The sequence below is a fragment of the uncultured Acetatifactor sp. genome, from assembly GCF_948601915.1.
In the GTDB taxonomy this organism is placed as follows: Bacteria; Bacillota; Clostridia; order Lachnospirales; family Lachnospiraceae; genus Acetatifactor.
In genome coordinates, this window is sequence record NZ_CAPDXS010000001.1 from 52,128 (window position 1) to 102,403 (window position 50,276).

45 protein-coding genes are annotated in these 50,276 nt (G+C 56.6%); 42 read left to right on the forward strand and 3 right to left on the reverse strand.

Features of this window, described 5'->3' with window-relative positions:
• Positions 1–359 precede the first annotated feature (359 nt).
• Positions 360–650, forward strand: a complete 291-nt coding sequence (locus Q2B33_RS00185; RefSeq protein WP_300568540.1) for a hypothetical protein — start codon at positions 360–362, stop codon at positions 648–650.
• Positions 651–708: 58 nt separating this feature from the next.
• On the opposite strand, the gene lepB is transcribed toward Q2B33_RS00185, so the two are convergent.
• A complete protein-coding gene (gene lepB / locus Q2B33_RS00190) occupies positions 709–1,191 on the reverse strand; it encodes a signal peptidase I (protein ID WP_300568541.1) in 483 nt (160 codons plus the stop codon).
• Positions 1,192–1,307: 116 nt separating this feature from the next.
• Between lepB and yidC the strand changes: the two genes are divergently transcribed.
• The 30 genes from yidC (at position 1,308) to Q2B33_RS00340 (ending at position 32,774) form a co-directional block, all read left to right on the forward strand.
• Positions 1,308–3,185 (forward strand): membrane protein insertase YidC, encoded by a 1,878-nt coding sequence (yidC, locus tag Q2B33_RS00195; RefSeq protein WP_300568687.1) that lies wholly within the window; start codon positions 1,308–1,310, stop codon positions 3,183–3,185.
• Positions 3,186–3,210: 25 nt separating this feature from the next.
• The gene (gene aepX / locus Q2B33_RS00200; RefSeq protein ID WP_300568542.1) at positions 3,211–5,220 is read left to right on the forward strand and encodes a phosphoenolpyruvate mutase; all 2,010 of its coding nucleotides are present in this window, start codon (positions 3,211–3,213) and stop codon (positions 5,218–5,220) included.
• A gap of 11 nt (positions 5,221–5,231) precedes the next feature.
• Positions 5,232–6,392 carry a phosphonoacetaldehyde reductase gene (locus Q2B33_RS00205; RefSeq protein ID WP_300568543.1) on the forward strand — a complete coding sequence of 387 codons (1,161 nt, stop codon included), beginning with the start codon at positions 5,232–5,234 and terminating at the stop codon, positions 6,390–6,392.
• Complete coding sequence (gene aepY, locus Q2B33_RS00210) at positions 6,385–7,524, forward strand: phosphonopyruvate decarboxylase (RefSeq protein ID WP_300568545.1); 1,140 nt, start codon at positions 6,385–6,387, stop codon at positions 7,522–7,524. Before Q2B33_RS00205 ends, aepY begins: the two co-directional genes overlap by 8 nt.
• Before the next feature lie 75 nt (positions 7,525–7,599).
• Entirely contained in the window at positions 7,600–7,860 is a 261-nt protein-coding gene (locus tag Q2B33_RS00215; protein ID WP_300568550.1) for a hypothetical protein, read from the forward strand.
• A gap of 11 nt (positions 7,861–7,871) precedes the next feature.
• Positions 7,872–8,303 (forward strand): retroviral-like aspartic protease family protein, encoded by a 432-nt coding sequence (locus Q2B33_RS00220; protein WP_300568552.1) that lies wholly within the window; start codon positions 7,872–7,874, stop codon positions 8,301–8,303.
• Positions 8,304–8,557: 254 nt separating this feature from the next.
• Positions 8,558–9,502, forward strand: a complete 945-nt coding sequence (locus tag Q2B33_RS00225) for a tyrosine-type recombinase/integrase (protein WP_300568555.1) — start codon at positions 8,558–8,560, stop codon at positions 9,500–9,502.
• 61 nt (positions 9,503–9,563) lie between these two features.
• Entirely contained in the window at positions 9,564–10,556 is a 993-nt protein-coding gene (gene pseB, locus Q2B33_RS00230; RefSeq protein WP_296455290.1) for a UDP-N-acetylglucosamine 4,6-dehydratase (inverting), read from the forward strand.
• Positions 10,557–10,760: 204 nt separating this feature from the next.
• Positions 10,761–10,994, forward strand: coding sequence for a helix-turn-helix transcriptional regulator (locus Q2B33_RS00235; protein ID WP_296455340.1), 234 nt, complete (start codon positions 10,761–10,763; stop codon positions 10,992–10,994).
• Between the two features lie 283 nt (positions 10,995–11,277).
• Positions 11,278–11,511, forward strand: coding sequence for a hypothetical protein (locus Q2B33_RS00240; protein ID WP_296455286.1), 234 nt, complete (start codon positions 11,278–11,280; stop codon positions 11,509–11,511).
• 157 nt (positions 11,512–11,668) lie between these two features.
• Positions 11,669–12,037 carry a BlaI/MecI/CopY family transcriptional regulator gene (locus tag Q2B33_RS00245; RefSeq protein ID WP_296455283.1) on the forward strand — a complete coding sequence of 123 codons (369 nt, stop codon included), beginning with the start codon at positions 11,669–11,671 and terminating at the stop codon, positions 12,035–12,037.
• 358 nt (positions 12,038–12,395) lie between these two features.
• Positions 12,396–12,776, forward strand: a complete 381-nt coding sequence (locus Q2B33_RS00250; protein WP_300797693.1) for a hypothetical protein — start codon at positions 12,396–12,398, stop codon at positions 12,774–12,776.
• A gap of 150 nt (positions 12,777–12,926) precedes the next feature.
• Positions 12,927–14,258, forward strand: a complete 1,332-nt coding sequence (locus Q2B33_RS00255) for a M56 family metallopeptidase (RefSeq protein WP_300568615.1) — start codon at positions 12,927–12,929, stop codon at positions 14,256–14,258.
• 162 nt (positions 14,259–14,420) lie between these two features.
• Positions 14,421–14,618, forward strand: coding sequence for a type II toxin-antitoxin system HicA family toxin (locus tag Q2B33_RS00260; RefSeq protein WP_300568618.1), 198 nt, complete (start codon positions 14,421–14,423; stop codon positions 14,616–14,618).
• 42 nt (positions 14,619–14,660) lie between these two features.
• Entirely contained in the window at positions 14,661–15,065 is a 405-nt protein-coding gene (locus tag Q2B33_RS00265) for a type II toxin-antitoxin system HicB family antitoxin (RefSeq protein ID WP_296455268.1), read from the forward strand.
• 270 nt (positions 15,066–15,335) lie between these two features.
• Complete coding sequence (locus Q2B33_RS00270; protein ID WP_300568623.1) at positions 15,336–15,842, forward strand: hypothetical protein; 507 nt, start codon at positions 15,336–15,338, stop codon at positions 15,840–15,842.
• A 14-nt stretch (positions 15,843–15,856) separates the two neighbouring features.
• Complete coding sequence (locus Q2B33_RS00275) at positions 15,857–16,279, forward strand: DUF433 domain-containing protein (protein WP_300568626.1); 423 nt, start codon at positions 15,857–15,859, stop codon at positions 16,277–16,279.
• 689 nt (positions 16,280–16,968) lie between these two features.
• Entirely contained in the window at positions 16,969–18,069 is a 1,101-nt protein-coding gene (gene glf, locus Q2B33_RS00280; RefSeq protein ID WP_300568629.1) for a UDP-galactopyranose mutase, read from the forward strand.
• Between the two features lie 11 nt (positions 18,070–18,080).
• The gene (locus tag Q2B33_RS00285; protein WP_300568632.1) at positions 18,081–19,391 is read left to right on the forward strand and encodes a sugar phosphate nucleotidyltransferase; all 1,311 of its coding nucleotides are present in this window, start codon (positions 18,081–18,083) and stop codon (positions 19,389–19,391) included.
• Positions 19,392–19,503: 112 nt separating this feature from the next.
• A complete protein-coding gene (gene pseC / locus Q2B33_RS00290) occupies positions 19,504–20,697 on the forward strand; it encodes a UDP-4-amino-4,6-dideoxy-N-acetyl-beta-L-altrosamine transaminase (protein ID WP_300568635.1) in 1,194 nt (397 codons plus the stop codon).
• A gap of 38 nt (positions 20,698–20,735) precedes the next feature.
• Positions 20,736–22,046: a hypothetical protein gene (locus Q2B33_RS00295; RefSeq protein ID WP_300568638.1), complete on the forward strand. Its 1,311-nt coding sequence runs from the start codon at positions 20,736–20,738 to the stop codon at positions 22,044–22,046.
• A gap of 26 nt (positions 22,047–22,072) precedes the next feature.
• On the forward strand, positions 22,073–23,023 hold the full coding sequence (locus Q2B33_RS00300) for a glycosyltransferase family 2 protein (protein ID WP_296455338.1): 951 nt from the start codon (positions 22,073–22,075) through the stop codon (positions 23,021–23,023).
• Positions 23,007–24,143: an FAD-dependent oxidoreductase gene (locus Q2B33_RS00305; protein WP_300568643.1), complete on the forward strand. Its 1,137-nt coding sequence runs from the start codon at positions 23,007–23,009 to the stop codon at positions 24,141–24,143. The genes Q2B33_RS00300 and Q2B33_RS00305 overlap by 17 nt, the downstream gene beginning before the upstream one ends.
• A gap of 23 nt (positions 24,144–24,166) precedes the next feature.
• Positions 24,167–25,114: a glycosyltransferase gene (locus Q2B33_RS00310; protein ID WP_300568645.1), complete on the forward strand. Its 948-nt coding sequence runs from the start codon at positions 24,167–24,169 to the stop codon at positions 25,112–25,114.
• On the forward strand, positions 25,111–25,833 hold the full coding sequence (locus Q2B33_RS00315; protein ID WP_300568647.1) for a glycosyltransferase: 723 nt from the start codon (positions 25,111–25,113) through the stop codon (positions 25,831–25,833). The genes Q2B33_RS00310 and Q2B33_RS00315 overlap by 4 nt, the downstream gene beginning before the upstream one ends.
• A gap of 320 nt (positions 25,834–26,153) precedes the next feature.
• The gene (locus tag Q2B33_RS00320) at positions 26,154–27,257 is read left to right on the forward strand and encodes a DegT/DnrJ/EryC1/StrS aminotransferase family protein (RefSeq protein ID WP_300568649.1); all 1,104 of its coding nucleotides are present in this window, start codon (positions 26,154–26,156) and stop codon (positions 27,255–27,257) included.
• A 125-nt stretch (positions 27,258–27,382) separates the two neighbouring features.
• Positions 27,383–27,931, forward strand: a complete 549-nt coding sequence (locus tag Q2B33_RS00325; protein WP_300568651.1) for a GNAT family N-acetyltransferase — start codon at positions 27,383–27,385, stop codon at positions 27,929–27,931.
• Positions 27,932–28,242: 311 nt separating this feature from the next.
• Entirely contained in the window at positions 28,243–29,943 is a 1,701-nt protein-coding gene (locus Q2B33_RS00330) for a hypothetical protein (RefSeq protein ID WP_300568654.1), read from the forward strand.
• A gap of 45 nt (positions 29,944–29,988) precedes the next feature.
• Entirely contained in the window at positions 29,989–30,921 is a 933-nt protein-coding gene (locus Q2B33_RS00335) for a glycosyltransferase family 2 protein (RefSeq protein WP_300568657.1), read from the forward strand.
• 14 nt (positions 30,922–30,935) lie between these two features.
• Positions 30,936–32,774: a hypothetical protein gene (locus tag Q2B33_RS00340; RefSeq protein ID WP_300568660.1), complete on the forward strand. Its 1,839-nt coding sequence runs from the start codon at positions 30,936–30,938 to the stop codon at positions 32,772–32,774.
• Positions 32,775–32,798: 24 nt separating this feature from the next.
• Here Q2B33_RS00340 and Q2B33_RS00345 read toward each other — a convergent pair whose 3' ends face one another.
• A complete protein-coding gene (locus Q2B33_RS00345; protein ID WP_300568663.1) occupies positions 32,799–33,845 on the reverse strand; it encodes an acyltransferase family protein in 1,047 nt (348 codons plus the stop codon).
• 7 nt (positions 33,846–33,852) lie between these two features.
• Positions 33,853–35,700 carry a DUF6020 family protein gene (locus Q2B33_RS00350; RefSeq protein ID WP_300568666.1) on the reverse strand — a complete coding sequence of 616 codons (1,848 nt, stop codon included), beginning with the start codon at positions 35,698–35,700 and terminating at the stop codon, positions 33,853–33,855.
• A 141-nt stretch (positions 35,701–35,841) separates the two neighbouring features.
• Here Q2B33_RS00350 and Q2B33_RS00355 point away from each other — a divergent pair, with 141 nt between their 5' ends.
• The 11 genes from Q2B33_RS00355 to Q2B33_RS00410 form a co-directional block, all read left to right on the forward strand.
• Positions 35,842–37,038, forward strand: a complete 1,197-nt coding sequence (locus tag Q2B33_RS00355) for a hypothetical protein (protein ID WP_300913822.1) — start codon at positions 35,842–35,844, stop codon at positions 37,036–37,038.
• 266 nt (positions 37,039–37,304) lie between these two features.
• Positions 37,305–39,092, forward strand: a complete 1,788-nt coding sequence (locus tag Q2B33_RS00360) for a glycosyltransferase family 39 protein (protein WP_300568672.1) — start codon at positions 37,305–37,307, stop codon at positions 39,090–39,092.
• Between the two features lie 207 nt (positions 39,093–39,299).
• Positions 39,300–41,075 (forward strand): ABC transporter ATP-binding protein, encoded by a 1,776-nt coding sequence (locus tag Q2B33_RS00365; RefSeq protein ID WP_300568675.1) that lies wholly within the window; start codon positions 39,300–39,302, stop codon positions 41,073–41,075.
• Complete coding sequence (locus Q2B33_RS00370) at positions 41,066–42,106, forward strand: glycosyltransferase (RefSeq protein WP_300568678.1); 1,041 nt, start codon at positions 41,066–41,068, stop codon at positions 42,104–42,106. Before Q2B33_RS00365 ends, Q2B33_RS00370 begins: the two co-directional genes overlap by 10 nt.
• 49 nt (positions 42,107–42,155) lie before the next feature.
• Positions 42,156–42,848 carry a pseudaminic acid cytidylyltransferase gene (pseF, locus tag Q2B33_RS00375; RefSeq protein WP_300568681.1) on the forward strand — a complete coding sequence of 231 codons (693 nt, stop codon included), beginning with the start codon at positions 42,156–42,158 and terminating at the stop codon, positions 42,846–42,848.
• Between the two features lie 296 nt (positions 42,849–43,144).
• Positions 43,145–44,782 (forward strand): pseudaminic acid synthase, encoded by a 1,638-nt coding sequence (gene pseI, locus Q2B33_RS24115; RefSeq protein WP_330684700.1) that lies wholly within the window; start codon positions 43,145–43,147, stop codon positions 44,780–44,782.
• Positions 44,779–45,840 (forward strand): UDP-2,4-diacetamido-2,4,6-trideoxy-beta-L-altropyranose hydrolase, encoded by a 1,062-nt coding sequence (pseG, locus tag Q2B33_RS00390; protein ID WP_300568684.1) that lies wholly within the window; start codon positions 44,779–44,781, stop codon positions 45,838–45,840. Before pseI ends, pseG begins: the two co-directional genes overlap by 4 nt.
• 227 nt (positions 45,841–46,067) lie before the next feature.
• Positions 46,068–46,937 carry an SGNH/GDSL hydrolase family protein gene (locus Q2B33_RS00395; protein ID WP_300567501.1) on the forward strand — a complete coding sequence of 290 codons (870 nt, stop codon included), beginning with the start codon at positions 46,068–46,070 and terminating at the stop codon, positions 46,935–46,937.
• Positions 46,938–47,108: 171 nt separating this feature from the next.
• Complete coding sequence (locus Q2B33_RS00400; protein ID WP_300567498.1) at positions 47,109–48,689, forward strand: glucosyltransferase domain-containing protein; 1,581 nt, start codon at positions 47,109–47,111, stop codon at positions 48,687–48,689.
• Between the two features lie 16 nt (positions 48,690–48,705).
• Positions 48,706–49,641 (forward strand): glycosyltransferase family 2 protein, encoded by a 936-nt coding sequence (locus tag Q2B33_RS00405; protein ID WP_300567495.1) that lies wholly within the window; start codon positions 48,706–48,708, stop codon positions 49,639–49,641.
• Positions 49,642–49,701: 60 nt separating this feature from the next.
• A partial coding sequence (locus Q2B33_RS00410) for an aminotransferase class I/II-fold pyridoxal phosphate-dependent enzyme (protein ID WP_300913823.1) occupies positions 49,702–50,276 on the forward strand: 575 nt, incomplete at its 3' end.

Consider the following 50,276-nt stretch of genomic DNA (forward strand, 5'->3'; position numbering starts at 1 on the left):
CTAATGATAAAAGGCCGCAATGAACACCATGATATGCAGATATCCCAAGCCCCTATATCATATGATGACTTGCAGTCTGCCTACATGAGACTGCTAGATGGTGCAAAAGGGGATGAGGTATTTGACTGGAAGGAAGGGGATAAGCGAGATCGCAGGTTCCTGTTTTACTGGTATTTAGACGAAGACCATATGACTGAGTATATCCAGACCGGAGAAGCCAGTGATTTGACGACAATGGTTCCGACAGGAGTGGAATTCAAGCGCTGAAAGATGAAGACTTACTAATATTAATTTGTAGAAACCTTTATTTCAGAAAATTAGAAATGAACGCATATTTAGCTAGAAAGGACCAAACCAAAATGAAAAAACAACTATTCAAACTAACATCAACCATAGCCTTGTCCCTCACCTGCATGCTTGTCTGGGGCCAAACAGCCGAGGCCTACATAGACCCCTCCGTTGCCACCTACGTCATCCAGGCGGTAGCTGGAATCATAATAGCGGCTGGTGCGATAGTGGGAATCTACTGGCGCAAAGCCAAAAAGAAAATCAACAAAACACTGGGCGTAGATGAAAACAAAAACAAGGAAATAGAATCCGACGACATTATTGTCAAAACAGAGAAGACAGAGGATTCCGGGAAGGCCTGAACCACAGAAAATCTCCGAAATCTTGAAGATTTCAGACCATCCGAAAGAGGATAGCTGTCTACCATGAGCTTCGCTGGGGGATGATTTCCCCCAGAATGTCCTGCGCAGAGATAATGCCGACTGACTCATTGCGGCTGTCAATGCTTTCGGAACAGTTGTCTCCCAGCACAAAGTATTCTCCTTCCTTTAGCGTAATTACATCAGCAGCGATTCCGGCATATTCATAATATGCAGCAGGAGAGACTGCCGGGCTTTTGGCTCCATTGACGTACAGGAAACCATTCCGGATGAAAAGTGTATCACCAGGAACGGCGACTACCCTTTTTACAATCGTTGCATTCAGCTCCTGGCATCGGACAGCAATCACTGTCCCTGGTTGAGGTATGGCTGAGCGCCTGTCTATGAGGGTCAATTGCCAGCTATGATAAGCCGGTTCCATGGAGCTTCCATGGATTAGACATACCTGATAATAATAGCGGGAAATATAAAAGGTAAGCAGAACAACAGCTATAATTGTGAATATACTTTTCCTTTTTATCATTTTTGCCTCTTATTGCCTTGATGCCTATATTATACTACATAATCCTGACATTATAAAGGAGAATATGCATGATATACCTGTCAAAATTTCTGGCAAAGCTTTTTTCTTTGAGCTTTTTGGCAAGCGGTTCAAACTACATTATTGCGATGATTTTATTTACTTTATTGACCAAGATTCTGTTATTGCCTATTGGCATATGGACACAGAAGAATGGCATTAAGATGGTGCAGATGAGGCCATATCTGAACCTGATAAAAGTAAAACATTTCGGAGATAAAGATACCATTGCAGATGAAACGGCAGCTTTATATAAAGCGAAAAAATACCATCCTTTGTTGGGGACATTGCCGTTGATTATTCAGATTATAATCTTACTGGGAATCATCGACGTAGTCAAAATACCTGAGTATGCAGGATTGACGGCGGCAGATATGCTGGTGGGAAAAATTGATTTTGCTCTTTACCCATACCAGGCAGGAGGGCTGTACTGGTGCATGCCGCTGCTTGCCGGATTGTCCTCTTTTATCCTCAGCATAGCCCAGAACAGGATGAATCCGCTTCAGGCGGAACAGGGGCGGTGGGGACAGCTTGGGACGATGGCGATGTCCGTGGGAATCTCTCTGGCTCTGGGGGCCTATGTTCTGGCAGGCGTGGGCGCTTATTGGATCAGCAGCAACCTGCTGGCGATTTTGCAACAGTCTGTCCTGAATCTGATTATAAATCCCAGAAAGCATATCGATCAAAAACTGCTGGAAGAGAGCCGTTTGAAACTGGAGGAACTGGAAAACGTAGGAGCAGACGGGAAAAAGGCGCGGCATGACCCCAATGCAGCCAGGGAAAAGGCAGACTATAAGAGATTCTTCTCCGTCGCCAACAAGCATCTGGTATTCTACTCAGAAAACAATGGTTTTTATAAATATTTTGAGAATATCATTGAATATCTGCTGGACCATTCCAATGTGACAATCCATTATATCACAAGCGACCCCAGAGATTCGATTTTTGAGAAAGCAGAAGGCAATTCCCGGATCAGAGGCTACTATATCGGTGAAAAAAAGCTGATAACGCTGATGATGAAGATGGATGCGGACATGGTGGTCATGACCATGTCGGATTTGGAGAATTACCATATAAAGCGAAGCTATGTGCGCAAGGATATTGAATATGTATACCTGTTCCATTATCCGTTGAGCACGCATATGGTTCTGCATACTGGAGCTTTGGACCATTATGACACGATTCTGTGCGTGGGAGAGTTTCAGATTCCGGAAATCAGGAAGCAGGAGGAACTGTACCATCTTCCGGAAAAGAAGCTGATTATGTGCGGCTACGGCCAGTTGGAGAAGCTACAGAAGCAGTATGATGCTATGGAGCCGCCGGTTCGGACATGTAGAAAGATACTGGTCGCGCCTTCCTGGCAGGAGGATAACATACTGGATTCCTGCATTGATGACCTGCTGCGGGAACTGATGGGAAAGGGGAACCATATCGTGGTCCGCCCTCATCCGGAGTATGTAAAGCGCTATGGAAAAAGGATGGAAAACGTAGTAAGCCGTTATGCTGATTATACGGGCGATGATTTGGAATTTGAACTGGACTTTACCTCAAATACATCTATTTTCGACTCGGATTTGGTAGTGACTGATTGGTCCGGCACTGCTTTTGAATTCTCTTTTGTGACAGGAAAGCCGGCCGTATTTATTAATACACCAATGAAGGTGAACAATCCTGATTATGAGAAGCTGGGCATTGAACCGCAGGAAATCCGCCTGAGGGATAAGGTGGGGATTTCACTGGATACTGAAGATATCATTGGCTGCAATGGGAGGATCCAACAGTTGATGGAGCACCAGGAAGAGTATATCAGGAAAAATCTTGCGCTGAGGGATACGCTGATTGCCAATTATGGGCACAGCGGTGAAATTGGAGGGAAATATATCATTGACAGCCTTCAAAGACGCATAGAAGCAAGAAAAGCCGCACAGGGAAAATGATTGACGGCTTGTAAGGAGATGACACATGAAAGCATTGATTTTAAATTCCGGGCTGGGCAGCCGTATGGGAGTCCTTACAGCGGAACAACCCAAATGCATGACGGAGATTTCCTATTGTGAAACGATTTTGAGCAGACAGCTAAAGATGCTCGCGGAGGCGGGAATCAGGGATGTCGTTATCACGACAGGAGCTTTTGCAGAAGTGTTGAAGGATTACTGCAGAGGTCTTGATCTGCCGCTTTCCATATCTTTTATACATAACCCTCGTTACAGGGAAACCAACTATATTTATTCCATATATTGTGCCAGAGAGCAACTGATGGACGATGATATATTGCTCATGCATGGCGATTTAGTTTTCGAGAACCGTGTGCTGGAGTTGGTCATGGACAGCGATGTCAGCTGCATGGCAGTCAGTTCGGAGATTCCGCTGCCGGAAAAGGATTTTAAGGCAGTGATTCTGGATGGGATTATCCGCAAGGTCGGCATTGACTTTTTTGATGAGGCCATGGCGGCCCAGCCATTTTACCTGCTGAAACGGAATGACTGGAAAGTATGGATGGACAGCATAGCCGGATTTTGCGAAAGGAATATCGTCACATGCTATGCGGAGGACGCTTTTAATGAGGTATCTGCGCAATGCGGTCTCCACCCTCTGGACATAGGGGACATGCTGTGCAGTGAGATTGACAATTCCGTTGACCTTGACAGGGTATCGGACAGGCTGAAGGAGATTTCCGCCCGTACAGTATATATGTGCTTTTCTACGGATATGGTGCACAGCGGCCACATTTCAATCATCAGGAAAGCGGCCCGGCTGGGGAAGCTGATTATCGGTGTTCTGTCCGATGAAGCAGTGGCAAGCTATAAGCGGTTTCCGTTACTGCCTTTTTCGGAGCGGAAAGTGATCTTCGAGAATATAACGGGGGTTTACCAGGTCACGGAACAGAAAACCTTAAGCTATAAGGGGAATCTGGAAAAGTTCCATCCTGATTTTGTGGTTCATGGCGATGACTGGGTGAAAGGCTTTCAGAAACCGGTGCGGGACGAGGTCATTTCCGTATTGGCTTCTTATGGGGGCAGACTGGTCGAATTTCCTTATTCCGATGATGAGAAATATCTGTCGCTGGAATCCCGGGCCAGGGCGGATTTGGCACTGCCAGATGTAAGGCGCGCACGCCTTAAAAAGATGATTGCCATGAAAGGGACTGTCAACGCCATTGAGGCACACAGTGGGATTACCGGCCTGATTGCGGAAAAGACCGTGGTCTATCAAAATGGGCAGGCCCACCAATTTGACGCTATGTGGATCAGTTCTCTGTGCGATTCCACATCCAAGGGAAAGCCGGATATAGAGCTGGTGGACATGACCTCACGGTTCAGAACCATTGATGACATCATGGAAGTCACTACCAAACCGATTATATTTGACGGCGATACGGGGGGGCTGACAGAACATTTCGTCTACACCGTGCGCACCTTGGAACGTATGGGCGTCTCTATGGTAATCATTGAGGATAAGACAGGTCTGAAGAAAAACTCCCTGTTCGGGACGGAAGTAGTCCAGACGCAGGACAGCATTGAGAATTTCAGCGCCAAGATTCAGGCCGGGAAAATGGCCCAGAAGACCAGGGATTTTATGATTTGCGCCAGGATTGAGAGCCTGATTCTGGAGCAGGGGATGGAGGATGCCCTGAGGAGGGCATTCGCATATACTGGGGCAGGTGCGGATGCAATCATGATACACAGCCGCAGGAAGGAGCCTGGTGAAGTGTTTGAATTCGTGGAAAAGTTCAGAGCACAGGATACCGTGACGCCAATCGTGGTCGTCCCGACTTCCTTTAATGCAGTCACAGAGGAGGAATTCAAGGCAAAAGGAATCAATGTGGTCATTTATGCGAACCAATTGACACGGACAGGCTTCCCGGCCATGCAGAATGCGGCCAGGACTATACTGGAACATCATCGGGCAAAGGAATGTGACGATATCTGCATGCCGATTCAGGAAATCATCACGTTGATTCCAGAGGAATGAGGGAGGAAAGCATGCCGGGACAGATCTTATGGAAAACGGGTGAAGGCTACGGAGGGATAGACAGCTTTCTTGCGGATAATCATATCAAAAGCATTTTTCTTGTATGTGATGGGGCGATTGGCTTCCTGGAAATCGACCATTATTTCCGGGAGCTGCCAGACAGGCTCGGCATAGCTGTAGAAAGATTTATGGAGTTCCAGCCGAATCCCCAGTACGAGTCTGTGGTGGAGGGAGTCCGCAGGTTCCGGGAGCGGAGAAGGGATGCGGTTTTTGCCGTTGGCGGCGGTAGCGCCATGGATGTGGCAAAATGCATCAAGCTATATGCGGATATGGATTCGGCAGGGAATTACCTGGAACAGCCTATCATCCCCAATGACATCCCGCTGTTCGCCGTTCCCACCACGGCGGGTACGGGGAGCGAAGCCACAAAATATGCCGTAATCTATTATAATGATAAAAAACAGTCGATTGCGGATGACAACTGCATTCCGGCAGCGGTATTTCTGGATGCGGACGTATTGCGGACTTTGCCATCGTACCAGAAGAAGTCCACTATGCTGGATGCCTTTTGCCATGCGATAGAATCGTTCTGGTCCATCCATTCCACAGAGGAGAGCAGGGCTTATGCGGCAGAGGCTTTGCGGTTGATTCTGGCTGACCTGGATTCCTATCTGGCGAATGAAGGCGTGGGCAACGCCAACATGCTTTATGCGGCACATCTGGCAGGAAAGGCGATCAATATCACACAGACTACGGCTGGACATGCAATGTGCTATAAGCTCACCAGTCTGTATGGCATTGCCCACGGACATGCAGCGGCATTATGTGTCGACGCGCTGTGGCCGTATATGCTGGAGCATACAGGGGACAGTGTCGATTCAAGGGGGGAGCATTTTCTGAAAAAAGCGTTTTCCGATTTGGGGCACGCGATGGGGTGTTCTGATGCAACGGAGGCAGCTCGGATGTTCCACTTGCTCCTGCAGAGGATGGAAATATATGCGCCTGCAATGAAGGACAGGGAGGATATGGAAATTTTGGTGCATTCGGTCAATCCGGTCCGGTTAAAAAATAATCCGGTCCGGTTAAGTGGTGATAGCATACGGCATTTATACCAGAAGATATTACATTTGGAGGAGACGGGGCTGGACGGGGAGGAGTCGAAGTATGATTGATGCGGAGAAGCTGCATGAAATAATCGGGGCAGACTTTTATACGGGTGTCCCGGATTCACAATTGAAGCCTTTGTGCGATTACCTTATGGATATATACGGAATCGACCCATTGCACCATGTCATTGCCGCTAATGAGGGCAATAGCGCAGCCATTGCTGCCGGCTACCATCTGGCCACAGGTAGGACGCCGGTGGTATACATGCAGAATAGCGGCGAAGGAAATATCGTCAATCCGGTGGCATCCCTGTTGAATGAAAAGGTCTATGGCATCCCCATGCTGTTCATCATTGGCTGGAGGGGCGAACCAGGTGTTCATGATGAGCCGCAGCATATTTTTCAGGGGCAGGTGACATTAAGGCTTCTGGAGGATATGGAAATCGCATACCATGTGATTGGCACAGATACGACAGAGGAAGAAATCTCCCTGGCGATGGAGCATTTCCGGACAGTGTTGGCGGAAGGAAAGGAAGCTGCTTTTGTAATCCGCAAAGGGGCTGTCGTTTATGGCGGAAAGGTCAGATACCATAACCCGTATGAGATGCAGAGGGAAGAGGTTATCAGGTGTATCACAAAGGAAGCCGATGAAGACCTTGTTGTCGCCACTACGGGAAAGGCCAGCCGGGAGCTGTTCGAGATAAGGCAAGGAGATGGACAGCCACATAAATATGATTTCCTTACAGTGGGATCCATGGGACACAGCTCTTCCATTGCCCTGGGAGTGGCGCTGCAGAGGTCCGACAGAAGGATATGGTGCATTGACGGCGATGGGGCCGCGCTGATGCATATGGGGGCGATGGCTGTAATAGGCTCTCTGCGGCCACATAATCTTGTGCATATTGTAATCAATAATGGCGCTCACGAAACCGTAGGCGGAATGCCGACGGTGGCAGCCGGGATAAGCCTTGCGGCCGTCGCGGAGGCATGCGGCTATCCACATGCCGTTAGCGTAGAGCGCTATGATGAATTAAAGGAGGCGCTGCGGGAGGCCAAAGCGCGCAGAGAACTGAGCTTGATTGAGGCAAAGTGCGCCATTGGCTCAAGGAAAAACCTGGGACGGCCCACGGCTACGGCAGCGGAGAATAAAAGGGGTTTTATGGAATATTTGGGCGTGCCGCAGACAAAATCATATTGAACTTCCGCACTATAAAGTGTATAATACTTTTATCGGATGGCATACTTATAGTTTATAAGGAAGGAGGAATTCGTTATGAACACTTATGGAGAAAACGAAAGAATGTCAGATTTCAACTTTTTTGTTGAACATTACGATGAATTATTTGAAAAATATGGACACAAATTTATTGTAATAAGATACCACGAAATCTTAGGTGCATATGATACTCTGGAAAGCGCGATTAATGTAACCTCTCAAAGCCATCAGCTTGGCACGTTTATTGTACAGGAGTGCAATGGGGATGAGTCAGGATATACGAATTATGTATCATCATGGCAGTTGATGGGCGTTTAAAGGGGTAAACTATGTTATTGTCTGTCTTTACAGAAAAATATACAGAAATACAGCGCAAGATTATTACAAATGCCGTCATTGATAAAAATGGCATAAGTATGCCAGCCAGTATCCAGTGGGATACAGGTGCAACTGGTACCTGTATATCAAAAGAGGTTGTATCGAAGTTAGGGCTTATCCCGATAGGAAAAGTCCAGGTACATACCCCTTCTGGGATAGGGACAATGAGCCAGTACATCATAGATTTGATTATGAACAATGAGGTGATATTCCACAATTGGGTAGTAATGGACTCTGAAATCGGAAAGCAAGGGATAGACGTACTGATTGGTATGGATATCATCTCCAAAGGCGATTTCGCCATATCCAATTACGAGGGCAGGACCCAGTTCTCTTTTCGGATTCCATCACAGGAACATATAGAATATAAAAGGAATCCATGACGCTAAAAAGCGGCTATCTATGAGATGGCCGCTTTTATGCACAGATAAATGATTTTAAAGATCAAAAACCTCTTGAAATTTCCCCCAACAAAGGTTATAATACCAATATTAGATGACAGACCTACAGTCTATCGGGAAGGAGGAATGAAGCACATATCCAAATCCTGTAAAAAAAGTGATATTGTAGCCACCGTCAGTATTATATAATATTTATCTGACCCACAATATCATCACATACACAGGAGGAAAAAGGAATGACTGCTTTAGCGGAACTGATTGAGGAATATCTGCAGCACTGCCAGGTGCGCAAGGAGCTGGATCCGAAGACGATTCGGGCATACCGGGCGGATTTGCGGGATTTCAGGCTGTACACAGAGAGCCGGAACGGGGACTTCCAGAGCAAGGAGGCCGTGGGGAGCTATGTGGACTCCCTGCATTATGAAAAGGCGCCGCGTACCATAAAAAGGAAGATTGCCAGCATACGCGCTTTTTACCACTATCTGATCTACGCGGAGGAGATAGCGGAGAACCCCCTGTACCGCCTCGACCTGAGCTTCAAGCTGCCCCGGAGGCTGCCCCGCTATATACCGAACCATGTCATGAACACCTTCTACCAGGAGCTGTACTCACAGAAAAAAAGGGCGGACACGCCGTACCAGATGAAGTGCGCCGTCCGCGACATCGCCGTGATAGAGCTTCTCTTCGCGACGGGGCTGCGGATATCGGAATTGTGCGGCCTGAAGCGGGAGGCTGTGAACCTCTGTGAAGGGGAGGTCCGCATCCACGGAAAAGGGGACAAAGAGCGTATCCTGCAGCTCACGGAGAAGATTACCATCGATTCGCTGAGGGAGTATGAGACCCTTTTCAAAGCACAGATCAGGGAAAGCGAGCATTTCTTTCTGAACAAATACGGACATCCGCTGTCCGACCAGTCGGTTCGGGACATGATCAAACGTCTGACCTGCGCCGCCTCTATTTCCATGCATATCACGCCTCACATGTTCCGCCACTCCTTCGCCACCTACCTGGTGAATCAGGACGTGGACATCCGCTGTATCCAGGAAATGCTGGGCCACAGTTCCATCCGTACCACGGAGATCTACACCCACGTGGATATGGCCAAGCAGAGGAACGTGCTTCAGACGAAAAATCCCAGAAAACTTTTAGATATGGAAAATTCATTGCCTTTTGGGGAATGATATGTTATGATATGGCAGTATACACAAATCAGTTCAGCCATACGGAAAGAGGACAGACAGTATGTTAAATGATAAATCAATTCTGATTACGGGCGGAACGGGAAGCTTCGGCAAGGCGTTTACGAAATATGTCCTGGAGCACTACAGCCCGAAGAGGATCGTCATCTATTCCCGGGATGAATTCAAACAGTATATCATGCAGAACGAGTTCAAGGAGCATGCCTCGAAGCTGCGGTTCTTTATCGGCGACGTGCGGGACAGGGAGAGGCTCCTGCGGGCTTTCAAAGGGGTGGATTATGTGGTGCACGCGGCAGCCCTCAAGCAGGTGCCCGCCTGTGAGTACAACCCCGCGGAGGCCATCAAGACCAACGTGGGCGGCGCCCAGAACGTCATCGACGCGGCGCTGGACAGCGGCGTGAAGAAGGTGGTGGCCCTGTCCACGGACAAGGCGGTGAACCCTGTCAATCTCTACGGGGGGACCAAGCTGGTGTCGGACAAGCTGTTCATAGCGGCCAACGCCTATGCCGGGAGCCAGGACATCTGCTTTTCCGTGGTGCGCTACGGCAATGTGGCGGGGAGCAGGGGATCCGTCATCCCGCTCTTCCATGACATCATCCAGAACGGCGGGACGCGTCTGCCCATCACGGATTACCGCATGACCCGTTTCTGGATCAGCCTCCGTCAGGGCGTGGAGCTGGTCATAAAGGCCTTTGAGGAGGCCAAAGGGGGGGAGACCTTCATTTCGAAGATTCCTTCCTTCAAAGTGACGGATCTGGCGCAGGCCATGCTGCCCGGATGCGAGATGCCTGAGGTGGGCATCCGCGAAGGGGAGAAGCTGCATGAGGTCATGGTGGCTGCGGAAGATTCCATGCATACCTATGAGTATGACAGACATTTCATCGTATACCCTCAGATAGTCTGGGATGAGAGGCGCCGGGTAGTTCCTACGGGCAGAAAGGTGCCGGAAGGTTTTTCCTATAGCTCAGGTAAAAATACAGAGTGGCTTAGCGTAGAGGACATCCGAAAGCTTTTGGAAACAGTACGATTTGAGTGACAGGTTGTGATTCAAAGGCGGCAGATGACCGCCTTTTTCTTATTCTGTGCTTTTTCAGGACGAGAATCGATAAAAGATTATGTTTCCTGGCAAACTTTTGCGTAAATAGGACCCATATGAGTCCCATTGCTTCCCGGTTAAGGGGTAAAATAAAAGAAAAAATGGACCAGAAATGGTGCAGAGCAGAGCAGAGGTGCGGTTTTGATACAGAAGATAAAACAGGACAAAAACGGAAACATAGGGAAGAATATCAGAGAAATCAGGCTTGCAAGGGGGATAGGGCAGACGGAGCTGGTCCGTATGCTGGATCTGCAGGGAATTGCCATTACGAGGGAGTGCCTCGTGAAAATCGAACGCGGCTTGCAGCACGTACATGTGCAGCAGCTGAAAGGGATAAAGAACGAGCTGGGGACAAGCTATGAGGAATTGCTCAAATAGGCCGTATATGGACGCAAATCGTGACCGCGGGCGGTAGGGGCAGGCCCGGACTCCGCCCCGGCAAGGGGACGATTGCGCGTTTATGGCAGATGGAGTATGCTCAGGCTTGGGAGAAAATGTTGACGGCTTTGTCTTTATGCAGGGCCGTCAATTTTGTTTTCCTGAAATTTCCAATTAAAATTCGACATTTATTGACTTTTTTTATATTTGGGATTGACAAAAGGGGGATAGTGATGCACAATGATTACGTAAGTGTAATAAAATATACTAAGGAGGTAGAGATTTGGCTAGATTACTGAAGAGGCTGTCCGACAACAGAAAAAGGAGCGTGCGCGTGATGATGGCGCAAAAGGACGCAGAGATCTCAAAGCTGAAGGAGAGGCTGAGCGAGCTGTACATCGAGAACGATGAGCTGGGCCGGGAGAACCGGAAGCTGAGCATCCGGAATTCGGAGCTGGATGTTGCTTACAACAGCCTGAAGCAGATCCTCCGCAACCGCGGCGTCTGCACGCCCTGATGTTCGCCCGGCTGCGGGGGTGGCAGCCGGAGGAGGCGCTTGCGTGTCCCGGGATGCGCAGGCGCCAAAAAATGTGCAAAACTTCGAAAGAATGTTTTGACAAGACTATTCGAATGTAGTAACATGGAAGTGTACAGGAAAAGGAGGTGAATCAATCTTGAAGGTCAATCACAAAATAACTGGAGCAGAGCGCGAGGTCATGGAAGTGCTATGGCAGCGCACCGAGCCGATGCAGACCAGGGAGCTCCTGGAGGAGATGAAGGAGAGAGGGAAGAAGTGGAAGAGGCAGACTCTGAACACGCTCCTGTTCCGCCTGGAGGAGAAGGGCATCGTGAGCCGCAAGCGCGCCTATGTGGAGGCGGCGCTGTCCCAGGAAGAGCTGCTGCAGGTACAGACGCAGGAGCTGCTGGACGATTTCTATGGCGGAGAGTACGGGAACTTCTTTGCCGCCCTTACGGGGAATAAGGAGATCGACAGCGAGAGCAAGCGTCTGCTGGACGGCTTGATGAAGAAGCTGAAGAAGTAGCATGGGCGGACGGCAGGACGCTGTGCCGCCGGCCGACATGCATGCCTGCGATAGCCGGATGGCCATGCCCCGTTCCGGGCATTCGGCAAGTATCGCGGCAGGACGGCGCGACCTGATCTTGCGGTGGCGCTGTCGTAACTTATAGGATGCCATCGCCTGCTGGCCTCATAGCGGAAGAGGGTGGAAACGCCGGTGCGGCATATGCCGGGCATCGGCAGCCCCCGGGGCGATGGACGACAGGGGGTGTAACTTGGAAACGGCTGTCTGACAGGCCGAAAGTGCGGTCGGGCAGCGGGCAGGAACACGTAGGATTGTGAGCGGATAGCAGAAAGGGTAAAATGCTATGAAGGTACAGAAGATGAAAAAGATGAAGAGAACGATGGTGGCAGGTCTGGTTGCGTTTATGATGCTGGCGGAGTCCGTGACGGCATTCGCCGCGGAGCCCCATGATGCGGGCTGCGGGTGCGGAGAGGAGCATGGCGCGGTTATTTTGTATGATGAGCAGTTTGTGGATGAGGACGGGAATATTACGCCGGTGAGTGGGATTAGTGAACATATACTTTGTATTAAACATAAGATAGTGGAGGGGTACTTTCAGACGCATGTAGCGGATGGCAAAGGTGGATGTGTTGTTAAAACATATTATAGTACGCAGTGTATTTATTGCAATACAATCTGGCTAGGTGATTTGTATTCAAAAGATACATATGCAAAATGTCCGCATGATAATGTAAAATAAATACTATAATTTGAAAATGGTTGAGGAAACAGTAACTATTAAGAGATTATATGAATTTAAGTAATTCTTAATACGGAAATATGATGTATAAAGCAAACTGGAGATTGGCGGCTTCTGCATTAGCGGGCCGCTAATTCTGTTAGAGTATATATGGGGGACAAAAGAGCAGGTATGGGATACTTATTTTTGATGACGTTTGCTGGAAGTGCTTTGTTTATAGGATATCTATGTTGGGAGAAAATGCTAAAGAAATCCATGACACAGTGTATGAAGTATAAGGCTTTATTGGTAGTAATGCTGGCTTATGCGGTGCCTTGGATTTGGGTAAAGGGGATATATAGATATTTGCTTGAGGCAATTTGGCCTGGAGAAGTAGCGGTTGGTGCAAAAGGTTTAGTTGATATTGCGAATATAGAAACGACAGAACTTGCTTATCAGACAAAAGAGTATCAACTATCAATGTTGGTGGTGGTAATTTGGTTTACAATTGGATTAGCACTTTTGCTTGTTCGGATAGTAAGATATCTGATGAAAAGGCATGCACTTCGTGTTTTGACCATAAAGTGCGGAGATGAAAATCTGGAATTAACATTAAAGTGTTTGAGCAAAGTGCTTCAATGCAAACGTGCCCCAGAGGTGGTCTGGACGCGAGTGGATAATGAAACCTTTACAATTGGCGCTATAAAACCAATGATTTTGCTGCAAAAGAAATATGCAGATGGAGAACTTTACTGGATTCTGAAACATGAGATGATGCACATAGTTAGCTTGGATTTATGGATGAAGCTGTTAGCAGAATTTATTTGCTGTCTCCACTGGTTCAACCCGCTTGTTTATTTCTTGGAGCACAAAGTAAATTATTTATCTGAGACATCTTGTGATGAAAAGGTGATTAGAGGATGCACAGATGAGGAATGTGAAAGGTATATAAATCTGCTCGATAAGAATAAAGGTGATAACAAATTGAAATTTCCTTTTGGTAACACTTTTAGGGGGAGTGGCGTAGAGGTTGAAAAACGGATAGCTTTAATGAAATGTAGAAGAAGTATAAAGAATAGTGAAAAAGCAGTTGCGATGTGTACTTTTGGACTTTTGATATTTTTAGATTCTTTGACTGCATTGGCATATCCAGATGTGCATCTTGTTAAAAATGCAGTTATAGAAGCGGCGGAAGACGCTATAGGTGGTAATAACTTTTGGACATATGACTGTGCAGAGGATGGCTATGGCTTACTAACGGAGGTTGTTCTATATGATGTACAATTTGTAGACGAAGATGGACAAATTCATCCAGCAACATATACGGAAGAAATAGTCTGCGATAAACATAATAGTGTCTCAGGTATTGTGCAGATACATGTGAAAGAAGAGGACGGAAGCTGTATAATTGAGACTTATGAAGGTAGCAGATGTACGAAATGCGGCGACGTCTGGAGAGGAGAATTTCTTCACGAAACGGAAAAGTCGTTTTGTGCCCATTGAGTAGGGCAGTAAAATGAGGATTTGCTCTTTTGATTTTATACGAATAACTTACGCAAACCCCACCAATCATCCTTCCCGACATCTCCCCACCCATAAAAATATTTGCCCATCGACAAATATTTTTACACGTATCATAATATTACTGTCAGGAGGAAATAATGCATGAAAAGTTATTCATCTCGAGAAGTCATCAAAATGCTTAAAGCAGACGGATGGTATGAGGTAAGCGTGGTTGGAAGCCATCATCAATACAAACACCCCACCAAAAAGGGACGCACAACGATAAAGCATCCCGATAAAGACATCCCGCTGCCGACGCTGAAGCGCATCGAGGAACAGTCGGGGCTGACATTCGATTAGCCCTGTCTGCCTGACACACTCTTCATATAGGAGGTTGTTTTTATGAAAAAGACCGACCGTTATATATATCCCGCTATCTTCACCTATGAACCCGGAAAAGAGATTGCCATTGATTTCCCCGACTTAAAATGTGCCACCAGCGGAACCAGCGATGAGGACGCATTCCTGTCGGCACGGGAGCTCCTGGGCTGCGTCCTGAACGGACTGGAAGAAGACGGAGAGGAAATCCCCGCCCCTACCCCCCTGCCCGAAATCAGGGCCAAGGAAAACGAGCGTGTAGTTCTGGTCGATGTTTATATGCCATCGGTCCGCCTGGCAAACGTGAACCGCGCGGTCAATAGGACCGTCACCTTGCCCGCATGGCTAAATGCCGCTGCGATGGAACGGAACATCAATTTTTCGCAAGTGCTGCAGGAGGCTTTAAAGTCCCGGCTCAATCTTGGATAGCGGGGGCAAGGGTCCGCTCCGCTGGATTGGAATCATCGGCGACAAGATTGTCGAGATTTGTCGATGGCTTTTTCTTTACAGGAAGCCGATTCTGTCTTACAATAGGGCACATGAAAAGGGAATTCAAAGCAGCGGCATTGGCATAGACTAATCCGCTGCTTTGATATTCGGGCAGATTTATATGCCCCCAACTTTCCGCAAGTGCGGCGAAGTAATTGCAATAAGGAAGAAGATATGTTATGATTTGGGAAGACGAAAGGGGGCGATTCCATGAGTGGTACATATGCTGAGATTTTCCTGAACGCTTACAAGCGTGGTCTGCTTAGAATAATTTGGAGCACATCCGGTTTTTCTCTGGGGATTGATTCGAATAGAAAGGAGTCCATTCCCGAATTAAGAGATAAAGAGTTTGTAGAATATGTCTTTTCCATTATCAAGATTGTAATCGAATTGGCAGATGGCAGGGAAGGGCAGAACATTCCGGAAGAGGATTTAGAAGTCGCCAAAGTGGTTTATGAGTGTGAACATGATTTGAAGAACCACCTTTACATAAAGAAGCATAGTAAGATTTCCTGTTTTAAATTACTGGAGAGCCAGATTATCGGCTACAGGGACGATGAAAATCCCAAAGTGACGACGGCGGTGTCGGCGATATTGAAGCTGATGACGGAAAATGGGGATGATGAAGAATCAAGGTCTTTTGAAGTTTCAAGTAGGGATATAGACGATATTATCAAAACCTTGACGGCGCTCAAAGAAAAAATGGACTCGCTCTAAGCTTGGAGGGGAAAATGACAGAACTTTTAGGGAAAAATTTCGATATTGTTTTTCCGGAGCTACATCAATATACATACAATGGAAAAAATGAATATGCATCTGGTTTAAGAGGGAAGTATCCGACGTATAATGGTGGTATGAAAGCTGACATTATATATTTGAAAAAAGAATCTGGAAATTATAAGGAAGTCAATCAATATTTTAAGGCAATAGCCGAAAAATGCGATAATATCCAAGTCAACAGGAAAGTCCTGGGAGGCATGCCGACCATAGTGGGAAGTAGGATACCTGTAAGCCTGCTGATTGCCTGTGTGAAAGATGAAATGACAATAGAGGAGATTTGCGCAGAATATGGCCTGACAAAGGATGAAGTCGAAAAGGCCATGGAGTACGTAGTGGAGATTTTGGACACGCCATATCAGGAAGGCTTGGAATGAAGATACGGGTTTGATGCTACATTATGGTTTGATATGGCTGCGAGGATTTCAGGTGACAAAAAAGACTTATGAAACGGTCATGGATATCATAGGCAGCTTTTTGGAGGAACAAGGGGACTCCATAAAAAACACATACTATGCCATGAAGAAGGTGAATGATTCTTACGAGATAGTCCAACGCTTCCCTGTAACGAAAAGCCGTGTTGTGTTGAGGTAAGAGCGGTACGGCCGATGCGCTTCCTGCCTGACTGAGGAAAAAGTGTGCAGTTTACCAGACCTTGCGCTGGATTTGTCAACATTTGTCGATGACTTCCCCTTTACAAGAAGCCGCTTTTGTCTTATAATAGACTACGTAAAAGGGGAATTCAAAACAGCGGCAATAGCCAGCGTACGCTAAGCCGCTGTTTTGATATTCATAGGTGCTGTGCAGAAATACAGCGACAGTTCCATCCACCCCGCCAGAACGATGAAATCGCCTCCTCATCCTTCCTCATAAATGCAGAAGACGCATGGCGCACTGTCCCATGCGTCTTTTGTGCTGTCGCCCATATATTTTCAATAAAATCGCCCGCCCTGCCCACAACCTCAATTTATAAGTTGGAATTCCCCCCACAATCTGCTATAATGAAAGCGTCTCAGGAACCTGAGCCAATCGAAATCAAAAATCCAAGCCTCAAAGGAGGGACAGCATGAAATATGATTATCTGATCGTCGGAGCCGGACTGTTCGGCGCGGTCTTTGCCCGGGAGGCGAAGAAGAAGGGGAAGAAATGCCTGGTGGTGGAGCGGCGCAACCACATCGCCGGGAATGTCTACTGCGAGGAGGTTCACGGCATCCAGGTGCACCGGTACGGGGCCCATATCTTCCACACCTCGGACAGGCGGATCTGGGACTATGTATGCCAGTTCGCGGAGTTCAACAATTATGTCAACTCCCCCATCGCCCGCTATAAGGACGAGCTTTACAACCTGCCCTTCAATATGAACACATTCAGCAAGATGTGGAACATCGCCACCCCCGCCGAGGCCAAGGAAATCATCGCGGCCCAGATAGCGGACCTTGGCATCATCATGCCAAAGAACCTGGAGGAGCAGGCCCTTTCCCTGGTGGGCCGGGATGTATATGAGAAGCTGATAAAGGGTTATACTGAGAAGCAGTGGGGGCGGGACTGCCGCGACCTTCCGGCCTTTATCATCAAGCGTCTGCCCCTGCGCTTCACCTATGACAACAATTACTTCAATGACCGCTATCAGGGCATCCCCATCGGGGGCTATACGGAGCTGGTGGAGAAGCTGCTGGCGGGCACTGAGGTGCGCCTGAATGTGGACTATCTGGAGAACAGGCAGGAGCTGGACAGGCTGGCGGATAAGATCATATACACAGGCATGATAGACCAGTTCTACGATTATTCCCTGGGCGTCCTCCAGTACCGCAGCGTCCGCTTCGAGACCGAGGAGCTGGAGATGGAGAATTTCCAGGGCAACGCCGTGGTGAACTACACGGAGCGGGAGGTTCCCTATACCAGGATCATCGAGCACAAGCATTTTGAATTCGGGAAGCAGCCCACCACCATCATCTCCCGGGAATACTCCAGCGAGTGGAAGAAGGGGGACGAGCCCTATTATCCCGTGAACGATGACAGGAACAATGCCCTCTACGCCCAGTACAGGGAGAGGGCCGGGAAAGAGGCCAGGGTCATCTTCGGCGGCAGGCTGGGGGGCTATAAGTATTATGACATGGACAAGGTGATTGCCGCGGCGCTGGAGCTGTGCGAGGCGGAACTGAGATAGGAGGGCGCGCGATGAACATTATCTTATTATCCGGAGGAAGCGGCAAACGCCTGTGGCCTCTGTCCAATGACATCCGCTCCAAGCAGTTCATCCGGATGCTCTCCGACGGACAGGGGGGCTTCGAGTCCATGCTGGGCAGGGTCTACCGCCAGATATCCGCGGTGGATCCCGGGGCGCGGATCACCATAGCCACCGGCAGGAAGCAGGTGAGCCTGATCAAGAACCAGTTGGGGGACAGGGTGAACGTCTGCGTGGAGCCCTGCCGCCGGGACACCTTTCCGGCGGTGAGCCTGGCGGCCAGCTATCTGCGGGACGTACAGGGCGTGGAAGAAGACGAGCCTGTGGTGGTATGTCCGGTAGACCCTTACGTGGAGGAACCCTATTTCCGGGCCCTGCATGAGATGGCGCAGATGGCCGGGGCAGGGGGCGCGAACCTGTACCTGATGGGCATCGAGCCCACCTACCCCAGCGAGAAATACGGCTATATCATCCCCGCGTCCTCTGAGCGGGTCAGCGGCGTGGACACCTTCCGGGAGAAGCCGGACGTATCCACGGCCCGGGAGTATATCGCCCAGGGGGCACTCTGGAACGGCGGCGTGTTCGCCTTCCGGCTGGGCTATCTGCTGGAGAAGGCCCATGAGCGCATGGAGTTTCGGGATTACCAGGATCTGTTCTGCCGGTACGGGGAGATGGAGAAGATCAGCTTCGACTATGCGGTGGCGGAGCGGGAGCCGGAGATCCGGGTGCTGCGCTTCGGCGGCCAGTGGAAGGACCTGGGCACCTGGAACACTTTCTCTGAGGCCATGGCGGACAGCGCCCTGGGGCGGGCCACCCTGAACGAGACCTGCGAGAACACCCATGTGGTGAACGAGCTGAACATCCCCATCCTCTGCATGGGCTGCCGGGACATGGTGGTGGCCGCCAGCAGCGACGGCATCCTGATTTCGGACAAGGAGCAGAGCAGCTATATCAAGCCCTATGTGGAGCGGATAGAGCAGCAGGTCATGTACGCGGAGAAGTCCTGGGGGAGCTTCACGGTCCTGGATGTGCAGGAGGACAGCCTGACGATCAAGATTGTCCTGCTGCCGGGACACGCCCTGCATTACCACAGCCATGAGCACCGGGACGAGGTCTGGACGGTGATGGGCGGCAGGGGGAGGGCCGTGATCGATGGGGTGGAGCGCAGCGTCTCCCCGGGGGACGTGATCTCCATGCCGGCAGGGTGCAGGCACACCGTGTCCGCGGACAGCGAGCTGAAGATCATCGAGGTGCAGATAGGCAAGAACATCTCCGTGGAGGACAAATGCAAGCATGAGCTGTAAAATATTATACTAAAAATTGCCTTTTCAGGCATGATATGGTATGATAGGGCAAAACAGGGCCGTCCCCGGCGGACAGGGATTCCGGCAGAGGCGGGATGGAGGAGACATGGGAATGGAACAGTTGGCGATATTCGGCGGGACTCCTGTGCGGGAGCAGCCGCTTGGCTATGGAAAGCAATGGATTGAGGAGGATGACATACAGGCAGTGGCGGAGGTGCTCCGAAACGGGGATCTGACCTGCGGCCCTATGATTGCAGCGGCGGAACAGAAGCTCTGCGAGGTCACTGGCGCCAGGTATGCGGTGGTGGTGAGCAACGGCACGGCGGCGCTGCACCTGGCGGCCATGGCGGCGGGCTTTGGGGAAGGGGACGAGGTCATCGTCAGCCCCATCACCTTCGCCGCGTCGGCCAACTGCGTGCTCTACTGCGGCGCCAAGCCCGTGTTCGCTGACATCGACCCCGAGACCTACAATATCGACCCCGCCGCCATCGAAAAGCTGGTCACCCCCCGCACCAGAGGAATCGTGGCGGTTGACTATACCGGTCAAGCCGTGCGGCACAGGGAGATTGGGGAAATCTGCAGGAGGCACGGCCTGGTCTTCATTGAGGACGCGGCCCACGCCATCGGCACCAGGTACTGCGGACAGCCCGTGGGGAGCATGGCGGACATGACGTGCTTCAGCTTCCACCCGGTGAAGACCGTCACCTCCGGCGAGGGCGGCGCGGTGACCACCAATGACGAGGGCGTTTACCGTAGGCTGCTGCGTCTGCGGGCCCACGGCATCACCCGCAGCCGGGAGGAGATGGTGCATCCCACGGACGCCCTGTGGTACAATGAACAGGTGGAGCTGGGCTTCAACTACCGGATGACGGACATCCAGGCGGCGCTGCTGATAAGCCAGCTCGGGAAGCTGGACAGGTTCGCGGCCCGCAGGAAGGAGATCGTGGCGAAGTATGACGAGGCCCTGGCGGAGATCCCCGAAGTCGTCCTGCAGCGGGAGATTCCGGAGTCGGATACGGTGCGGCACCTGTACATCCTGCGTCTGCGGCCGGAGCGGCTGCTCTGCGACAGGCGGCAGTTCTTTGACGCGCTGCGGGCGGAGAACATCTATTCCCAGGTACACTATCTGCCGGTCTACTGGCACTCCTATTACGAGAAGCTGGGATACGGGAAGGGGCTGTGCCCCAACGCGGAGAAGCTCTATGAGGAGATCATGAGCCTGCCCCTGTTCTACGGCCTGACGGACGGGGACGTGGACGACGTCATCGCCGCCGTGAAGAAGGTCGCGGCGCACTACCGCAGATGAGGGAACGGGAAGGCCGTATGTTTGGAAGGATGCGAGACATGAACTGTTGTGAGAAGGAGCTGAGGAGGAACCGGATCATAGACGCGGCAGTGTTCCTGGCGCTGCTGGCCTGGGTATCGGCTGTGACGCTGGAGCTGTTCTACGGACAGACCTCCGGGGACGTATATTCGGACATGAAGGCATATATTCTGGAAATGCAGGGCCTGGAGAGCGGGTATAGCTTTCCCTACCCTGTATTTTTCAAGCTGGCGGCGCTGATCCATCTGTTCGCCTCGCCGGAGTGGTCCGTGGCCCTGGCCACCATGCTGCTCAACGGCCTGGGGATGACGGTGACGAAGCTGGCTTTCAACTGCCTGATCCTGCCCGGGACGGAGGCGGGGAGAGCGGGCGGGAAAGCCTCCGGGGCCTGGCGGCTGGCTTTCCGGATCGCCCTGAGCCTGGCGGCGGTATCCCTCTTTTTCATCTCCATGCTGTATCCCCCGAAGGGCATGTACGTGCCGGGGATTCCCTTCCGGTATCTGGGCGTGTTCTCGGCGAACCCTTTCCACAATGCCACCTATATCGCGGCCAGGCCCTTCGGGATCCTGGCATTCCTCTGGTACGTGAAGCTGCTGCCCGTGTATGAGGAGGGCGGCAGGGGGCGGGACTATGTGCTGTTCTCCCTCTTCCTGCTGGCCGCCACCATGACCAAGCCCAGCTTTACTCTGGTGCTGGTCAGCGCGGCGGGGCTGCTGATGCTGTACCGGCTGGTGCGGTCCGGCTTTCGGAATTTCCGCCCTACGGTGCGGCTGGGGCTCTGCTTCGTGCCCACCTTCCTGGACCTGCTGCACCAGTATAAGGGGGTGTTCGTGGCGGCGGAGGAGGGACAGGAGCGGGGCCTGGGCTTCTGCTTCGGGGAGGTCTGGGCGGATTACTGCTACAACATCCCCCTGGGCATCTGCCTGGCCATGGGATTTCCCCTGGCGGTGCTGGCGCTGAACTTCAGGGAGTGCAGGAAGGACGCCATGTTTCGGTTCTCCTGGCTGCTGTACATCGTAAGCTTCGCGGAGGCGTTCCTTCTATATGAAAAGGGGTTCCGGAAGGTGGACTTCAATTTCTCCTGGGGCTATATGTACGGAATCTTCTTCTGCCAGTTCGCCTCGGTCCTGCTGCTGCTGCGGGTTACCGCCCGGGAGCTGGCCCGGGGGATGGGGGCCTGCCGCAAGGATTCCGGCGGGGGATTGCAGGGCTTTTGGGACCGCCGGGGGCGCAGGGCGGCGATCCTGCTGCAGTGGATGGCGTATCTGGGCCATGTGGTCTGCGGCGTGGCCTATTTTACGGATATGCTGCATGGCGGCACATATTATTGAGAGAAGCGGGAGAAAGGGCAGTGCAGATGGAGAGGATAGCAGTATTGATTCCCTGTTATAATGAGGAGCAGACCATAGCCAAGGTGGTGGACGATGTAAAGGCGGCGCTGCCGGAGGCCGTGGTCTATGTCTATGACAACAATTCCACCGACAGGACGGTGGAGCTGGCGAGGGACCACGGTGCTGTAGTCCGTCGGGAGCGCAAGCAGGGCAAGGGGAACGTGATCCGCAGGATGTTCCGGGAGATCGACGCCCTGTGCTATCTGATGATCGACGGGGACGACACCTATCCCCTGGACTGCGCCAGGGAGATGGCGGACCGGGTCCTGGAGCGGGGTGCGGACATGGTGGTGGGGGACAGGCTCTCCTCCACCTACTTTACGGAGAACAAGCGGCCCTTCCACAACTTCGGCAACAGCCTCATGCGGACGGGCATCAACGGGCTGTTCCACACGGACATCAAGGACATCATGACGGGCTACAGGGCCTTCAGCTATGAGTTCGTGAAGACCTTCCCCGTGTTCTCCAAGGGCTTCGAGATAGAGACGGAGATGACCATCCACGCGGTGAATTACAATATGCAGGTGGAGAACGTGGTGGTGGAGTACCGGGACAGGCCGGAGGGGAGCCAGTCCAAGCTGAACACCTACAGCGACGGGCTGCGGGTCATCCGGAAGATGCTGCAGCTCTACCGCAACTACAGGCCGGCCCGGTTCTTCGGAGCCGTCTGCCTGTTCCTGGTGGCGGCTGCGCTGCTGTTCATGCTGCCCATTTTCAGGGAATACTTTGCCACGGGGCTGGTGCCCCGGTTCCCCACGCTGATCGTCTGCGGGTTCATGGTGCTGGCGGGAATCCAGTCCTTCTTCGCGGGCATGATCTTGGAGGTCCTGGCGGCGAAGGACAGACGGGATTTCGAATACCGCCTGGCCAGGGTCTGCGCCGAGAAGAGGGGAGCTTTGGATGGGGACGGTAGATAAGGTCATAATCGGGGCCGGGCTGTACGGGCTGTACGCGGCGCTGCGCTGTGCCAGGATGGGCCAGCGGGTGGCGGTGCTGGAGATGGAGGACGCGGCCTTCGCCAGGGCCACATACGCGAACCAGGCCAGGGTGCACATGGGCTACCACTATCCCAGGTCCCTGTCCACGGCCCTGAAGAGCGCAGGGTATTTCAGGCGGTTCGTGGAGGACTATTCCTTCTGCATCCACGCCCGGTTCCAGCAGGTGTACGCCACCTCCAGGCATTTCTCCTGGACGGACGCGGGGGAGTTCGTGAAGTTCTGCAGGGACGCGGGGATCTTCTGCGAGGCGCTGCCGGTGGAGCGGTTCTTTCAGGAGGGAAGCTGCGACGGGGCTTTCCTCACGGAGGAGTACACCTATGATGCGGGGATCCTGCGGGACTTCTTCCTGGAGGAGCTGGGGAAGTGGAAGGGCGTGGAGCTGCTCTTGGGCAGGGAGATCGTCCGCATTGCGAAAGGGGCAGACCGGTATGAGGTACATGCCCTGCACCGGGGGCGGGAGGAGCGGTACGAGGCCCCCTTCGTGCTGAACGCCACCTATGCCTCGGTGAACCAGGTGCTGGGGCTGGTGGAGGGCGGGGACTTCCGGCCCTTCCCCATCAAGTATGAGCTGTGCGAGATTATCCTGTGCAGGGTGAACGATCGGCTGCGGGACATCGGGCTGACGGTGATGGACGGCCCCTTTTTCTCCATCATGCCCTTCGGGAGGACGGGATGTCATTCCCTGACCTCTGTGACCTTCACGCCCCACAAGACCAGCCGGGGAATCGTGCCCCGGTTCCCCTGCATGGAGGGAACGGACTGCGGGGGGAGGCTGGGGAACTGCAACACCTGCGCCAGGAGGCCGGAGAGCGCCTGGGAGTACATGGCGGCCCTGGCCAGGAAATACGTGCGGGAGGAGTACCGGTTCGCCTATGAGAGGTCGCTGTTCTCCATGAAGCCTGTGCTGAAGGCTTCCGAGATAGACGATTCCAGGCCCACGGTGCTGAAGTTCTCCACCAGGCGGCCCGCCTTCCTGAGCGTGCTGTCGGGGAAGATCAATACGGTCTACGATCTGGACGAGTTTCTGGACGAAAAATAAAGCAAGAATGGAATGCCGGGAAGATGCTACAGAGTAAGGAAAAGAATTTTGTGTCCTGCGTGATATATCTGCACGACGAGGGGGAGCGGATTAGGGAGTTCCTGGGACTGGTCTGCGGCGTGATGCGGGAGAATTTTGAAAAATATGAGATCGTCTGCGTGGACGACGGCTGTGTGGACGACACCGTGGAGCAGGTGCGGGGGTTCCTGGAGGAGCTGGCCGAGAAGCCCGTGGTGAGCCTGATCCACTTAAGCTACTATCAGGGCATGGAGAGCGCCATGAATGCCGGGAGGGACCTGGCGGTGGGGGATTTCCTGTTCGAGTTCGACGGCTGCGAGGCGGATTTCGAGCCCGGGCTGGTGATGGAGGTGTACCGCAGGGCGCTGGAGGGCGTGGACGTGGTGGCGGCTGCGCCGAAGTACGGGATCCCGCTGAGCTCCAGGCTTTTCTACATGGTGTACAACTGGGGGAACCGGTTCCGGGAGAAGCTGGAGCAGGAGCGCTTCCGGCTGGTATCCAGGCGGGCGGTGAACCGGGTGAACCAGATGAACGCCTACATCCCCTACCGGAAGGCCATGTACATGAACTGCGGGCTGAAGACGGACACTATACACTATGACAACAAGGAGTTGGCGAAAAAACATAAGAACAGAGAGGAATGGGGGAACCGCAGGGCCCTGGCCACGGACACGATCATCATCTTCACCAATGTGCTGGAGAAGATCTCCCTGGCCGTGAGCGTGGTGCTGCTGGGGGCGCTGCTGATCATGTTCGGCTACCTGGTCTATTCCGTCTTCAGCAGGAACCGCCCTGTGGAGGGCTGGCTGTCCATCATGTCGCTGATGTCCTTCGGCTTCTTCATGATGTCGGTGATGCTGACATTGATACTGAAGTACCTGTCGGTGCTCCTGAATATGGGCTTTAAGCGGCAGCGGTATGTGATAGAAGGGGTGGAGAAGCTGACATCATGAAGTGGACGATCATATTTCCCGTGTTGAATGAGAGGCTGCGGCTGGAGAGCGGCGTGGTGCGGACAGTGGAGCATCTGGCGTCCGTGGGGTTCGAGGACTATGAGATCATCATCGTGGACAATGGCTCCGAGGACGAGACGCCTCAGATCGCCGCCGGGCTCTGCGACAGGTATGCCAGGGTGCGGTACGAAAGGATTCCGGTCCGTGGGGTGGGCGCTGCCTTCCGCAGGGGCGTGGAGCTCTCCCGTGGGGAGGTGGTGGGCTATATGGACATCGACCTGTCCACGGACATCCGCCACCTGGGGGAGGCTGTCCGATTGTTTCAGGAGAGGCCGGAGCTTGCCTATATAAACGGCAGCCGCTTCGCCAGGGAGTCCTGCACCAGGGGGCGGAAGTGGTATCGCAGGATCACCTCCCAGGGGCTGTTGATCCTGCTGAAGCTGTTCCTGGGGATGAAGTCCACGGACGCCATCTGCGGCTTCACCTTCCTGCGGCGGGAGACGGCCCTGTCTTTGATAGAGGGCTGCAGCCTGGACAACGGGTGGTTCTACATGATTGAATTTCTGCTCCGGGCGGAGAAGCGGGGGGTGGAGATCCTGGATTATCCCGTGGAGTGGCAGGAGGACTACAATACAACAGTTAAGATTTTCCGGACGATCGTGGATTACCTGGTGCAGATTGCCAGGCTGTTCCGGGAATTTTATACTCACGAGCGATGAAATTTGCCGCGATGTCCCCGGAATCTTTCGCTCGTGAGTCTGGTCGCTTGGCAAGTTTTAGTGATTGTCAGTATATATTCGGAAAAATATCTGAGCCGCATCTGCCGGGAATGCCGGGACAGGGCCCATGGATTTTACGGGCGCAGGGATAACGGGAAAAGCTATGGGGAGATGACGGCGGCCTGGCAGATGCGCAGCTTATGCTGCATAACGCAGCATACTGCCTAATGTAATGTAATCATGGGATTGAGCCAATCAGCGTATGCAGCCTGGTTTCACGGCAAGCGAAATCGTTAAGCAGTATAATAAGGGGATGTCATATGAGCGCACAAATCAGACGAATCGACCTGACCAGGGACTACGACGCCCACAGGCAGGAATATCAGGAGGCCATAGAGAATGTCTGCCGGGACACTGCCTTCTCCGGCGGGAAATACGCGGATGCCTTTGACCGGGAGTTCGCGGCCTATGTGGGGGTCCCTTACGCCTGCGGCGTGAACAACGGCACCTCGGCGCTGCACCTGGCCATGCTGGCGCTGGGGGTGGGGCCGGGGGACGAGGTCATCGTGCCAGCCAACACCTACATCGCCACGGCGTGGGGGGTGAGCTATACCGGGGCCGTGCCCGTGTTCGCGGACTGCACGGCGGATACCTGGGAGCTGGACGTCTCCCGGCTGGAGGAGCGCATCACCCCCAGGACCCGGGGCATACTGGGGGTCCATCTGTACGGACAGCCCTTCGACTACGCGGGGGCCAGGGAGGTGGCGGACAGGCACGGGCTCTTTGTGGCGGAGGACTGCGCCCAGGCCCACGGCGCGAAGTTTCAGGGCAGGAACGTGGGCGCTCTGGGCGATATCGCCTGTTTCAGCTTCTACCCGGGCAAGAATCTCTACGCCTTCGGGGAGGGCGGCAGCGTCACCTGCCGGGAGGAGTCTTATCACAGGCATATGACCAGGCTGAAGAACCAGGGCTGCGACGTGGCCTACTATCACGATGAGATCGGCTATAATTACCGCCTGGAGGGGCTGCAGGGCGCGGTGCTGTCCGTGAGCCTGAAATACCTCCCCGGGTGGACGGCCAGGCGGCAGGAGATCGGGAGGCGCTATGAGAGGGAGATCACCAATCCCCTGATCCAGATGCAGGTCCATCCCGTCTGCACGGAACCGGTTTATCATCTGTTTGTAGTCCAGATGGAGGAGCGGGACAGGTTCATCCGATATATGGCGGATCAGGGCGTGGAGTGCCACAGACATTATCCCGTGCCCTGCCACCTGCAGAAGGCCTATGCCCATCTGGGGTATGGGAGGGGCGACTGCCCCAACGCGGAGCGGCTGGCGGAGCGCTGCGTGACCCTGCCGCTGTTCCCTGAGATGCGGGAGGATGAGATTGCCAGGGTGATAGAGCTGTGCAATGGCTTCCGCTGAGGCCGGCGGGAGGCGGATAGGACAGCGGGTGCTGATTGCTCAAGGATTCATGCATTGGGGCACTATGTGACAGGCATGTCAGAATAAGCCGCCGGACACGGCTTGGCAGAAGGGAGAGGTGCGAATTGGAGAGAGAGAAATATACTGACAGGGACGCGGGTATCTATCTGCGCCTGATGACAGGAGAGGATACGGATCTGATCGTGGAATGGCGCAACCGGGAGGCGGTGCGCAGGAACTTCATCTATCAGGAGCCCTTCACCAGGCAGGGGCATGAGAGCTGGATCCGGAACATGGTGGAGACGGGAAAGGTGGTACAGACTGTCATCTGCGACCTTGCCACGGACAGGCCTCTGGGCAGCGTCTACATCCGGGACATCGACAGGCAGCACAACAAGGCGGAGTACGGCATCTTCATCGGCGAGGAGGAGGCCCGGGGGAGAGGCGTGGGGACGGCTGCGGCGAAGCTGATGCTGCGCTACTGCTTCGAGGAGGAGAGGCTGCACCGGATCTATCTGCGGGCGCTGTCCGGGAACGGGCAGGCCATCCGCAGCTATGAGAAGGCCGGATTCGTGAAGGAGGCCTGCCTGAGGGACGATGTGCGCATCGACGGGGAGTACCGGGACATCATCTGGATGGCGGCGCTGGATCCGGTGGGGGAAGGCCGGACGTGAGGGCCAGAATCTGCTGAGATGCCCGGGCTCCAATGAGGGAGACATTTGGGGCGGCGGGGCGGATGTCCGGTGGGGGAAGGCCGGACGTGAGGGCCAGAATCCGCTGAGATGCCCGGGGCTCCAATGGGGGAGCATTTGGGGCGGCGGGACGGATGTCCGGTGGGGGAAGGCCGGACGTGAGAGGCCGAATCTGCTGGGATGCCCGAGCTCCAATGGGGAGGCATTTGGGCCAGCCGAGCGGATGGCAGGTGGGGAAGGCGTGGATACTGTAAATAAGGCTGCGGAGGGAAACAGGAGGCGCGAAGGGCAGGATGAGGGAGAATCGATGGAAAACATGGTGGAGACGGGAGCGGGGGACATGTCTGCGGGCAGCGGTCCTGGCCTGTCTGCCTGTCATCGCCTGCCTGGTCTGCTGCGCCGCCAGGGGACAGGGCATAGGCCAGGTCTATCTGCCGTCCTCGGAGCGCAATGACGAGCTGATCTACTATAAGCAGGTGGAGGCTATCCTGGAGTACGGCTATCCCAGGGGGTATTTCGGCTTCAACGAAAGCCATGCCCTGAAGCTGTCCTTTGCCGCCTGGAGCCCTGCGCTGATGCTGCCCTGGGTGCTGTGGGGGCTTTTGTTCGGCTGGAACCTGCTGTCGCCGGTGCTGTGCAATCTGTTCCTGCTGGCCGGGGCCATGCTGCTCTACGGGATGCTGGCGAAGCCGGACTGGAAGCAGACGGGCATCATCAGCCTACTGTTCTTCCTGTACATGCCCTTCTCCTGGTACATGCTCTGCGGCATGCCGGAAATCGGCTGCATGAGCCTGGCAATCGTGTTCTATGGGGCCGCGGCGGGGTGGCTTAGGCGGCGCAGGGGCGGGCTTCTGGCCGTCATGTTCGCGCTGGCGGGGCTGCTTACCCTGATGCGGCCCTATTTCCTGCTGTTCCTGCTGCTTCCGGCGTATTTCTGGATCTTCCGGGACGCCGCGGGGGGGAGCCGGGGGATGGCGGACTCTGGTGGGACAGGGGAAAAAGGCCGGGCATCGGGCCGCGGCGGGAAGCCGGGGGAGGGCCGGATCCGGTGGGGAGCCGTCCTGGGCACGGCGGCGGTCTTCGCGGCGGTGCTGGGGGCCTACGCCTGGATCGGCCATTTCCTGGCGGCGGCGTATTTCAGGCCTCTCTACCGGATGGACTGGCTCACGGCCTTTTTCCAAAAAGGATTGGGCGGCGGACTGAAGAACCTGTTTGGTTCCCTGTATTATTCCGGGCGGGAATTCGTAAGCTATATGAAGCAGGGGATGGTCAGCGGGCTTCCCGCCGGGGGGATTTTCTGCTGCTATGTGGTGATGCTCCTGATACTCTTTTGGCAGAGCGTGAAGGATGTTGTGGCTCTGCGCAGGCTTGAGGCTGGGGGGGAGAGGCGCCGGGAGCTGGGCGGGCAACTGGCCCTGGAGGGGCATCTGGCCTTTTCCTTCCTGGCGATGCTGTTCGCCACATTGCTGCTGATGAGCAATTTCCATGACGGCTGCAAGCACCTTTTGACCTTCCTGGCGGCGGGCATCTTCCCGATTGCCAGGATGCGGACAGTGTACTGGAAGAAGGCCATCCTCACCGGCGTGGCGTTCGCCTTTGTCTTTTCCTACCACGGGGCAGCCTTTGAAGCCTACCAGCCGACCTTCTACCAGGAGGCGGTGGCCCTGGGCCTGGAGGGCTTCGGGGCGGATGTGGAGAGGGAGCTGGCCCTGGCCGGGGATGCCGGGCCCAGTTATGACAATACTGTCATATGGGTGCTGTCGGACGAACTGCCGGAGGGCCCCAGGTACACGGGTTGGCAGTACCTGTACGCCCTGCCGCCGGGCTTCGGCATCAACTGCTGTACGGCGGAGTACGTTACGGAAAACTTCCGATCGCTGCGCAGCAGGTATCTGTGCGTGGTGCCGGGAGGGCCTGTGGAGGAGGCGTGCCGCCTGATGGAATACGAAGAGATCACCGGAAACGAGCACGCAGTGCTATATCGGAGATATTGAGCCGGAAGGACAGGCCGGCGTAAATAGAAGGAGTGGACAGGACAGATGAAGAAGATCAGCTTTGTGATACCCTGCTATCGCTCGGAGCACACGCTCCCCCATGTGATAGCGGAAATCGATGAAAAAATGAAGACCATGGAGCAGTACAGGTACGATATCTTCCTGGTGAACGACTGCTCCCCCGACGGCACGCTGGAGACCATCCGGTCCCTGTGCGCCTCCCACGACAATATCCGGGGCATGGACTTCGCCAGGAACTTCGGCCAGCACGCGGCGCTGATGGCGGGGCTGCGCCACTCGGACGGGGATTATGTGGTATGCCTGGACGACGACGGGCAGACTCCGGCCGATCAGGTGGACAGGCTCATAGACAAGCTGGAGGAGGGGTATGACGCCGTGTATGCCAGATATGACCACAAGCAGCACTCCGCCTTCCGGAACCTGGGCAGCAAGGTCAACGAGCGGATGACCCGCTCCATGCTGGGAAAGCCCGCGGATCTGTACATCTCCAGCTATTTCGCGGCCAAGCGCTTCGTAGTGGAGGACATGGTCCGCTATGAGAACTCCTACCCCTATATCATCGGGCTGGTGCTGCGGGCCACCAGGAACATCGCCAATGTGCCCGTGGACCACAGGGAGCGGGAGGAGGGGGCCTCCGGGTACACCTTCAAGAAGCTCTTCTCGCTGTGGTTCAACGGCTTTACGGCCTTCTCGGTGAAGCCTCTGCGGATCGCCACAGCCGTGGGAGCGGTCAGCGCGGCCGCGGGCTTCCTCTACGGCTTCTACACGATCCTCAAGCGGCTGGTCAACCCTGCCGTGCCCATGGGCTTCAGCTCCCTGATGTCCGCCATCGTGTTCTTCGGAGGCATGATCATGCTGATGCTGGGGCTGATCGGGGAGTACGTGGGGCGGGTCTATATCAGCCTGAACAATTCGCCCCAGTATGTCATCCGGGAAAGAATCAACATGGACGAGTGATGGAGGGCGGCTGTATGGAGAGGTTTCTGGACTGGTGGAAAAAGGAAGACAGACGCGCCACATTGCTCAAGGCGCTGCTGCTGGCCCTGGTGCCGTTGCTTTGCTGCGTGGCCTACTGCGCGGCGCAGGGGCGCTGGATCTGGGAGGTGTACCTGCCCTCCTCCCAGTGGAACGACGAGCTGTTCTACTACAAGCAGGTGGAGGGCATCCTGAGCCACGGGTATCCACAGGGATATTTCGGCTTTAACGAGAGCCATGCGCTGAAGCTCTCCTTCGCGGCATGGAGCCCTGTGCTGGTGTTCCCCTGGGTGATCTGGGGGCTGCTGTTCGGCTGGAACCTGGCATCGCCCGTTCTCTGCAATATTTTCCTGCTGAGCCTTGCGTGCTTCCTGTATGTGTGGCTGGTGAGGCCCTCCTGGAGGCAGCTCGGAATGGTGGCTTTGCTGTTCGGCCTGTACAATAACTTCGCCCGGTATATGCTTTCCGGCATGCCGGAGGCAATCTGCTTCGCCATGGTGATTCTGTTCTATGGGGCGGCGGTGAACTATCTGAGGCGCAGGAAGAACTACAAGCTTGTCGTCCTATTCGCCATGTCCTGTACCATGACCCTGATGCGTCCTTATCTGATTCTGTTCCTGCTGCTGCCGTGCTGGCTCTGGATTTGGGGGAGCCGCCGGGGGAGATGGCTGCGGGGTCTGGGTTCCGCGGCGATTCTGGGCGCGACCCTGGGCCTGTATGGAGCAATCAACCATTATCTGGGGGCGGAATACATCACGCCGCTGTTCTACACGGACTGGATCCAGGCCTTTTTCCGGCAGGGCGTTTTGGGGGGCCTGCGGTTCACCTTTGAGAAGCTCCTGACAAAGGGCAGCGAATACATGGCTTACGCAAAACAGGGGCTGCGGACGGTGAATACCACGGGGGCCGTGTACGCGGGATACCTGCTCTGCCTTTTCGCCCTGGCGGTGCAGTGCGCCGGGGACTGGGCGGCCTACAGGCGTTCCGGCGGGGGCCTGGACAGGAGTTTTGGCGAGGATTTGGACAGGAGTACCGGCAAGGGTCTCGACAGGTGCTCCGGCAAGGGCCTCGACAGGAGTTCCGGCGGGGATTTCGACAGGCATCCCGGCGTGGATTTGGACAGGAGTACCGGCAAGGGCCTCGACAGGAGTTCCGGCGAGGATTTCGACAGAAGTTCCGGCGGGAGGCTCGACAGGCATCCCGGCGTGGGAGATTCCCCCCAGGGGGCTGCGGCGGGATGGGCGGTGGCCAGGGCTCATCTGGCATTCTGCTTCCTGACCATGCTGCCCGCGCTGCTTTTGATGTACAAGACCATAGAGGGCAGCAGGCATCTGCTGACCTTCATGGCGGCGCTGATCTTCCTGATTCCCCTGGCGGAAAAGGGGGCCTGGCGCAGGACGGCCTGTGTGGCGGCCTGCCTGGGGGCGGCATTCGCCTATCTGTACATCTACAGAGCGGCGGACCCCTACGACTACCAGGTGGCATACATGCAGGAGGAAAGGCGGGCCTCTCTGGAGGAATGGGAGAGGGTGTTCGATGAAAGCCTGGTGCTGGACAGGGAGGATGTGCCGAATTACAGAAATGTAGTCATATGGGTGCAGAACGACGTGATAGAGGACGTTCCGGTGTACACTGCCTGGCAGTTGCTGTACATGCTGCCGGAGGGCTTCGGCATCAACTGCTGTACCAGGGAGTATGTGCTGGAGCATGTGGGATCCCTGCGGAGCCGCTACCTGTGCGGCCCTGTGGGCGGGGAGATAGAGCGGCTCTGCGAGGAGAACGGGTACAGGCAGCTATACACGGACGGGGAGATGGCGCTGTATGAGATTTACTGAGGGATGTGGCCCTCCAAGCGGGAGCTAAGGCAGCAGCCCCTCCAGCCTGGCGGCCTTCTTCACGGTCTCCAGCGCCACGGAATACACAAGGCATACCGCCAGCAATAGCAGGAAGGTGATCCCCGCGTACCGGAACCTGTAGATATAGGGCCTCCAGAGGATTTTGTAGAAGAAGGTGTGCACCAGATAGATGTTCATGGAGTGCTTCCCCACAAAGGCCAGCGCCTTTCCCAGCACAGGCACGCGGCCCGCCACACCGGCGGCCGCCATCACCAGGAACAGGGAGACGGGTGCGTCTATCAGATGGATGTAGTATTCATGCACCATGTAATTCTGCCGGATCAGGACGCAGAGGACGAAGCCCGCCGCCGCGGCCAGCCATTTCAGCACAGGGTGGAGCTTTAAGCCCAGCAGCCTGTCGGGCCAGCGCCCCCGGGCGGCGCAGACGCCGAAGACCGCCACGAAGAAATACCTCGCCAGATCCGGGTGGAGGGTGACGGCGGAGGGCAGGAGGAAGGCCAGCGGCAGGATCGGCCAGCCGACCTTCTCCGCCAGCCCTGCCAGCAGCGGGACGAGGAAGATCAGGAGATAGGCGATCTCCATATACCACCAGGTGTCGTTCAGGGTAGGGGTGCCGAAGAACATGGACAGCCCCAGGGCGTCCGTCAGCAGCGGCAGGACGCCCTGCTTGCCCGCTCCGTAGAGGGACTGGTAATCGAACTTGTACCACCACAGCAGGCTCACGCTGGCATACAGGATGGCGAAATTCAGCATCAGCCGCAGGAACCGCCTGGCGGCCTGGCCGTAAGCGCTCTTCCAGCACAGGCCCTCCGGGGACCACTGTCCCTCCAGGCCCCTTGCGATGCCGAAGGCCGTGAGGAACACGAACATGGAGACGCAGATATTCCCGAAGCCGGAGAAGCACAGGAAGCCCTCCAGGGAGAAGGGCGTATAGTTTACCTCCATGGAGGTAATCAGTTCTTCGTTTTCAAATAGATGGTAGGCCAGCAACAGGAGGATGGCCAGCCCCTTTGCCATATTGGAGTGGGTCCTGGTGAATTGGTTCTGCATGATTCCCTCATTTCCGCGCCGCTTTCCGGTCAGCGGGCGCAAGCGTCAGTGTAAAGCCGTACAGGAACGGGACGGTGAACAGGATGGGAAAGGCATACCGGGGGTGGCCCAGGAAGCAGGGCGAGGCCATGCAGATCAGGAGGCTCACCCAAAGGGGCGCCCCGGCACAGAGGGCAGCGCTCAGCCCGCGCCTTCTCTGGTAAAAGGCCAGGAGGAACAGGGCCCATACGCTGGCTCCCACGTTCTCCAGAAGCCCCAGGGGTGTCCGTGCGGCGAACCGGTAATAGAAGATCAACAGCTTCTCCGCATTGGGGAACAGCCCTCCCTGCCGGACGGTCTCATAGGTGTCTGCCTCATAGCGGATGGAATTTGAGACCCCGGGGGTGAACCATCCGTAGATATGGGCGAAAAAGGCCTCGATGTAGGGGCCGGGATGCCGGAAGAACCCGCGCAGCCATGCCTTCATGTAGGAAAAAACCTCTCCTGTGGAAGCGTCGCGGTGGAACAGGGCCTTCACGGGATCCGCGCTGGCGGGATCGTACTTGTCCGCCACGGTGCCCACATCCCCCAGCACGGCCTCGATGGCAGCCCGCTCCTCCGGCGTGATTTCCTGCTGATAGAGCAGCAGGTATCGGGCGGTCTGCTGGAAGGGCAGGGACATCATCTCCCCTATGCTGCCGGGAGACGCGTGGCAGGCAAAGGCCAGCAGCGCCAGGATCACCCGGGCGGTGAGGATGCTGGCCCCGAAGCCTGCGAGCAGGAACCGGAGCCTTTCCCGCAGCCCGTATTTCCGGAACAGGAAGAGAAAGCCTGCGATTCCGGACAGCACCACCACGTACAGCCCGTTGTTGCGCAGCAGTATGACGCTTACCTGTATCAAAAAGAACGAAATAACGAATCTGCGGCTATGGATGCGCCGGGGCTCCTCCAGGAGCAGGGCCAGCCACAGGCAGTAGAGGACCATGCAGGCCGCGAAGGGCACGTCCTTCACGGCGGTGGAGGCCATGTTGGAATACACCGGCGTGACGCAGTACAGCGCCTGCAGTGTAAGCAGGAGGGGAAAGGATGCCCCGCGGCGGGAGAGGACCCCGATTGTAGCCGCCAGCGCCGCCGCCAGCATGGCGTCCTGCAGCAGCATATAGACGAACAGGCCGATCTCCGGGGAATGGAACAGCGTCTGTCCCGCTTTCACCAGCCCTCCCATGATCAGGGTGTGGAACAGCGGATGGTGGGTGCTGTAGCCCGCGCTGCCCATGACCTGTTCGATCTGGCCGATCGCGTCCCAGCACAGGTTGCCGGGGAAGGCCAGGAGCAGGAAAGGGAGGTAGGCGCCTGCCAGGATGAGAAATGACCTGGAGAAGGCGTGCCGGGAGAAGAAGTGCTCCCCGCCTCCCGTGAAGCCATGGGAATCCATGGCCTGCCAGACCAGCCCGATCAGGGCCCGGAACAGACCGGCATACCCCCCGAAGCTCAGGGCCGATTTCAGGAGGTTCACCGGGCTGCCCAGGATGTAGGAGCTGTCGGCTGCCAGATGATAACTCTGCCCGAACAGGAGGCAGAGGGCGAAAAAGCCCGCCAGGAGCGCGCTGGAGCGCCCGTCCTGTTCCGTTCCTTCCAGCCGCCTGTGGGCGAAGCGATAGAAGACGGCGGCCAGCAGCAGCAGGAGGAAGAATCTCAGGTCATACTCCCCCAGTATCTCATATATGGATGCGATTGCGTAATCGATGAAGGTCTCGTACTGTCCGGGCGCCAGAGGGGCGTGGAACGCGGTGCACAGAGCATAGGCGGTCAGGAAGCTTTTGGCGAGTATCCTCAGGCAGAGGGCTTTCGTAAGGTCGGATGCTTTTTCTTTCATGGGTGGTCCCCCTGTGGCATGTTTTTTGGATAAGCTACTTCCCTATTTTATATCAACCCTGTCAGAAAGACAAGCCGGAATTGCCTAATTCGCTTGACAAAGAGGGGAATGGTTCGCTAGAATGACACATAAAAGGAATGGATGAGGAATATGGAAACGAGAGAGGATAACAGAAAAAAATGGGCCGTCCGGCTCCTTTGGGCGGTCACCGGGGCCTATGGGGCAATGTGCCTGTACCTGTTCTACATGCAGTCCGTACAGCCCCTGGACTATGACAACAGGTATTTCCAGTCGGATCTCCCCTATCACATCAGCATGATCGTGGACGACGGCTGGTATTACAGCTTCACGGCGTACATCTACCAGCTCCTCCACTGGATGGCCGGAGGGGGCACCTGGCTGATCGCCCTGTTCCTGGCGGCAGTGACCGTGCTGTGCATCCTGCTGACGGAAAGGCTGCTGCGGTGGCTGCTTCGCCGGAAGGGGACGGACGGGCTGACATTGTCCTGCGCCCTGGGGCTGAATCTGGTGATGCCCTTTTTCTGGCCCTATGCGGGGCAGTACCGCTATGTGAGCTATCAGTCCGGCAATATCTGGCACAATTCCACCTACCAGTGCATGAAGCTGGCGGCCCTGGCGGTGATGCTCTGTTATGTCAGGGTGGAGGCGGGCTACCGGCAGCGGGTGACGGCGGGGCAGTGGACGGCTATGGCGGCGCTGCTTTTTGTCTGCACGGGGATCAAGCCCAGCTTTCTGACGGTGTTCGCGCCGGTGCTGGCGGTGAAGCTGCTGGCGGACCTGTTCAGGGGGGTGCGGTTCCGTCAGGTGTTCCTGCTGGGGAGCACGGTGCTGCCGGCCTGCGGAGTGGTCCTGTGGCAGAATATGGTGCTGTTCGGGGAGGAGACGGGCCACGGCATCGCCTTTTCGCCCTGGTACACATTTTCCCTCCACGCCAACAGGACCAAGCTGGCAGTGCTCTGCTCCATCGCTTTCCCGCTGGCGGTGCTCCTCTTCTCCCTGGGGGAGCTTCTTCGGGACAGGCTCTACCTCTTCGTGTGGGGCATGACGGGCCTGGGCTTCCTGGAGGCGCTTTGCCTGGTGGAGACCGGGAGCCGCTCCAGGGACGGGAACTTCCTCTGGGGGTACTGCATCGCCATCTTCCTGATATTCGTCATGAGCCTTGACAAATGGCTGTTCCTCTGGAGGAAGCGGGGGCAGGGGCTTTTCTATAAGCTTGCCGCAGGGGCGTGCGGTGCGGTGTTCGCCTACCAGGCGTTCTGCGGCGTGTATTTCTTCGCCAGGCTCCTGGCGGGGGAGACGTATTTTATGGCAAACTAGCGCACAAGAGCATGGATTCCCGAGCGAGCAGTGCCTGATGGCCGCGCCGGGACAAGGCGGATGAGTCGGGCACAGGGCGTCGTTGACTGACCACAAGGCAGCACTGGGCTTGGACAGCCAGTTCTGATTGCGCAAGGATTCATGCGCTGGGGTACTGGCGCGCAAAGGATAAACGGGAACAAATGTCGATGAATGTCAATAAATGTCGATGACTGCAAATGGATTTGGAGGCCGGGGATAAAGTGGAAGACAGGCGGGAGAACGGGATGAAAGGGAGATTGGCGCAGTGGCTGCGCAGGTTCGGGGCCCAGGGGGCGGCGCTTATCTGCGTGGCGCTGGCGCTGTGCTGCTTCGCGGCGGAAAAGGAGGGGTATCACATGGACGAGCTCCTCTCCTTCCAACTGTCCAACGCCCAGTTCAATCCCTGGATCGTGCCCACCCAGCCCGTGGGGAGGCTGGCGAAATTCGTGCAGGAGGAGATCCGGGGGGAGTCCTTCGGGGAGACTGTGGGGAACCTGGCGGACACGGTCCGGGACGTGGTGGAGAACCGGGGGGCCAGTAGGCTCCTGCAGTACCGGGCGGACGTATACCCGGAGCCGGTGTGGATCGGCGCGGAGCAGTTCCGCGACTATATCACCGTGGGAGAGGAAGACGCATTTTCGTACCTTTCTGTCTATTTCAATGTCAAGGACGATAACCATCCCCCGCTGCATTTCATGCTTCTCCACACCATGTCCTCCCTGTTCCGCGACACCGTGGGGCCGTTCCAGGGCTGTGCCATCAACATACTGGCCATATTGGGCTGCTGCTTGTGTTTCTTCGGGCTGGGGGCGCTGCTGGAGCGGCACGGGCTCCTGCCCCGGGGATACGGAAGGGCTGTGGGGATCTGCGCCGCCCTGCTCTACGGGCTGTCCACCGGGGGAATCGCCACGGCCCTGCTGATCCGCATGTACGGGCTCCTGACTTTTTTCTGTGTGGCGCTGTTCTATGTGCATATGAAGAAATGGCTGGAAAAGGGCTTCGGGGGGAAGAACAGGACGCTGATAGCGGTGACGGCGCTGGGATTTTTGACCCAGTATTTCTTCCTGTTCTTCTGTCTGGCGCTGGCGGCGGTGACAGCGGCGCTCCTGGCCCGGCGCAGAAGGTACGGGGAGCTGAAGCGGTATATCCGCAGCATGGTCCTGGCGGCGGTGATCGGCGTGGGGGCATTTCCCTTCGCCATACAGGACGTGCTGTCCAGCGGGAGAGGGACCGAGGCCCTTCAGAACCTGGGACAGGGCTTTTCGGGATATGGGGAGAGGCTTGGGGCTTTCGGCGGTCTGCTGGTGAAGGGGAGCTTCGGGAGCGTGGCATTGGGGGCGGTGATTCTGGCAGCGGCCTGCCTGGCGGGGATGGTCTTTGCACGGCGGAAAGGGTGGAAGGAGTTGACTGGACGGGTCAATTCCGCCCCTGCCGGGAATGCCCGCCGGGAGTTCAGGCTGCTGCTCCTGGCGCCCTGCGGCTGCTATTTCCTCCTGGCGGCAAGGATGTCCCCCTATCTGGTGGACCGCTATGTGATGCCGTTGTTCGCTTTCTCATCTCTGCTGCTTGCGGTGTCAGGGGCCAGGCTTGCCGCCGCGGCTGTGCCTGACGGCAGACAGCCCCTGGGGAAAGCGTTGCTGCCGGTCCTGGCGCTGCTCCTGGGGCTGGCGAACATGGCGGGGTATGACGGGGAGTACCTGTACCGGGGCTATGGGAGGCAGATGGAGGTGGCGGAGCGGTATGGGGAGCTTCCCTGCGTCTGCCTCTACGACGGCGTAGGCTATTACGACAATCTGCCGGAGTTCACCCGGTATGCCAGGACCCTGCTCCTTACGCTTCCGGAGCTGGAGGACAGGCAGGACATGGAGGGGCTGACGGAAGGGCCAGGGATCGTGGTGCTGAGGAAGCCCGAGGTGGAGGAGGCAGGGGCCCTGGAGGCGCTGGAGCGGTACGGCCTGAGGGTGATGGAGGTCCTGCTGCCCGGGGAGGAGAGCGTCCACGGGGATACGGTGTACCTCTGTGCATTTTCTTAAATTTTTTTGAAGACTTTATGATAAACGTTCCTTAATCGGGAAAACATGGTACAATGTACGCAAAGGGCAGGGTCAAATGGGCGGAGAACCAGACGCCGGGCTTGCTCGATCGGCTGGTTATTCGGCCATTTGACGAGCGGAGCGAATTCTGCCCGGGACTTGCAGTAAACTGTTGACACAGAAGATTCGGATGGGAAAGGGTGGCCCATGGCACAGATTATAAGGAAGCTGAATGTCCTGTTGGACAGAAAACAAAAGTACGCCATGGCGGGGCTCATGGCCCTGATGGTGATCGGGGCGTTCCTGCAGACTGCCGGAATCGGGCTGCTGGTGCAGGCGGTGAGTGTGATCATCGACCCGGCGGCCGTGGAAAAGAACGGCATCGTCAGGAGCTTCTACCGGTTCCTGGGCTGCGAGGACTTCCAGACCTTCTCCGTCACGGTGATGGCGCTGCTGGTGGCGGTGTTCGCGGTGAAGAACGGATTCCTCTTCGTACAGCAGAAGCTCACGTTCGCCTTTGTCTATACCAATCAGTTCCGCACCTCCCAGCGCATGCTGTGCAACTATCTGCGCAGGGGCTATGAATTCTACCTGGATGCAGATACGGCTGTAGTACAGCGGAGCATCACTTCGGACGTGAACAATATGTACGCATTGATCCTGGCGCTGCTGCAGTTGATGTCGGACGGGGTGGTGTCCCTGTTCGTGGTGGGGTACTGCCTGATGACCAACGGCGTCATGACCGTGCTGCTGGCCGTTTCCCTGGTGCTGCTGATGGCGGCGGTCAAGAAGGTGCTCAAGCCCATCATGCATAAGGCGGGGGAGGACAACCAGAATTACTACAGCAGCCTCTTCAAATGGATCTCCCAGACCGTCCAGGGCATCAAAGAGGTGAAGATCACCTGCAAGGAGCAGTATTTCGTGGACGAGTACCGCAGATGCGGCAAGGGCTATGTGGATGCCGTACAGCGCTACAGCCTGTACAACAACGTGCCCAAGCTCCTGATCGAGACTGTGTGCATCGGCGTGATGATGGGCTATATGATCGTGCTGACCGTCACGGGGGCCTCCACGGAGAACATGCTGGAGGTGCTCTCCACCCTGGCTGCCGCGGCTTTCGTGCTGCTGCCCGCGGTGAACCGCATCAATAACCAGATCAACTCCATCGCCTATTTCGAGCCCTTTTTCATGGGAGTCAGCGACAATCTGCAGGAAGAAATCGACGACGACAAGGTGGACATGTCCTTCGCGGCCGCTGATCAGGACAAGCTCCCCCTGAAGGACTCCATTGAGCTGCGTGACATCACATACGCTTATCCGAATACGGAGAAACTGATTTTCAACCATGCGGACCTGACCGTCAAGGTGGGCTCCGCGGTGGGGATTGTGGGCACCTCCGGGGCGGGGAAGAGCACCATCGTGGACGTGCTGCTGGGGCTGCTGGAGACGAAGGGCGGGGGCGTGTACGCGGACGGCGTGGACGTAAAGACGCAGTACCGGGGCTTCCTGAAAAATATCGGCTATATCCCCCAGATGATCTTCATGCTGGACGATACCATCCGCAGGAACGTGGCTTTCGGGGTGCACGATGAAGCCATAGACGAAGCCCGGGTCTGGGAGGTGCTCAGGGAGGCCCAGCTGGACGAGTTCGTCCGCTCCCTGCCGGAGGGGCTGGACACGGGCATCGGCGAGCGGGGCATCCGGCTCTCCGGGGGCCAGAGGCAGCGGATCGGCATCGCCAGGGCGCTGTACTACGATCCGGAGGTGTTGATTCTGGACGAGGCCACCTCCGCATTGGACAATGACACGGAGGCCGCCATCATGGCCGCCATCAACAGGCTCCAGGGCAGGAAGACTTTGGTCATCATCGCCCACAGGCTGCAGACCATCGGGAAATGCGATGTGGTCTACCGGGTGGAAGACGGGAAAGTAGTCCCGGAGCGGCAGGCCCCCCGGGCGGAGGAGGGGCACACATGCAGTTGAGCGTGATCGTACCGGTCTACAACATGGCCGGGGAGGGAAAACTGAATTTCTGCATGGACTCCCTGCTGAACCAGACGATTGTGGATTACGAGATCATCGCGGTGGACGATGCCTCCACGGACGGCTCCCTGGAGATCCTGCGGGTCTACGAGGCGGCGCATCCGGACAGGGTGCGGGTCATCACCTATCCGGTGAACCGCCGCCAGGGCGGCGCGAAGAACGAGGGGCTGCGGGCCGCTTCCGGAGAATGGGTGGGCTTTATCGACAGCGACGACTGGGTGACGCCCGACTATTATGAGCGATTGCTGGCCCGGGCCCGGGAGACCGGGGCGGATGTGGTGGGCTGTGACTACAGCCTGGTGTCCGAGCGGGGCTTTGACATCGGGACAGTGGTGAAGAACAACACGGAGGATCAGACAGGCCTGCTGGACGAGGAAAAGCACAGAAAGCTCCTGCTGCGCCCGGGCAGCATGGTAGTGAAAATCTATCGCCGCAGCGTCATAGAGGAGAACGGGCTTGGCTTCCCGGAGGGCATCTTTTACGAGGACAACTGCGCGGGGCCTCTGTGGTCTCTGTACTTTACCCGGTTCGAGCGGGTGGACGCGCCGCTGTATTATTATTACCAGCACGATGCCTCCACGGTGCACCGCATCACGGAGGAGCGCTGCCGGGACAGGATGCGGGCGGAGGAGGCCTTCCTGGAAGAGTGCGGCAGGCGGGGCTTCCTGGAGCGATACCGCCAGGAGATCGAGTTCCGCTATACGGAGCTCTATTACGTGATTACACTGTTTTCTTATCTGCAGGGCGTAAAGCATCCGAGGCTTTCCTTCGTAAAGGAGCTGCGCAGGGGCGTGGAGGAGCATTGCCCGGCGTTTCGGGAGAATCGGTACTACAGGGAGCGGATCGGGGAGGAGGAGCGCAGGCTCATGGACATGCAGCGCCGCTGCGACATAGGCTTCTACTGGTACTACAGACTGAAGCTGCTGGCGCGCAGGGCAAGGGGCGTCTTCCGGCGCGGCTTCAGGCCGTGAGAGGAAAGCGGGCCTGAGGGCAGCGGAGGGCCGGAAAGGATATTGACTGATGGAAAAGATAGCGATCATTACGGCAAGGGGAGGCAGCAAGCGCATCCCCAGGAAAAATATCAGGGAGTTCTGCGGCAGGCCCATCCTGGCCTACTCCATCCAGGCGGCGCTGGAATCGGGGGTGTTCGACAGGGTGATGGTGTCCACGGACGATGAGGAGATCGGGGAGATCGCCAGGAGCTGGGGCGCAGAGGTGCCTTTCATGCGGAGCGACAGGATGTCCGGCGACTACGCCACTACCGCCCAGGTGCTGGCGGAGGTGCTGGAGGAGTATGGGAAGCGCGGGCAGACCTTCGGCTTCCTGTGCGGCATCTATCCCACGGCCCCCTTCCTGCGGCCGGAGACCCTGCGGCAGGCCATGGGGCTGCTGGAGGAGTCCGGCGCGGACGCGGTGGCGCCGGTGGTGCGATTCAGCTTTCCGCCCCAGCGGGGGCTGGTGATCAGGGACGGGGAGATCCGGATGAACACGCCGGAGCTGTACCTGTGCAGATCCCAGGACCTGGAGCCCGTCTACCACGATGTGGGGCAGTTCTACTGCCTGAACGCGGAAAGCTTTGGGCGGCAGGGCTGCCTTGTGATGGAGCACACCCTCCCCTATGTCATATCCGAGCTGGAAGTCCAGGACATCGACACCGAGGAGGACTGGCGGCTCGCGGAGCTGAAGTACCGCATGCGGCAGGGCGGGGAGTGAGTATGGAGGGGGCACTGGAGTATAGAAAAGGAACCGGAATAAAAGAACCGAGACTGGAATAGAAAAACAGTTTCGGAACGGAAGTGCCCGGGAGAATTATCAGCTGCGCACTTAGCAGATGATGATTCTCCCCTGAGATGGGCACTGAAGTGCAGAAACGGAACTGGAATAAAAAACAGTTTCGGAACGGAAGTGCCCGGGAGAATTATCAGATGCGTACTTTGCAGATGATGATTCTCCCTTGGGATGGGCACTGAAGTGCAGAAACGGAACTGGAATAAAAATGGAGGGAGAAGATGGACAGAATCAAGGTGGGGAACCGCTATATCGGAGAAGGATGTCCGGTGTATCTCATTGCGGAGATGTCCGCCAACCACGCGGGCAGCCTGGAGCGGGCGAAGGAGATCGTCCATGCCGCCAAGGACAGCGGCGCAGACTGCATCAAGGTGCAGACCTACACGCCGGACACCCTGACCATCGACTGCAGCAACCGCTATTTTCAGGTGGGCAACGGCACATGGCAGGGCGAGAACCTCTATCAGCTCTACGGAAAGGGATACATGCCCTGGGAATGGCAGCCCGAGCTGAAGGAGAAGGCCGAAAAGGCAGGCATCGACTTCCTCTCCACCCCCTTCGACAGGACTTCCGTGGATTTCCTGGAGGGACTGGGACTGGAATTCTACAAGATTGCCTCCTTTGAGATGATAGACCTGCCTCTGGTGGAATACGTGGCCTCCAGGGGGAAGCCTCTGATCATGTCCACGGGCATGGGCACCCTGGAGGAGATCAGGGAGGCGGTGGAGGCCGTGAGGAAGACGGGGAACAGGCAGCTTGCGCTGCTGCGCTGCTCCAGCGCCTATCCGGCGGATCCGAAGGAGATGCACCTGTCCACCATACAGGACATGAAGAAGCGCTTCGGCCTCCCCGTGGGCCTCTCGGACCATTCCATGGGCTCCATGAGCGCCGTCACCGCCGTGGCCCTGGGGGCGAAGATCATCGAGAAGCATTTCTGCCTCGGCCGGGAGATTCAGAACCCGGACGCGTCCTTCTCCATGACGCCCGCGGAGTACAGCGCCATGGCAAAGGACATCCGGCAGGTGGAGGAGGCCATGGGGGAGGCTGCCTACGGGGTCAGCCCCCAGGAGGAGAGCAGCATGGTGTTCCGCCGCTCCATTTTCGCTGTCAGGGACATTGGGGCGGGGGAGGAGCTGACCCGGGACAATATCCGCATCATCCGCCCGGGCTATGGCCTGAAACCGAAATACTACACGGACGTAATCGGAATGAAGACGGACAGGGCCCTGGAGAGGGGCACGCCCCTGACCTTCGATGCCCTGGAGAAGGGGGCCATCCTCTTCGCCACCAACAACGGGAATACGGAGGACTTGTACAGGTGGCTTTCGGAAAAGGAAGGGAAGGTGTACAGAATCGAGAACAAGCTCACCCCGGAGGCGGTGGAGCAGATGAAGCCCTCGTTCATCATCAGCTTCAACTACCGCCATCTGATTCCGGAGGAGGTGCTGGACCTGATGCCGGGCCGGGTCATCAATCTCCACACCTCCCTGCTGCCCTACAACCGGGGCTCCGGTCCCAACTTTTTCAGCTTCCTCTACGACACGCCCAAGGGCGTCACCATCCATCTGGTGGACAAGGGGCTGGACACCGGGGACATCCTCTGCCAGAGGGAGATCGTGTTCGACGAGGAGAAGGAGACCTTCGCCTCCTCCTACGACAGGCTGCTGGCGGAGATCCAGGAGCTGTTCCGGGAGAACTGGGAGGACATCCGGGAAGGCCGGATAGCGCCCCGGCCCCAGGAGGGGAGCGGCAGCACACACAGGATGCGGGAGATCGCGTCCATCCGGGAGCAGATGCCCTTTACCTGGTATGAGAGGATCGCGGATTTCAAGAGGCGGTTCCGGGAGCTGGAGCAATGATCTGGATTCGGGCGGATGCCAACGAAACCATCGGGAGCGGCCATGTGATGCGCTGCCTGTCCATCGCGGATGCCCTGAAGAGGCAGGGGCAGCAGGTATGCTTCCTGACGGCGGACGAAAACGCGGCGGGGCTGCTTGAGGCCAGGGGGCAGGCGTTCAGGGTCCTGCACACGGACTACCGGCGCATGGAGGGGGAGCTTGAGGCGCTGGAGGAGCTGCTGGCAGGCGGCGGTTTCTTCCTGGCGGACAGTTACTTCGTCACGGCAGCCTATCTTGACAGGGTGCGGGAGCGCCTGCCCGTGGGGTATCTGGACGACATGGGCCGCCGGGACCTTGCGGCAGACCTGCTGATCGATTACAATATCTTCGCCGAGGCCCGGCTGTACGAGGGCTGCAAGGCGGCGGAATTCCTTCTGGGGCCGGAGTACGCGCCCCTGCGGGCGGAGTTCGCCGGGAATGTCTGCGAGACCCGGGACAGGGCGTCCAGGGTGCTGATCACCACGGGAGGGGGCGACAGATACAATCTGGCGGGGCAGCTCCTTGAGAAGGCTCTGGCCCATCCCGGGACAGCCTGTCTGGAGTATCATGTGGTCAGCGGAGCCTACAATGTGCATCTGGCGGAATTGAAGGCGCTGGAGAGGCGGCACGGGAACCTGCGGATATACAGCAATGTGTCTGACATGTGCGGCCTCATGCGGGACAGCGACATCGCCGTCACCGCCGGGGGCTCCACCATGTATGAGCTCAGCGCCCTGGGGGTGCCCATGGTGTGCTTCTCCTTCGTGGACAATCAGGAGCGCATCGTGGAGGGCTTTGTGGAGAGAGGGCTGGTGGGCTTCGGGGGAAATTATCTCCTGCAGGGGGAGGCCATGGCGGCGGAGGCGGCGGAGGCCATTGCGCTGCTGGCCGGAGACAGGGAGCTGCGGCGGACGTACAGCAGGAGGCTCCGGGCTGTGGTGGACGGCCGTGGGGCTATGCGGATTGCGAGACGGATCATACAGAAGTCGCAGGAAGGAGCGCAATCCGCATCGCAGAGCGCATGGCAGATTGCAGATTGAATCATTGAGGGTACATTCCCCGATGCTTGCATCGCGCAAACTAGCACCGAGCGTAGCGAGGTTGGGGCGAATACCCCGCTCCTGCGAAGCAGGAGGCAAACACCCCTGTGGTGTTTGAGTGCTTGCACCGGGGAAGTTTATTCATACAACGGTCGCAGGAAGGAGCGCAATCCCCACAGAGGATCGCGCATGGAAATCATATCAGACAGACGGATCGGGAGTGGCGGATGGAGAGACGGCTAGACAAAAAGATGGCTTACTGCGGAGTGGCGGCGGCATTGTGCTTCGCGGCAGTGTTCGCCGCCACCTTCCCCGGCCGCGCCGGGCGGTGGCTGCGGCCGGTGGCGATGGTCTCCTTCGGGGACAGCGTGTTCACGGATATCGGGGGCTTGACCCCAATCCCGGACAGGCTGGCAGAGCGCCTGGGCATATCCTTCTACAATGCCTCCATGGGCGGCACCTGCGCCGCCAGGCTGGAGGCGGAGCGGCGGCTGGATTCCGCCAGGGGCTCCATGTGCCTGGCGGGGCTGGCGAAGGCCGTCCGGGCCGGGGATTTTTCGGTACAGCAGACCGCCAGGCTTCGGGAGGGCAATACGGAGCACTTTCCGGAGATCGCGGCAGGGCTGGCGGAGATCGACTTTGCGCGGGTGGGGCTCGTGCTGATCGAGAGGGGAGTCAATGACTACCATGCCGGAATCCCCATCGAAAACCCGGAGGATCCCCGGGACGAGTACACCTTTCTGGGGGCGCTGCGCTGCGCCGTGGAGGACCTGCGGAGGGTCAACCCAAAGGTGCGGATCCTGTTCATCACGCCCACCTATACCTGGTATCCGGATATGGGCCTGACCTGTGAGGAGCTGGACAATGGGGGAGGGCTCCTGGAGGAGTATGTGGAGGCGCAGATGGAGCTGGGGGAGGAGCTGGGCATAGAGACGGTGGATCTCTACCATGATTTCTTCCCCCACGGGGAGTGGGAGGACTGGGAGCGGTACACCATGGACGGGCTTCACCCCAACGAGGCGGGGCGGGAAAAGATCGCGGAGCGGATCATGGAAGCGCTGGAGCCGGAGGACGGAGCCTGGTACACAGATGCGTGAATTCCCGCGAATCAGTGCCTGATGTCCGCGCCGGGACAAGGCGGAGGAAGAAAGTTGTGCGGGGGTATCACTGAAAGACGGCAAAGCGGTAATAAAACGGGCAGCCAGGGCTGTCTGCGCAGGTATCCATGCGACGGGGGACGGGGCAGAGCGGGCACGGGAGACATGGACATGGACAAAAAGGAAGGGCGGTGGAGCGGGATGACTCCAGGACAGGCATTCGAAACAGTATATCGCAGGATCAGGCGGGAGTGGAAGACGGCATTCCTCACCTGCTTCCTGCTGGGGCTTTTGATCCACATGCCCGCTCTGATTTCGGACATTCCCAATCATGACGGGCTGGACAGCATGTATTTCCACCAGAACATGATCACTTCGGGCAGGTGGTTCCTGTCGGTGGCCTGCGGCTTTTCTTCCTATTATACTGTGCCGTGGCTGATCGGCATCCTGGGACTTGCTTTCCTGGGGTGCGCTGCCGCGGCGCTGTGCGAGCTCCTGGAGGTGCGCAGGATCTGGGCCGTGGCGCTGGTCAGCGGTCTGCTGGCGGCCTTCCCGGCGCTGGCATCCACCTTTGCCTATGTGTACACCCTGGACGGTTATATGCTGGCGCTGCTGCTCTCCGTGCTCTCGGTGCTGGCGGTGAGGAAGCGTAGGCTGGGCTTCGTGCCAGGGGCCTTCTGCCTGGCCTTCAGCATGGGGATTTATCAGGGGTATCTCTCCTTCGCCATGATTCTGGCCATCTTTGCCCTGTGGATGACGCTCCTGGACGAAAAGCTGCCCCTGAAGGACAGGCTCCTGGCCTCGCTGCGCTATCTGTACATGGGGGTGTTGGGCGGCGGGCTCTATTATGCCATCCTGCAGGCCCTCCTTTGGATCCAGGGCAAGGAGCTGGACCATTACCAGGGCATCGACGGCCTGGGCGGCGGCTTCCTGTCCGGGGGGATCCCGGAGGCCCTGGGAGGGATATACCGGGATTTCTTCACCTTCTCCCTCAGGGGGAACGTGCTGTTCACCAATGCCTTCTCCCTGGCCGCCTGGTGCGTCCTGGGGGCGCTGGCGGCAGCGGCGGCGTTTTTTTTGATCCGGAGGAGAAAGTGCTGGAAGAATCCGCTGCTTTTCGCTATAATAGGATTGACGCTCCTGCTGCTGCCTGTGGCGTCGAACATCATTCTGGTGGTCTCCCCTGACGTGAACTACCACCTGCTGATGCGGTATCAGTGGGTGCTGTACGCCATCGGGGCGGTGGCGCTGATAAGCGGACAGGGGGGGAGGACGGAGCGGGGCGCCTGGATGGAATGGCTGGGGCTGGCCGCGGCGGGCACTTTGGTCTTCTGCTACGGCGTGGCGGACAACATCGCCTACTCCAACCTGCAGAAGCGCTATGAGAAGACCTATGCATACTGTCTGCGGCTGCTGGACAGGATCGAGCAGACGGAAGGGTACTACCATGGCATCCCCATAGCCATGATCGGCGTGGTGGGGGACGAGCAGTTCCCGGTGACGGACATCACGCTGCCCGTGACCTCCAACATGATCGGCCTGAGCGGCGACAGCCTGCTGTACACGGGAAAGAACTACCAGCTATTCATCAGGCATTATCTGGGGGCCACGCTGAACGTGCTGCCCGAGGAGGCCATGGAGGACATGTACATGTCGGAGGAGTACATGGCCATGGACAGCTTCCCGGGGCCGGATTCCATCCGCATCATAGATGGGGTCATGTACATCAAGACAGAGAACGTAAACCGTTGATTTCAGGAGGGACAGGATGCTATTATCAATCGTGCTGCCGGCCTACAATGAGGAGCAGAATATTCCCAACACGGTGAAGGTACTGACAGGGATGCTTACGGAAAACGCTATTGACTACGAACTTGTATTCGTCAGCGACGGCTCCCGGGACGCCACCTTCGCCCAGATACAGAAGGCGGCGGCGGAGAACCCGAAGGTCAGGGGGGCGGAGTTCTCCCGGAACTTCGGGAAGGAGGCGGCCATCTTCGCAGGGCTGTCCCTGGCGGCGGGGGACGCAGTGGTGGTCATGGACTGCGACCTGCAGCATCCGCCGGAGGTGGTCCTGGAGATGTGGAAGCTGTGGCGCGGCGGCGCGGAGGTGGTGGAGGGCATCAAGGAGAGCAGAGGCAGGGAAAGCCTGGCCCATAAGCTCTCGGCGGGCCTGTTCTACAAGGTCATGAGCAGACTGATCAAGATGGACATGAACGCCTCCTCGGACTTCAAGCTCCTGGACAGGAAGGTGGTGGACGTGCTGTTAGGGCTGCCGGAGCGGAACACCTTTTTCCGGGCGCTGAGCTTCTGGGCGGGGTTCCGCAGGGAGTACGTCTCCTACCAGGTGCAGGAGAGGCAGTTCGGGGAGAGCAAATGGTCTACCTTAAGCCTGATGAAATATGCAGTCACCAACGCCACGTCCTTCAGCACCCTGCCCCTGCAGCTTGTGACGGTGATGGGGATGATATCCATCCTGTTCAGCGTGGTGCTGTTCATCCAGACCTTTGTGAAGTACCTCTCGGGAACCGCGGTGGAGGGCTTTACCACGGTGATCCTGCTGATTTTGGTCATCGGCGGCTTCCTGATGCTGAGCCTGGGGGTCATCGGCCATTATATCGCCAGAATCTATGAGGAAGTGAAGGGCCGCCCCAAATACATCATCCGCAGGATTACGGATGTGCGGCAGCGGGAAGGGACCTGAGGCCATGAGGCCCTGACATAGATGGAAACAGGACAGGAAAACGGAATGGAGGGAATCATCATGATAAATTTTAACGTGCCGCCCTATGCCGAAAAGGCCATGGGCTATATCCAGGAATGTGTGAAGAACCAGAAGATCTGCGGCGACGGGCCGTATACGAAGAAATGCAGCGAATGGATCGAGAGGAAGACGGGCACGGCCAAATGTCTGCTCACCACTTCCTGCACCCATGCCACGGAGCTTGCCGCCCTTCTGCTGCCCGACATCGGGCCCGGCGACGAGGTCATCATGCCTGCCTACACCTTCGTCTCCACGGCGGACGCCTTTGTGCTGCGGGGGGCTGTGCCTGTGTTCGTGGACATCAGGCCGGATACCATGAACATGGACGAGAAGCTCATAGAGGAGGCGGTGACGGAGCGCACCAAAGCCATCGTGCCGGTCCACTATGCCGGTGTGGCCTGTGAGATGGATACGATTATGGATATCGCGGCCAGGCACCGCCTGGCGGTGGTCGAGGACGCGGCCCAGGGCATCATGGCCACCTACAAGGGGAAGGCTTTGGGCACCATAGGCGACTTCGGGTGCTTCAGCTTCCATGAGACCAAGAACTACAGCATGGGGGAGGGCGGCGCGCT

Excerpts from the sequence above, each read along its gene's own strand:
- Q2B33_RS00270 (WP_300568623.1), top strand. The coding sequence starts at position 15,336 with ATGAGTGGTACATATGCTGAGATTTTCCTGAACGCTTACAAGCGTGGT.
- pseF (WP_300568681.1), top strand. The coding sequence starts at position 42,156 with ATGGAAAAGATAGCGATCATTACGGCAAGGGGAGGCAGCAAGCGCATC.
- Q2B33_RS00285 (WP_300568632.1), top strand. The coding sequence starts at position 18,081 with ATGAACATTATCTTATTATCCGGAGGAAGCGGCAAACGCCTGTGGCCT.
- Q2B33_RS00255 (WP_300568615.1), top strand. The coding sequence starts at position 12,927 with ATGGGGGACAAAAGAGCAGGTATGGGATACTTATTTTTGATGACGTTT.
- Q2B33_RS00260 (WP_300568618.1), top strand. The coding sequence starts at position 14,421 with ATGAAAAGTTATTCATCTCGAGAAGTCATCAAAATGCTTAAAGCAGAC.
- pseC (WP_300568635.1), top strand. The coding sequence starts at position 19,504 with ATGGAACAGTTGGCGATATTCGGCGGGACTCCTGTGCGGGAGCAGCCG.
- Q2B33_RS00265 (WP_296455268.1), top strand. The coding sequence starts at position 14,661 with ATGAAAAAGACCGACCGTTATATATATCCCGCTATCTTCACCTATGAA.
- Q2B33_RS00275 (WP_300568626.1), top strand. The coding sequence starts at position 15,857 with ATGACAGAACTTTTAGGGAAAAATTTCGATATTGTTTTTCCGGAGCTA.
- Q2B33_RS00370 (WP_300568678.1), top strand. The coding sequence starts at position 41,066 with ATGCAGTTGAGCGTGATCGTACCGGTCTACAACATGGCCGGGGAGGGA.
- Q2B33_RS00320 (WP_300568649.1), top strand. The coding sequence starts at position 26,154 with ATGAGCGCACAAATCAGACGAATCGACCTGACCAGGGACTACGACGCC.
- Q2B33_RS00185 (WP_300568540.1), top strand. The coding sequence starts at position 360 with ATGAAAAAACAACTATTCAAACTAACATCAACCATAGCCTTGTCCCTC.
- Q2B33_RS00340 (WP_300568660.1), top strand. The coding sequence starts at position 30,936 with ATGGAGAGGTTTCTGGACTGGTGGAAAAAGGAAGACAGACGCGCCACA.
- Q2B33_RS00205 (WP_300568543.1), top strand. The coding sequence starts at position 5,232 with ATGCCGGGACAGATCTTATGGAAAACGGGTGAAGGCTACGGAGGGATA.
- Q2B33_RS00220 (WP_300568552.1), top strand. The coding sequence starts at position 7,872 with ATGTTATTGTCTGTCTTTACAGAAAAATATACAGAAATACAGCGCAAG.
- aepX (WP_300568542.1), top strand. The coding sequence starts at position 3,211 with ATGAAAGCATTGATTTTAAATTCCGGGCTGGGCAGCCGTATGGGAGTC.
- Q2B33_RS00405 (WP_300567495.1), top strand. The coding sequence starts at position 48,706 with ATGCTATTATCAATCGTGCTGCCGGCCTACAATGAGGAGCAGAATATT.
- Q2B33_RS00335 (WP_300568657.1), top strand. The coding sequence starts at position 29,989 with ATGAAGAAGATCAGCTTTGTGATACCCTGCTATCGCTCGGAGCACACG.
- Q2B33_RS00315 (WP_300568647.1), top strand. The coding sequence starts at position 25,111 with ATGAAGTGGACGATCATATTTCCCGTGTTGAATGAGAGGCTGCGGCTG.
- Q2B33_RS00215 (WP_300568550.1), top strand. The coding sequence starts at position 7,600 with ATGAACACTTATGGAGAAAACGAAAGAATGTCAGATTTCAACTTTTTT.
- Q2B33_RS00295 (WP_300568638.1), top strand. The coding sequence starts at position 20,736 with ATGAACTGTTGTGAGAAGGAGCTGAGGAGGAACCGGATCATAGACGCG.
- pseB (WP_296455290.1), top strand. The coding sequence starts at position 9,564 with ATGTTAAATGATAAATCAATTCTGATTACGGGCGGAACGGGAAGCTTC.
- Q2B33_RS00310 (WP_300568645.1), top strand. The coding sequence starts at position 24,167 with ATGCTACAGAGTAAGGAAAAGAATTTTGTGTCCTGCGTGATATATCTG.
- Q2B33_RS00345 (WP_300568663.1), bottom strand. The coding sequence starts at position 33,845 with ATGCAGAACCAATTCACCAGGACCCACTCCAATATGGCAAAGGGGCTG.
- pseG (WP_300568684.1), top strand. The coding sequence starts at position 44,779 with ATGATCTGGATTCGGGCGGATGCCAACGAAACCATCGGGAGCGGCCAT.
- Q2B33_RS00355 (WP_300913822.1), top strand. The coding sequence starts at position 35,842 with ATGAGGAATATGGAAACGAGAGAGGATAACAGAAAAAAATGGGCCGTC.
- Q2B33_RS00395 (WP_300567501.1), top strand. The coding sequence starts at position 46,068 with ATGGAGAGACGGCTAGACAAAAAGATGGCTTACTGCGGAGTGGCGGCG.
- Q2B33_RS00225 (WP_300568555.1), top strand. The coding sequence starts at position 8,558 with ATGACTGCTTTAGCGGAACTGATTGAGGAATATCTGCAGCACTGCCAG.
- Q2B33_RS00360 (WP_300568672.1), top strand. The coding sequence starts at position 37,305 with ATGAAAGGGAGATTGGCGCAGTGGCTGCGCAGGTTCGGGGCCCAGGGG.
- Q2B33_RS00365 (WP_300568675.1), top strand. The coding sequence starts at position 39,300 with ATGGCACAGATTATAAGGAAGCTGAATGTCCTGTTGGACAGAAAACAA.
- aepY (WP_300568545.1), top strand. The coding sequence starts at position 6,385 with ATGATTGATGCGGAGAAGCTGCATGAAATAATCGGGGCAGACTTTTAT.
- Q2B33_RS00250 (WP_300797693.1), top strand. The coding sequence starts at position 12,396 with ATGAAAAAGATGAAGAGAACGATGGTGGCAGGTCTGGTTGCGTTTATG.
- Q2B33_RS00305 (WP_300568643.1), top strand. The coding sequence starts at position 23,007 with ATGGGGACGGTAGATAAGGTCATAATCGGGGCCGGGCTGTACGGGCTG.
- Q2B33_RS00300 (WP_296455338.1), top strand. The coding sequence starts at position 22,073 with ATGGAGAGGATAGCAGTATTGATTCCCTGTTATAATGAGGAGCAGACC.
- Q2B33_RS00400 (WP_300567498.1), top strand. The coding sequence starts at position 47,109 with ATGGACAAAAAGGAAGGGCGGTGGAGCGGGATGACTCCAGGACAGGCA.
- pseI (WP_330684700.1), top strand. The coding sequence starts at position 43,145 with ATGGACAGAATCAAGGTGGGGAACCGCTATATCGGAGAAGGATGTCCG.
- Q2B33_RS00350 (WP_300568666.1), bottom strand. The coding sequence starts at position 35,700 with ATGAAAGAAAAAGCATCCGACCTTACGAAAGCCCTCTGCCTGAGGATA.
- lepB (WP_300568541.1), bottom strand. The coding sequence starts at position 1,191 with ATGATAAAAAGGAAAAGTATATTCACAATTATAGCTGTTGTTCTGCTT.
- Q2B33_RS00330 (WP_300568654.1), top strand. The coding sequence starts at position 28,243 with ATGAGGGAGAATCGATGGAAAACATGGTGGAGACGGGAGCGGGGGACA.
- glf (WP_300568629.1), top strand. The coding sequence starts at position 16,969 with ATGAAATATGATTATCTGATCGTCGGAGCCGGACTGTTCGGCGCGGTC.